General features: G+C 42.1%; 59 protein-coding genes and 1 pseudogene (1 of these 60 running past the window's edge). 51 read left to right on the top strand and 9 right to left on the bottom strand.

Annotated elements, in window-relative coordinates; all coding sequences use genetic code 11:
• The 3 genes in view from CRO17_RS12000 to CRO17_RS11990 are tightly spaced (at most 17 nt apart) and all read left to right on the top strand, a layout consistent with a single transcriptional unit that may run on beyond the window.
• A protein-coding gene (locus CRO17_RS12000; protein WP_097042547.1) for a phage tail tape measure protein crosses the window boundary here: on the top strand, window positions 1–2,010 show its final stretch. The gene continues 2,406 nt to the left of window position 1, outside the view; the window shows 2,010 of its 4,416 coding nt (coding positions 2,407–4,416); its start codon lies off the left edge, out of view; it ends in the stop codon at window positions 2,008–2,010.
• Window positions 1,991–2,704, top strand: coding sequence for a distal tail protein Dit (locus tag CRO17_RS11995; RefSeq protein ID WP_097042546.1), 714 nt, complete (start codon window positions 1,991–1,993; stop codon window positions 2,702–2,704). The genes CRO17_RS12000 and CRO17_RS11995 overlap by 20 nt, the downstream gene beginning before the upstream one ends.
• Window positions 2,705–2,721: 17 nt before the next feature.
• Window positions 2,722–2,934, top strand: a complete 213-nt coding sequence (locus tag CRO17_RS11990; protein ID WP_097042544.1) for a hypothetical protein — start codon at window positions 2,722–2,724, stop codon at window positions 2,932–2,934.
• Here the strand turns inward: CRO17_RS11990 and CRO17_RS11985 are convergent.
• On the bottom strand, window positions 2,915–3,166 hold the full coding sequence (locus CRO17_RS11985; RefSeq protein ID WP_097042542.1) for a hypothetical protein: 252 nt from the start codon (window positions 3,164–3,166) through the stop codon (window positions 2,915–2,917). The two genes, CRO17_RS11990 and CRO17_RS11985, sit on opposite strands and share 20 nt — an antisense overlap.
• A gap of 56 nt (window positions 3,167–3,222) precedes the next feature.
• Between CRO17_RS11985 and CRO17_RS11980 the strand changes: the two genes are divergently transcribed.
• The 8 genes from CRO17_RS11980 to CRO17_RS11945 all read left to right on the top strand — a co-directional run bounded on the left by CRO17_RS11980 (window position 3,223) and on the right by CRO17_RS11945 (window position 11,754).
• Window positions 3,223–8,322 carry a phage tail protein gene (locus tag CRO17_RS11980; protein WP_097042540.1) on the top strand — a complete coding sequence of 1,700 codons (5,100 nt, stop codon included), beginning with the start codon at window positions 3,223–3,225 and terminating at the stop codon, window positions 8,320–8,322.
• A 15-nt stretch (window positions 8,323–8,337) separates the two neighbouring features.
• On the top strand, window positions 8,338–8,757 hold the full coding sequence (locus CRO17_RS11975) for a DUF1617 family protein (protein WP_097042538.1): 420 nt from the start codon (window positions 8,338–8,340) through the stop codon (window positions 8,755–8,757).
• A 13-nt stretch (window positions 8,758–8,770) separates the two neighbouring features.
• A complete protein-coding gene (locus CRO17_RS11970) occupies window positions 8,771–9,019 on the top strand; it encodes a hypothetical protein (protein ID WP_097042536.1) in 249 nt (82 codons plus the stop codon).
• 103 nt (window positions 9,020–9,122) lie between these two features.
• Window positions 9,123–9,446 carry a hypothetical protein gene (locus CRO17_RS11965; RefSeq protein WP_097042534.1) on the top strand — a complete coding sequence of 108 codons (324 nt, stop codon included), beginning with the start codon at window positions 9,123–9,125 and terminating at the stop codon, window positions 9,444–9,446.
• A 96-nt stretch (window positions 9,447–9,542) separates the two neighbouring features.
• A complete protein-coding gene (locus CRO17_RS11960; protein WP_143596021.1) occupies window positions 9,543–9,857 on the top strand; it encodes a hypothetical protein in 315 nt (104 codons plus the stop codon).
• Window positions 9,858–9,911: 54 nt separating this feature from the next.
• A complete protein-coding gene (locus CRO17_RS11955; protein ID WP_097042530.1) occupies window positions 9,912–10,181 on the top strand; it encodes a holin in 270 nt (89 codons plus the stop codon).
• Window positions 10,182–10,212: 31 nt separating this feature from the next.
• A complete protein-coding gene (locus CRO17_RS11950) occupies window positions 10,213–11,133 on the top strand; it encodes a peptidoglycan-binding protein (protein ID WP_097042528.1) in 921 nt (306 codons plus the stop codon).
• A gap of 96 nt (window positions 11,134–11,229) precedes the next feature.
• Window positions 11,230–11,754, top strand: a complete 525-nt coding sequence (locus tag CRO17_RS11945; protein WP_097042526.1) for a hypothetical protein — start codon at window positions 11,230–11,232, stop codon at window positions 11,752–11,754.
• Between the two features lie 8 nt (window positions 11,755–11,762).
• Here the strand turns inward: CRO17_RS11945 and CRO17_RS11940 are convergent, their stop codons facing one another.
• Window positions 11,763–12,005 carry a hypothetical protein gene (locus tag CRO17_RS11940; RefSeq protein WP_097042525.1) on the bottom strand — a complete coding sequence of 81 codons (243 nt, stop codon included), beginning with the start codon at window positions 12,003–12,005 and terminating at the stop codon, window positions 11,763–11,765.
• A gap of 77 nt (window positions 12,006–12,082) precedes the next feature.
• Window positions 12,083–12,307, bottom strand: a complete 225-nt coding sequence (locus CRO17_RS11935; protein ID WP_097042523.1) for a helix-turn-helix domain-containing protein — start codon at window positions 12,305–12,307, stop codon at window positions 12,083–12,085.
• Between the two features lie 451 nt (window positions 12,308–12,758).
• Here CRO17_RS11935 and CRO17_RS11930 point away from each other — a divergent pair, with 451 nt between their 5' ends.
• The 3 genes from CRO17_RS11930 to CRO17_RS11920 all read left to right on the top strand — a co-directional run bounded on the left by CRO17_RS11930 (window position 12,759) and on the right by CRO17_RS11920 (window position 15,113).
• On the top strand, window positions 12,759–13,832 hold the full coding sequence (locus tag CRO17_RS11930; RefSeq protein ID WP_097042522.1) for an FtsK/SpoIIIE domain-containing protein: 1,074 nt from the start codon (window positions 12,759–12,761) through the stop codon (window positions 13,830–13,832).
• The gene (locus CRO17_RS11925; protein ID WP_097042520.1) at window positions 13,825–14,457 is read left to right on the top strand and encodes a replication-relaxation family protein; all 633 of its coding nucleotides are present in this window, start codon (window positions 13,825–13,827) and stop codon (window positions 14,455–14,457) included. Before CRO17_RS11930 ends, CRO17_RS11925 begins: the two co-directional genes overlap by 8 nt.
• Window positions 14,458–14,522: 65 nt before the next feature.
• The gene (locus tag CRO17_RS11920) at window positions 14,523–15,113 is read left to right on the top strand and encodes a hypothetical protein (protein WP_097042518.1); all 591 of its coding nucleotides are present in this window, start codon (window positions 14,523–14,525) and stop codon (window positions 15,111–15,113) included.
• A gap of 250 nt (window positions 15,114–15,363) precedes the next feature.
• Here CRO17_RS11920 and CRO17_RS11915 read toward each other — a convergent pair whose 3' ends face one another.
• Both CRO17_RS11915 and CRO17_RS11910 read right to left on the bottom strand, forming a co-directional pair.
• Window positions 15,364–15,654 carry a helix-turn-helix domain-containing protein gene (locus CRO17_RS11915; RefSeq protein WP_097042516.1) on the bottom strand — a complete coding sequence of 97 codons (291 nt, stop codon included), beginning with the start codon at window positions 15,652–15,654 and terminating at the stop codon, window positions 15,364–15,366.
• Between the two features lie 196 nt (window positions 15,655–15,850).
• Window positions 15,851–16,288 (bottom strand): helix-turn-helix domain-containing protein, encoded by a 438-nt coding sequence (locus CRO17_RS11910; RefSeq protein ID WP_179637014.1) that lies wholly within the window; start codon window positions 16,286–16,288, stop codon window positions 15,851–15,853.
• Between the two features lie 291 nt (window positions 16,289–16,579).
• Here CRO17_RS11910 and CRO17_RS11905 point away from each other — a divergent pair, with 291 nt between their 5' ends.
• The 17 genes from CRO17_RS11905 (at window position 16,580) to CRO17_RS11830 (ending at window position 25,747) form a co-directional block, all read left to right on the top strand.
• Window positions 16,580–16,873, top strand: a complete 294-nt coding sequence (locus CRO17_RS11905) for a hypothetical protein (RefSeq protein ID WP_097042513.1) — start codon at window positions 16,580–16,582, stop codon at window positions 16,871–16,873.
• A complete protein-coding gene (locus CRO17_RS11900; protein WP_097042511.1) occupies window positions 16,860–17,099 on the top strand; it encodes a hypothetical protein in 240 nt (79 codons plus the stop codon). Before CRO17_RS11905 ends, CRO17_RS11900 begins: the two co-directional genes overlap by 14 nt.
• 105 nt (window positions 17,100–17,204) lie before the next feature.
• Window positions 17,205–17,390 (top strand): hypothetical protein, encoded by a 186-nt coding sequence (locus CRO17_RS11895; protein ID WP_097042510.1) that lies wholly within the window; start codon window positions 17,205–17,207, stop codon window positions 17,388–17,390.
• Between the two features lies 1 nt (window position 17,391).
• Window positions 17,392–18,903 carry an AAA family ATPase gene (locus CRO17_RS11890; RefSeq protein ID WP_097042508.1) on the top strand — a complete coding sequence of 504 codons (1,512 nt, stop codon included), beginning with the start codon at window positions 17,392–17,394 and terminating at the stop codon, window positions 18,901–18,903.
• Window positions 18,903–19,199 (top strand): hypothetical protein, encoded by a 297-nt coding sequence (locus tag CRO17_RS11885; protein ID WP_097042507.1) that lies wholly within the window; start codon window positions 18,903–18,905, stop codon window positions 19,197–19,199. The genes CRO17_RS11890 and CRO17_RS11885 overlap by 1 nt, the downstream gene beginning before the upstream one ends.
• Window positions 19,199–19,378 (top strand): hypothetical protein, encoded by a 180-nt coding sequence (locus CRO17_RS11880; protein WP_097042505.1) that lies wholly within the window; start codon window positions 19,199–19,201, stop codon window positions 19,376–19,378. Before CRO17_RS11885 ends, CRO17_RS11880 begins: the two co-directional genes overlap by 1 nt.
• Window positions 19,368–20,276, top strand: coding sequence for a RecT family recombinase (locus tag CRO17_RS11875; RefSeq protein WP_179637012.1), 909 nt, complete (start codon window positions 19,368–19,370; stop codon window positions 20,274–20,276). The genes CRO17_RS11880 and CRO17_RS11875 overlap by 11 nt, the downstream gene beginning before the upstream one ends.
• Before the next feature lie 160 nt (window positions 20,277–20,436).
• Entirely contained in the window at window positions 20,437–20,700 is a 264-nt protein-coding gene (locus CRO17_RS11870) for a helix-turn-helix domain-containing protein (protein WP_179637010.1), read from the top strand.
• A complete protein-coding gene (locus CRO17_RS11865) occupies window positions 20,700–21,455 on the top strand; it encodes an MBL fold metallo-hydrolase (protein ID WP_097042499.1) in 756 nt (251 codons plus the stop codon). Before CRO17_RS11870 ends, CRO17_RS11865 begins: the two co-directional genes overlap by 1 nt.
• Window positions 21,456–21,794 (top strand): hypothetical protein, encoded by a 339-nt coding sequence (locus CRO17_RS11860; RefSeq protein ID WP_097042498.1) that lies wholly within the window; start codon window positions 21,456–21,458, stop codon window positions 21,792–21,794.
• A 14-nt stretch (window positions 21,795–21,808) separates the two neighbouring features.
• The gene (locus tag CRO17_RS11855) at window positions 21,809–22,597 is read left to right on the top strand and encodes a replication protein (RefSeq protein ID WP_097042496.1); all 789 of its coding nucleotides are present in this window, start codon (window positions 21,809–21,811) and stop codon (window positions 22,595–22,597) included.
• Window positions 22,578–23,867 (top strand): replicative DNA helicase, encoded by a 1,290-nt coding sequence (locus tag CRO17_RS11850; RefSeq protein ID WP_097042495.1) that lies wholly within the window; start codon window positions 22,578–22,580, stop codon window positions 23,865–23,867. The genes CRO17_RS11855 and CRO17_RS11850 overlap by 20 nt, the downstream gene beginning before the upstream one ends.
• A 14-nt stretch (window positions 23,868–23,881) precedes the next feature.
• On the top strand, window positions 23,882–24,115 hold the full coding sequence (locus CRO17_RS11845; protein WP_097042493.1) for a hypothetical protein: 234 nt from the start codon (window positions 23,882–23,884) through the stop codon (window positions 24,113–24,115).
• Between the two features lie 82 nt (window positions 24,116–24,197).
• Window positions 24,198–24,710 (top strand): HNH endonuclease signature motif containing protein, encoded by a 513-nt coding sequence (locus CRO17_RS11840; protein ID WP_245864780.1) that lies wholly within the window; start codon window positions 24,198–24,200, stop codon window positions 24,708–24,710.
• A gap of 109 nt (window positions 24,711–24,819) precedes the next feature.
• On the top strand, window positions 24,820–24,942 hold the full coding sequence (locus CRO17_RS17890) for a hypothetical protein (protein ID WP_281253821.1): 123 nt from the start codon (window positions 24,820–24,822) through the stop codon (window positions 24,940–24,942).
• Complete coding sequence (locus CRO17_RS11835; protein ID WP_097042489.1) at window positions 24,933–25,178, top strand: hypothetical protein; 246 nt, start codon at window positions 24,933–24,935, stop codon at window positions 25,176–25,178. Before CRO17_RS17890 ends, CRO17_RS11835 begins: the two co-directional genes overlap by 10 nt.
• Window positions 25,175–25,747, top strand: coding sequence for a dUTP diphosphatase (locus CRO17_RS11830; protein WP_097042488.1), 573 nt, complete (start codon window positions 25,175–25,177; stop codon window positions 25,745–25,747). Before CRO17_RS11835 ends, CRO17_RS11830 begins: the two co-directional genes overlap by 4 nt.
• On the opposite strand, the gene CRO17_RS11825 is transcribed toward CRO17_RS11830, so the two are convergent.
• Entirely contained in the window at window positions 25,744–26,106 is a 363-nt protein-coding gene (locus CRO17_RS11825; protein WP_097042486.1) for a YhjD family protein, read from the bottom strand. The two genes, CRO17_RS11830 and CRO17_RS11825, sit on opposite strands and share 4 nt — an antisense overlap.
• A 75-nt stretch (window positions 26,107–26,181) precedes the next feature.
• Here CRO17_RS11825 and CRO17_RS11820 point away from each other — a divergent pair, with 75 nt between their 5' ends.
• The 6 genes and pseudogenes from CRO17_RS11820 to CRO17_RS11795 all read left to right on the top strand — a co-directional run.
• Window positions 26,182–26,697, top strand: a complete 516-nt coding sequence (locus CRO17_RS11820) for a hypothetical protein (RefSeq protein WP_097042484.1) — start codon at window positions 26,182–26,184, stop codon at window positions 26,695–26,697.
• Entirely contained in the window at window positions 26,694–27,224 is a 531-nt protein-coding gene (locus tag CRO17_RS11815) for a hypothetical protein (protein ID WP_097042483.1), read from the top strand. Before CRO17_RS11820 ends, CRO17_RS11815 begins: the two co-directional genes overlap by 4 nt.
• 119 nt (window positions 27,225–27,343) lie before the next feature.
• The gene (locus CRO17_RS11810) at window positions 27,344–27,820 is read left to right on the top strand and encodes a hypothetical protein (protein ID WP_097042481.1); all 477 of its coding nucleotides are present in this window, start codon (window positions 27,344–27,346) and stop codon (window positions 27,818–27,820) included.
• Window positions 27,821–27,867: 47 nt separating this feature from the next.
• Window positions 27,868–28,323 (top strand): ArpU family phage packaging/lysis transcriptional regulator, encoded by a 456-nt coding sequence (locus CRO17_RS11805; protein WP_097042479.1) that lies wholly within the window; start codon window positions 27,868–27,870, stop codon window positions 28,321–28,323.
• Window positions 28,310–28,531 carry a hypothetical protein gene (locus CRO17_RS11800; protein ID WP_097042477.1) on the top strand — a complete coding sequence of 74 codons (222 nt, stop codon included), beginning with the start codon at window positions 28,310–28,312 and terminating at the stop codon, window positions 28,529–28,531. Before CRO17_RS11805 ends, CRO17_RS11800 begins: the two co-directional genes overlap by 14 nt.
• A 71-nt stretch (window positions 28,532–28,602) precedes the next feature.
• Window positions 28,603–29,637: pseudogene (locus CRO17_RS11795) on the top strand (protein prkA); the annotation flags it as partial.
• 38 nt (window positions 29,638–29,675) lie between these two features.
• On the opposite strand, the gene CRO17_RS11790 reads toward CRO17_RS11795, so the two are convergent.
• Window positions 29,676–30,446, bottom strand: a complete 771-nt coding sequence (locus CRO17_RS11790) for a sulfite exporter TauE/SafE family protein (protein ID WP_097042474.1) — start codon at window positions 30,444–30,446, stop codon at window positions 29,676–29,678.
• A gap of 105 nt (window positions 30,447–30,551) precedes the next feature.
• Between CRO17_RS11790 and CRO17_RS11785 the strand changes: the two genes are divergently transcribed.
• From CRO17_RS11785 to CRO17_RS11745, 9 genes are all read left to right on the top strand, one after another.
• Complete coding sequence (locus CRO17_RS11785) at window positions 30,552–31,436, top strand: LysR family transcriptional regulator (RefSeq protein ID WP_097042473.1); 885 nt, start codon at window positions 30,552–30,554, stop codon at window positions 31,434–31,436.
• A 160-nt stretch (window positions 31,437–31,596) separates the two neighbouring features.
• Entirely contained in the window at window positions 31,597–37,413 is a 5,817-nt protein-coding gene (locus tag CRO17_RS11780) for a lamin tail domain-containing protein (protein WP_179637008.1), read from the top strand.
• A gap of 310 nt (window positions 37,414–37,723) precedes the next feature.
• Window positions 37,724–40,570, top strand: coding sequence for a 2-oxoglutarate dehydrogenase E1 component (locus CRO17_RS11775; RefSeq protein WP_097042469.1), 2,847 nt, complete (start codon window positions 37,724–37,726; stop codon window positions 40,568–40,570).
• Entirely contained in the window at window positions 40,567–41,829 is a 1,263-nt protein-coding gene (gene odhB, locus CRO17_RS11770) for a 2-oxoglutarate dehydrogenase complex dihydrolipoyllysine-residue succinyltransferase (RefSeq protein ID WP_097042467.1), read from the top strand. The genes CRO17_RS11775 and odhB overlap by 4 nt, the downstream gene beginning before the upstream one ends.
• A 114-nt stretch (window positions 41,830–41,943) precedes the next feature.
• Window positions 41,944–43,437, top strand: a complete 1,494-nt coding sequence (locus tag CRO17_RS11765) for a spore germination protein (RefSeq protein ID WP_097042465.1) — start codon at window positions 41,944–41,946, stop codon at window positions 43,435–43,437.
• Window positions 43,427–44,533, top strand: a complete 1,107-nt coding sequence (locus CRO17_RS11760) for a GerAB/ArcD/ProY family transporter (RefSeq protein WP_097042463.1) — start codon at window positions 43,427–43,429, stop codon at window positions 44,531–44,533. Before CRO17_RS11765 ends, CRO17_RS11760 begins: the two co-directional genes overlap by 11 nt.
• Complete coding sequence (locus CRO17_RS11755; RefSeq protein ID WP_097042461.1) at window positions 44,530–45,648, top strand: Ger(x)C family spore germination protein; 1,119 nt, start codon at window positions 44,530–44,532, stop codon at window positions 45,646–45,648. The genes CRO17_RS11760 and CRO17_RS11755 overlap by 4 nt, the downstream gene beginning before the upstream one ends.
• 81 nt (window positions 45,649–45,729) lie before the next feature.
• Window positions 45,730–46,893 (top strand): sporulation protein YhbH, encoded by a 1,164-nt coding sequence (yhbH, locus tag CRO17_RS11750; protein ID WP_097042459.1) that lies wholly within the window; start codon window positions 45,730–45,732, stop codon window positions 46,891–46,893.
• Between the two features lie 210 nt (window positions 46,894–47,103).
• Window positions 47,104–48,177: an undecaprenyldiphospho-muramoylpentapeptide beta-N-acetylglucosaminyltransferase gene (locus tag CRO17_RS11745; protein WP_097042712.1), complete on the top strand. Its 1,074-nt coding sequence runs from the start codon at window positions 47,104–47,106 to the stop codon at window positions 48,175–48,177.
• 126 nt (window positions 48,178–48,303) lie between these two features.
• Here CRO17_RS11745 and CRO17_RS11740 read toward each other — a convergent pair whose 3' ends face one another.
• Window positions 48,304–48,873, bottom strand: coding sequence for a beta-class carbonic anhydrase (locus CRO17_RS11740; protein WP_097042457.1), 570 nt, complete (start codon window positions 48,871–48,873; stop codon window positions 48,304–48,306).
• Window positions 48,874–49,383: 510 nt separating this feature from the next.
• Between CRO17_RS11740 and CRO17_RS11735 the strand changes: the two genes are divergently transcribed.
• From CRO17_RS11735 to CRO17_RS11715, 5 genes are all read left to right on the top strand, one after another.
• Window positions 49,384–51,135: an ABC transporter ATP-binding protein gene (locus CRO17_RS11735; protein WP_097042454.1), complete on the top strand. Its 1,752-nt coding sequence runs from the start codon at window positions 49,384–49,386 to the stop codon at window positions 51,133–51,135.
• Window positions 51,132–53,165 carry an ABC transporter ATP-binding protein gene (locus CRO17_RS11730; RefSeq protein WP_097042452.1) on the top strand — a complete coding sequence of 678 codons (2,034 nt, stop codon included), beginning with the start codon at window positions 51,132–51,134 and terminating at the stop codon, window positions 53,163–53,165. The genes CRO17_RS11735 and CRO17_RS11730 overlap by 4 nt, the downstream gene beginning before the upstream one ends.
• A 264-nt stretch (window positions 53,166–53,429) precedes the next feature.
• Entirely contained in the window at window positions 53,430–54,161 is a 732-nt protein-coding gene (gene sigI / locus CRO17_RS11725; RefSeq protein ID WP_097042450.1) for an RNA polymerase sigma-I factor, read from the top strand.
• Window positions 54,161–55,408: an anti-sigma factor domain-containing protein gene (locus CRO17_RS11720; RefSeq protein ID WP_097042448.1), complete on the top strand. Its 1,248-nt coding sequence runs from the start codon at window positions 54,161–54,163 to the stop codon at window positions 55,406–55,408. The genes sigI and CRO17_RS11720 overlap by 1 nt, the downstream gene beginning before the upstream one ends.
• A gap of 137 nt (window positions 55,409–55,545) precedes the next feature.
• Window positions 55,546–57,090 carry a bifunctional GNAT family N-acetyltransferase/carbon-nitrogen hydrolase family protein gene (locus CRO17_RS11715; RefSeq protein WP_097042446.1) on the top strand — a complete coding sequence of 515 codons (1,545 nt, stop codon included), beginning with the start codon at window positions 55,546–55,548 and terminating at the stop codon, window positions 57,088–57,090.
• 48 nt (window positions 57,091–57,138) lie between these two features.
• Here CRO17_RS11715 and CRO17_RS11710 read toward each other — a convergent pair whose 3' ends face one another.
• Window positions 57,139–57,375 (bottom strand): YhdB family protein, encoded by a 237-nt coding sequence (locus tag CRO17_RS11710; RefSeq protein WP_097042444.1) that lies wholly within the window; start codon window positions 57,373–57,375, stop codon window positions 57,139–57,141.
• Window positions 57,376–57,480 lie beyond the last annotated feature (105 nt).

Here is a 57,480-nt window from a genome sequence, read left to right as displayed (position 1 = left end):
GGTGAAATTAAAGCTGAAGAAGCAGATGCTCTCATTGAGGAAGCAAAACGTCAAAGGGATGAGTCCGTTGCACATGCAGAAGATATGCATGAAAATGTGGTCACAGAAGCAAGGTCACAAGCAGAAGAGCATGTAAGCGAAGTCGATTGGGAAACAGGAGAAGTTCTCTCTAAATGGCAGAAATTGCAGAATGATGTTGGGCTTAAGCAAGCTGAGATGGCTGCTGATGCTATTAATACTTGGAATCTACTGAAAGAATATGTTCCTCGTAAAGCTGGAGAAATGAAAGACAAGGCTATTGATAAGTTCCTAGAACTGAAAAACAAGGGTTCTAGTTTATTTTCGGCTTTAAAAGGCGCAACGGTCGGGAGATTTTCTGAGATGACAGCCAATACCCTTTCTAACGTCTCGCGCTGGAAGAATTCAGTACAGAACGTTGCATCAAATCTAAAAGATCGCACGCTGGGGAAATTCTCTGATATGAAGAGCGGTGCAATTCGCAGATTTTCCGATATGGCGTCCAATACCTATGGAACATTTAAACGTTGGGGCGGCTGGATCAGCGACGTGTTTGATGACGTTGTTCAAGGTGCTAAAGATTTGCCGGGCAAGATAGGCGCCGGTATTAGAAGCATGGCTGGAAAAGTTACGGGTGGAATTGATACATTGAAAAGAAAGATGATTGGCGGATTAGAAGTTGGAGTCAATGGCGTAATTAAAGGTATCAACTTTGTGCTGAAGCATGTAGGTGTAAAAGAAAAGAATCGGCTGGCCAAGTGGGTTCCTGAATACGCGCACGGCACAGATGGTCATCCCGGAGGTTTGGCTATCGTTGGTGATGGAAAAGGCGCCAATGCTGGTCAAGAACTTATCCAAACACCGGATGGGAAATTAAGTTTGAGTCCAGCCAAGGATACGCTTGTCAACCTTCCGAAAGGTACCAGCGTCCTTTCTGCAACAGATACACGCAAGCTTATGGCAAACATCCCTAAGTACGGCTGGGGTATTGGTGAATTAAAAGAAGCGGCAGGAAAAGCAGGCGGATGGCTATTAAAGAAAGGGAAGCAAGCTAAAGGCGTTGCTTCTGATATTTGGAATTATATATCCGATCCGAAAGAAGTCTTGAAAAAGGGATTAGATGCTGTTGGCTTCAATATGCCGGAATTTCCTGCAAGCTTTGCCCCCGCAACAATGCCGGCTTTAAACAAAATGCTTACTGGTGCAACTAGCTTTATCAAGGGCAAAATAGCTGATTTTGGTTCATTTGACAGTAACGCTCCTGGCAATGTAAAAGGATGGATTTCTGCAGCTATTGCACGTACAGGTGTCCCGTCGTCTTGGCTTGGTCCTTTGACTACAATTGCAATGAAAGAATCAGGTGGCCGTACTGGTCCATCTACTATAAACAGATGGGATATTAACGCTAAGCGTGGTATTCCTTCCATGGGTCTTATGCAGACCATCGGACCAACATTTAATGCATTCAAGGCTAGAGGCTGGAATGACATCATGAACCCTATTCATAATGCAGCGGCTGCTATAAATTACATCAAGTCCAGATACGGTAACGTATACAATGTTCCGGGTATTAAGGCGTTGGCACAAGGGCGTCCATATGTTGGATATGCCACAGGGGCTCGTGTAGCGCAGCACGGATTGTATGAGTTATCTGAGGAAGGTCATCCAGAATGGGTAATTCCTACTGATCCACGCCGTCGTACTGAAGCAATGAAACTTCTGGCGCTGGCTGGCAAAGAAATAACCGGTAATAAGAGGCCTAACCAATTTCCGAATCCGGTTGGCGGAACTGGTGATGGTGTAATGGCTGATGTTATCAATTTATTAAGAGAGATGATTGGTATACAGCAAGAGCAGCTACAAGCTATACTGAACGGTCATATCTTAGAGATTGATGGTAAGCGAGCCGGGCAACTGCTAGAAAAGTATATTACAGGCCAGCAAAACAGGAAAAAGGGAAGAGGTGGACGCAATGCCCCTAAATGGATTTGAGTTTAACAATCGACGAAGTGACAACATCTATATGCTGCGGGGGCGGAGCAAGTCCCCTTTCTCTCCTCTTGAAAGAGAGGTTGTGAAGTATTCTGGTGGTCATCGATTAAAGAAAACAACCCGAGGTTTAATCGAGATCAATCAGCCAGTAGGATTCAAAGTGAAGAATGACGAAGAACAAATGCAGATTGTGAAATGGATGACAGACTGGCTTATTACAGAAAGCTGGTGCCCGCTAAAGTTCGATGACGAGCCAGGCAAAGTTTATCCGGCTGTACTGCAGAACGACATGAATGACTTTGAAAAGATGGCCACGCTTCGGCAGGGAACACTAAGCTTCACAGCACTGTACGCAGCTGGCAAAGAAATAGAGCTCAATTTATTACCTGATAGACGCTCTTACTTCATAACAGGGCAGCGCGAAACAGACTGGACCAGTAAAACAACATTTGAAGCACCAACTAGCAAATACATCATTGAAGAGGCTGGCGGCGGCCGTATCGTGCTTAACTATAATTTTATTGCTGGTGATGTATTGACAATCGACTATCACAAACGAAAGGTGCTGCTGAATGGCGAGAATCTAGCAACGGCCATTGCATTGAGCACAGTATGGTTTCCGTTGCATCCAGGCACCATGACTATAAATGCCACTGAAAATACGATTATGACTTATGTTGAACGATTCCATTAAAACGAGGAGGAATGAATATGTTTAAGAGTAAAAAGCGAAAAGAGTTGGAGAATAGGGTCGCTGTGTTGGAAAGCACACTAGATCATATGGCCGGTGTGTTAAATACGTTAACTGAAGTGTCCGCCGCTGCAACGACGGACAACATTGTTGATGGTGAAAAATTAAAAGAGACGCTTGAAAAATATTTAGATGATACGTTAGAACGCAAATTTACTCGTCGTCGATTTTGAGTAAGTCTAATTCTTTCAGTACATCGATGATAAGTAGTTCTGCATGAGTAGTAGCCTCATAATAAGTAGTGCTTAATAATTGGGGCAAAATTCTACTCATGAATTCATCCATGGATACTCGTTCAAAGCTATTAAAGACTTCTTCTATAGATTTAGCGAAATCTTTTTTTGTTTCTTCCTGTACTTGATCCATAATTTCTGTAAGTTTTTCTTTAGAAATCTGCTTAGACATAGTCACACCTCCTATCTACCAAGATAGGAACATTCTACCAGAAAGGAGGACATAGTTTGACAGAATTATATATATTTAGCCAAGATGATCAGCTGCTTACGGTTATCACAGAATCAACAGGGCTTGTCAGTGCACCTTTCCGAGAGGAATTAAACACGGTGTCTGATACGCCTTTTTCTTTTACTGTCGAAGCTGATACAGAACAATCACAACATGTAAAAGAAGAGAATCAAGTTGTGTTCCGAGATAAAGATGGCGACCTACGACTGTACGTGATTAAAGAATTGGACGACAGCGACGGCGCAGATGGCCCGGAAACAACGGCTATTTGCGAGCCGGCGTTTATGGAACTAAAAGAACACATCGTCGAAGATAGACGTTTCACCGATAAAGAAGCGCAGGTTGCATTAGACGCTGCACTAGAAGGCACACGCTGGACAGGAGAAGTGGAAGTATCACTGGGTATCTATTCTACAAACTTCTATTACATTACTAGCGTGGATGCTATCTGGAACATTCTTGAGACATGGGGCGGCGACTTTAAAGACGTGGTCGAATTCGTAGAGGATTCAAACCAAATCAAGCGGCGAGTAATTAAGCTGCAGCAACGCCGAGGTGTGGATCGTGGTCAGCGATTTGAGATTGACCACAACATCACGGAAATCCAGCGAACAGTTTTGTCTTATCCAATCACAGCCATGTATGGCCGCGGTGCTTCTCTCGAGACAGAAGGCGGTGGATATACCCGATATATCGACTTTGCAGATGTGGAATGGAAGAAAGCGAATGGTGATCCGGTAGATAAGCCGAAAGGACAGAAGTGGGTCGGTGATCCCGAGGCTTTACAAGAATATGGCCGTGTCCATGAAGGTAAGCTGTTACACCGAGAAGGTATCTTTAGCAATCAAGATTACGAGACAGCCGAGGAACTGCTGCAGGCAACGTGGCAGGCACTACAGGAGGCAAAAGCACCAGAAGTAAATTACAGCCTTTCAGTAGAACTGCTGGAACGTATGGCAGAATATGAACATGAGCATGCGGAGTTAGGTGACACTTCCCGAGCGATTGACCGTAATTTCTCTCGACCAATTGAAATACAAGCACGCATTATTGCAATGGAATATGATCTTACCGACATTGAAGGAACTGCTACCGTGGAAATGGGGCAGTTCCTTTCTGTTGATTCTGATAATAGGTTGGAACGCGTCATCGATACCATTAATAATAACCGCGGCAAATGGGAGTATGTAACGGATAAGAATTATCCAGACATTGTGCCAGCTGTTCCGGTAAATGTAGAAGCAAGTGGACTTTTCAAATCAATACTCATTCAATGGGATTACACAGGCTCAGTCTATATAAAGCATTATGAGATATATGGTTCACAGGTTCAGGGATTCGTTCCACAACCGCAGCACTTATTGTACCGAGGGAATATATCGTCTTTCACACATGCTGTGGAAACAGACCAGAAATGGTATTACCGGGTACGGGCTGTAAATCATCATGCAACAGCAAGTGAGTACAGTGAAGAAGTGTTCGCAAGTACTGTACGCGTCCTGAGCGATGACATTCTGTTTGGTGAGGATATTGCAGCACAACTCCGGGAACTGAGCCTGACTTCCCAACTGCTTGCCGACGGTAGCATTAACTTTGAGCAGATATCAGAGGCGGCCAGGGAACAGATTAAACAAGAATCAACGACGTACACGGATGAACAAATTACAACTGCAAGAAATGCCCTTATTCAGGACATCGCTGATAAAGCTGATTTGGAATTTGTGAATGGTAAATTCAAATTCTCGGATGAAAAGCTGCAGGAGTTAGATGGCGAGATTGTTGAGCTTACTAACAAGACAATCACTTATGATCAAGACTTTGTAGATGTGAAGCAAAGTGTAGATGAAGTGACGGGAACGATTGACACAACTATTCGACAAGTGGAAGGCATTGATAATACCGTCAAAGACCATCAGCTAAAGATTGAGCAAAATGCTAAGGGGATAGAAAGCAAGGTCAGCACTGATACTTACAACCAGGACAGTGATGCGATTAACCGGCGCTTTGAGAGCGTCAACAGTGAATTCTCGCAACAGGCGGGCTTGATTCAGCAGCGTGTAACCGAAAAAACATACAACGAGGGAATTAAAACGTTGCAAACTAATATTGATGGCATCCAAGTTGGTGGGACAAACCTTATACCTGGTACATCATCAGAGTGGGAAAGCGCAACGATTGGTCAGTACAATAGAACGGCAAGCCAAAGATATCATTACAGTGAGTTAGGATTAACTCCGGGGGATACAATTACATTTGGAGTAGAGCTCCAAGACTTATCAGGAAGAAAAAGGCTAAGAGCCAGAATAGATTTTTATTATAATTCTACAGGAGAAGATGGTAAAACTATTCATTACGGTGAACCGATTATTGCTAAAGGGTCAAAAGGGAGAACATTTGCAAGCGCGGTAGTAGATGACACTAAACCTTATATCGTTTTGTTCTTTAATAATGCTGATGCGAGTACTGTTCCTGAGGTTACTGACTTAAAGTACAAAGAATTAATGCTTGAGAAATCAAATAAGCCATCCGCATGGCAGCCTGCGCCAGAAGATTATCTACGTAGGTTCATTAAGAATGAATCCGACATCAAACAATACGCAGACTTAATCAGTCAAAAAGTAAGTGAGACAGTTTACAAAACCGACCATGATAAAGTAGTACAGCAGCTGGCAGACCATACTTCCTTAATCGAGCAAACAGCGAAAAAGATTGAATCGAAGGTCGAGTCCAGCACATTCAATAACTTGCAGCAGACGGTTAGCAATCAAGCTTCAACTATTGAGCAGCAGGCTAAGCTAATCAGCCAGAAAGTCGATTCAATCACTTACAACGGGCTAAAAGACACGGTTGAGAAGCATACAAGCCTAATTGAGCAGCAGGCTAATCAGATATTGCATAGAGTGACAACCGAGAAATTAACAGAAGAAATTGAGAAAGTGAAAGTAAAACAATATGCTACATCGGGTACGGGGTCAGATAATTACGGGAAGTGGACTAAAATATTTAGCATAAAGGCAACAGCCAGATATCAATTCACTTCTTTAGATTTTTCATTCATCGCTGGTTCTGATGGAGGCTCAAAAACAAGATTCGGAAGAGGATTCGCACGGTTAAAACAACAGAGTGCAATGGGAGAACCACCTATACCGCAGCTTGAAATCAGAGAATCGACAGGTATTGGTGCTGGAGATTTTGTTTATGTCATAACGCAAAATACCACTTCTCTAACAGAAATGATAGTTTACATGCGTATCACAAACTCCCATGAAAGGTATTTCATCACACCGTTATCTAGTGCAGGAAATAATCAACCTACATTCTATGAGAATCAAGGGTTTGTTAAACCAGTCCCCGGTGATTACGTATATGCTATTAAAAATCTAGTAGCAGGGGATACGGAAAAAGTAAATGGAGTGGATGCAGGCCAAGTTACACAAAGGCTTTCCACAGCAGAGTCTGAGATTAAGCAACAAGCCGACAATATTGAATTAAGAGTACGGAAAGACGGCATTGTATCTGCAATTAATTTATCATCCGAAGGTGTTCGCATCGATGGACGCTTGCACCACATCACTGGAACCACGCTCATCGATAACAGCGTAATAAAGTCGGCGCATATTGCTGATGCAGCTATTGGCAACGCAGCTATTGCAAATGGTGTTATTACAAGAGCCAAGATTGGGACAGCGGCAATTGGGACAGCTCAACTTGATAACGTGGCCGTTACTAACGCCAAGATTGCTAATTTAGCCGTCGATGATGCCAAGATTGCCAATATCTCTGTAGATAAGCTGAAAGCTGGTATCATAAACGCCAACCTTGTAAAAGTACAAGGCGGAAGCGGTAACGAGTACGCCAGAATAGACGGTGCTTTTCTTTCTTCTCGCGGAAAATACACCCGTACATGGTTTGGTGAAAACGAAAACTTAGATAGTGAAATTACTATCGGTGGCGGTATGGTTAGGGTAACAAAAGTAAACGATCCGCGAGGTAGAAGGAATCTCTACTTTACTAATAACGGTATATCCACTACTGCAGTTGGTGCTGATGGCGATGAAGGTACAGGTTCTGGTGTAATTGAGTTCTTCTCCCATTACTGGGATGATGACCGACGTGGGCTCATGCTTTACTCAAACTTGGGTTCTATCGGCATGCGTACTGACAGCAGAAGCATTTACCTTGATGCGAATCAAGATGTATTTATTAAAGCTAGTATTGGACGTGTCGTCCTGCAGCCGCGTGATAGAAACCGAGCCGGTAATAACCATTTCGTTTTCAATGTCAAAGACAATGGTAGTACTTCGGATACAGATGGAGTCCTGCAATATGGATCACCGCTTACGAATTACGCATCGGGTTTCAGATTCAGTAAATCATCTTTAGATCCTACTGTCTGGGTCACGAATGGTAATGGGGATTACAGTTCCGGACATCTACGGGCAAGAAGCATTTATGCCACTGATGCCATTTATGGTGACATCGTAGGTAACGTAAAAACGAATACCACCAACCTATATCTAATGGCTGACACGGAAATCAGATTTACTAGCAAGGCTGGATACAACAACGGAAACGTGTCTTGGAGAAAAGGCGTCATGCAGGACTTGTCGTCTAACACTGTTGCTTCCCTTACAATCGATCCATTGTATCTAGGTGCGAACTCTGAGATACGAGCAACAAGCAGAGGATTTGCAGCAAGTGGTCCAATCTATCGAGACATTTGGGCTGGCGGGTTCATTAATAAATCAACATTGGATTCCAAGCAAAATATCGAGGATTTGGAGAATATCGGTCTTACAACTGTCAAAGGTCTGAACGTGGTGAAATACAACACGTATAGCGACATCGAAAGAGGAATTTACTTTGATAAACGAGTTGGCTTCATCGCGGAACTTTCTCCTGACATCAGCAACTATAACGCCCAGGGAATCGATGTGTACAGGCTATCTGCCTATAACACCAAAGCCATCCAAGAGCTGAGTGGATTAGCTGAACAAATGGAATCCAATATAGAGAGCATCTACGATATTCTCCAGGCCAACATAAAAGAAATAGAAGAATTAAAAGCAGAAGTTCAAACACTAAAATCAGCATAAACGGAGGAATTTACTATGAAGTTAGAAATTAAGAATAGCATGATCTCACCAGCAATTAAGTTGTTGTATGACTTGAAGCTAAAAGGAAAACAGTCCCGTCATCGGACAAAATTCATTAAACAGCTGCAGGGAAAAATGAAGGAACTTCACACACAAGAACTAGATTTAATCAAGGAGTATGCAGGAGATGATGGGGATGGAGGTCCTAAGAAAAGAGAAGATGGATCGTTTGCGATTCGACCGGAAGACGAGAGTGCGTTTCGGAAGGAACAGGACGAACTATTCGAAGAACCATTTGTAATCGATGGGGGTGATAATTATGTGACCTTAGAAACTGTGAAAGACATTGTCTTGGAATATGACGAGGAAGTCAGCGGTGATACTGCAGTTGCCTACGATTATCTATGTGAAGCATTTGAAAATATGAAAGACTAAAGGAGAATGTAAAATGGCAGATAAAATTAGAGTGAAAATTACTGGTGTAAATTTTGCTTATGACTCAGAGAATGTAAATGTTGAAACCGCCATTCTCAAATTTGAACTTGTGGATCCAATGAATCAATTTTATGGAAATGGCTCAGTTAATATGCCGAAAGAAGATTACTTTACTAATACAGAAGGCATGCCAGGACTGGAGAAGTTCACTAGGGCATACTTGGTCAGCAGGTTCAATGATGAAGCAGCTACAACTGAATAAGATTTTCTAAAGAACGCCATTGAAGAAGGCGTATTTTTTATGCTTAAAAACAGGAATATCCTCCCATTGTGTCGAATAGTGGCGTAAAGGGAGGAATGGATATATGAAAATCATTTTAAAACAACCAATTCAGTTAAAAGACGAAGTGAGTGCAGATGTAGAGATTCTTTTTAAAGAGCTAGAAAGTGAATTTGTACCACGTGTAGGTGAAAGAGTAACTGACGATGTATACCGACATTACCCAGATACAGGGTTATCTCGTGTAGTGGATGATGTTGAATACACGCACAATCTAAAGAAATGTAAAGTTACATTAAAGTACATCTCGATACCTCGAGATTCATTCGGTAATTGTCGTAAAACATTTCACGAATTTGGTTGGACCGATGACTTAAAAGAAAGACATTCTATTAGTATCTTGAAATAAATTAGCATCCCATACGGGGTGCTTTTTCTTTTGCAAAGGAGGTGACAGCAGTGAAAAGATTAAAAGGGGGCGAGAAAAGAAATGGAGGAGGAAGTGATGTTAAATGATCATGAACGAAGAATTGTTAGTCTTGAAGAAGGGCAAGCGGAGATAAAGGGACAAATGAACACCCTCTCTGAACAAGTGACAGCTGGCAATACTAAAGCAGAGAAAGACAACACTTATCTTCGTGAACAAAATGATAAGATGTTCAGAACGCTTATAGAGATAAACACTCGGTCGCAGGACCGCAAGCATGAATTAAAGCTGCTAGACAAACAAAACTTTTGGAAGCTGACGCTTGGTATCGGTGGTAGTGCTGGTGTTCTTTATACCATAGCACAAGCCTTAATCGAATATCTGTCACGTTAAGCCTGTCGGGACTAGCCGGCGGGCTATTATTATGCACAAAAAGGAGAGGTTCACATGGAAGAAGTAATGCTATTTGCAACAATTATTAGTCCTATTGTTATTGCTTTAGTGCAGCTGGCGAAAAAGACGGGGCCTGTTAGCAGTAGATACTCGCCACTGACTAGTTTGGTTATTGGACTGCTAGTCGGCTTTATCGCTTGGCCGTTCACTGAATTGGATACAGTAATGCGGTTATGGGCGGGAGGCTTTGCCGGGCTTGCAGGTTCCGGACTGTTCTCATTAGGTAAGAAAACAATTTCAAATAACGACAACGAGGCTGCCTAAGGGCGGCCTTTTATTTTGAGGAGGAAACAAGATGGGAAGAGTATCATTAAACACATTGTTGCAGCGTTCTGAGAAGAATATGGGGTCCGGCATGAATCCAATCGTTAAGAAAAGCGCACTTGAGCTTGTCCGAAGAGCTTATGCAGAAGGTATTAATGCGCAGATTTCTCATGGTATGCGGACATATGCGCAGCAGAACGCTTTGTATGCGCAAGGACGTACAAAGAAAGGTGCCGTTGTAACAAATGCACGCGGCGGCTACTCTAATCATAACTTTGGCTTGGCTGTCGATTACTTCCTTACTAACAATGAAGGAACAACAGCAATTTGGGATGTGGATAAGAAATGGAGACGCGTTGCAGCCATCGGTAAATCGCTTGGATTCTCATGGGGCGGCGACTGGACTAGCTTCAAGGACTACCCTCACCTTGAAATGACGGGCGGTCTGTCCACTGCGCAGTTGCGGGCTGGTAAACGTCCTAACCTTGTAGATAAGACAGGAACGAAGACTGCAGCGGCAACTCCTACAAAAGTCAGCAGCGCTACAGCTTCCTCTGGTGGTTCTTCCTATATCAAGGAGGCGCAGAAGTACGCTAATAGCCGTGACTATCCTACAAAAGCTAAGTTTACCAAGCTTACTGTAGATGGTTACAAGGGACCGAAAACGATGAATGCATTACTACGTATCTATCAGTATTACGCAAAAGTAGCGATTGATGGCATCTTTGGCCGTAACAGTAAAGCCGCCGGATCTATTCAAAGCCGAAAGAAACATACTCCTGGTTGGACCAGACTTATTCAGAGTCTGTTGAACGTCCATGGGCACAAATTGGCTGTCGATGGTATCTTTGGTTCTGGGACAGAAGCAGCGCTTAAATCCTTCCAGAGAAGCAAGGGGATTGCAGTAGATGGAATTGCGGGTCCTAACACATACGAGAAGTTTTTCAAGTAAAAATAATACCCCTCCTTAGTTGGAGGGGTTATTTGCCGTTTTAAAGAGCAATTCGCTATAATAGATGATGAATAAGTTGATAAAGGAGGTTCATAATTGATTAAAGATATATTGGTTACTACCGGCCTTAGTACAGTCTTATCGAGTATTCTTGTAAAGTTTATTGGTTATTTATTTGATAAAAGAAAGCAAAAACAATCAAATTTACATAGTAAGAGTTTGCAAGTTGATAATTTCTATAGGAGTTTAAATGGTGATAAGATGACTGAAGTTCTTGATGAGTGGACTAAATTCTTATTCGATTATAACCAGCCAGAACAAATCAGAAAAATGGGAGAACAAGACTACGTCAGAAATCTTATTAGGAATACATTTAAGTTTGCATCAGCTAATACCGTCGAAAGATTGTCTAACCTACAAAATTACTTATACAACAATCAAAAAAATGGAGCCTTTAACCCCTTAGTAGTACTAGTGTTAGTAGCTGGTGTAATTGTGTCTTTAAAGAAAGATTTTTCAGATGAATATGTAGAAGTAAATCAACTTCTGAAGGTTACCTTGACTGATTATGATGTGAACAAGGATCAATTTAATGCGATAATAAAAGCACTTAAAATGTAAGACTCTCCTTAATTGGAGGGTCTTTTTTTAATTCCATGTATTGCTGCCATATCCTTCTGATAAATAAATTCAAACGACTCAATTTCATCCTGCGTGAATTGTGCAAGCTTCGGATGCTGCGGAGTCAGCTCCGGCATTACCTCTTGGTCGTCATCTTCACTATCCAGGAAGTCCAGCAACGCTTTCTGCGAAATATCCATTCTTGCCAGCACATATTCTCCATACAATTCAATTCTGATTGGTCTTAACATATTATCTCCTCCTTTTACCCCTATAATCGCATCCAAAGAATAAAAGGTGTGATGTATTTTTTCATCTTTACAATTTCTTAAATATCCCAAAAGGAGCTGGCATCTTTATCCGGCTCAATATCTCGGACTGCCTTCATGATTTTGCGCATTACCTTGGCTCCTGGTTCATAATCCGGATCAGAGCATGCTTTACTAATCGTATTCCTGTTCACTCCTGACGCTTCCACCAAATCCTCTTGGCTATATCCGGTACGATCCAACCACTTTCCCAATCTTGTTCTTTTCTTACCTAATCCCCACATGCTACCGCTACTCCTTTATTAGTTTAATAGCTGCATTATTGACTAGCTTTCTGAAAAAAATACATAACTTCACTCAAATTAGGAAAGTTGGACAAGCGGTGCTACATATTCTAAACCATGGCAGCTACAAAGGTAGATACAAAGGTTTCTACAAATGTAATGCTGCAATTGTAATTAAGCTATAAGAGTGATTAAGCGGGCATTTTCGGCTGTGTTCGGAACGACGAGCAGAGCGAGAGGGAAGAGTGAAGACGGGTGCCCATCTTGGATAGTTTTATACATGGAATTCAAATATTTTTAAATAATTTTCTAATTGGGAGTGATTAAAGTGATCACACTAATAGGTTGTGCTTTAATTGGCAGTTCTGTTGCAGGAGGGGCTTATCCTATATTTGAACGCTACTGTTTGAAGGAAAGGTATCGAAAAAGGAAGCTGAGGGAGAATCTTGAAATGGCATTTACGAATGGAGAATTGTACAAGAGCAGAGGTGAGAAAAGAGAATACCCGTACGTTTTAAAAGCAGAAGAACAGGGAGAGAAGATGACGCTTGTTTTCAGCGTTCCGAAGGGAATGAATCCCGACGACATTGAAAAGCGCTACTACGTCCTTAAACAGCATTTTGGCAATAACATTAAATTAGAATTGGACGTTATGCGTGGCATACTTCAGGTATTTAAAGAAGGTCTGCCAAACAAGCTAACATACAAGATGGAGGAAGCAGCTGCAGCTATTCAAAACATTCGTATTCCCGTTGTATGCGGCCAATCCCTTGATGGCGAACTGAAGGTATATGACATGGTGGATAATCCACACTTGCTGATTAGTGGAGAAACCGGATCAGGTAAATCCAGTGAACTGCGCAGCATACTTACGACACTGATTATGAACAAACGGCCAGAAGAATTGCAGCTAATACTAGGGGACTTGAAGCGGTCGGAATTCCATTTATTTAAGCGGCTGGGCCATGTGCAGGGTGTTTATCATTCACCAGAAGAATTGACTCCTGTTTTAGAAAAAGTAAGGCGTGAGATGCAAAAGCGAGGCGATATGCTTGATGCTGAGGAAGTAAACAGCATAGGTGAGTTGAAAAGGAAGCTGCCGTATATAGTTGTCTGTATCGATGAAGTAGCTCTGCTTAAAGGTGAAACTGCAGTAACAGATATTCTTGAGGAAATTTCATCAATTGGCCGGTCATTAGGCGTGTTCCTTATCTTATCGATGCAACGTCCGGATGCGAAGCTACTTGATGGTAAGTTGAAAGTAAACCTAACTGTGCGTATGGGATTCCAGACTGCAGATGCAATTAACTCAAAGATTATCGGGACACCGGGTGCAGAAGATATAAGCGTGCCAGGGCGCATGATACTGAAAGTGAATTCTGCTGCAGAAGAGATACAGTGTCCTTGGCTGGATAACCAAAAAGCAAAGCAGCTCCTTGCTCCATATAAGCGCAGTAAGCAAGAAGTGCAGCAGCAGGAAGAAGAAGAACATGACGAGTATGCGGGAGTGTTTAACAATGAATAAGCGTGACATGGCTATCATAAAAGACTTAGAGCGATTCCGGGTAATGAGTAGAGATGACATAGCTGCCATTCACTTCGGCAAACTGAAGAATCCAATCACCAGTGCAAACATGGTCTTGAAACGGTTGGCTAGGGACGGACAAATAGAAGTGAGCAAGTCATTCAGTCCGTTCGTATACTTTCCATATGGCTCTATAATGAAGCGAAACTCCACTAAGATACCCCACTTTCTCAGCCTAGTCGATGTATACAAACAAATCACCCACTACTACATGCCGCGCACATTCCAAATAGAACCGAAGTACAGCAAAGGACTTGCAGAGCCTGACATTTACACAGAATTCAACGGTACTCCATTCTTCATTGAGGTGCAGCGGAATGTATACTCACAGAAGGTAATGGACCAGAAGATTGAGCGATATGCTGCGCTTCGGTATTCAGAAGAGTTTAGATCAAAGCGGTTCCCAATTGTAATAATGGTTAGCACTACGCGTTATGACATTAAAAGCAAAGATATTCGTGTATTTCAGACTGAATCTATTCATGAGTTCATTCGTAATGCAGAGAGAAGCAGGCAACCAGCTAAGAAGCCTGTGCAGGGAACTATTAAATACAAGCTGGGATGAATACATTGTAGATGGTATGATTTAGTTGAATTGGAAAATAAGAAAGTTTAGATCAGGAGGAAATTATGTTTGCGACTTTGTTGATTTTGTTAAGCATTTTATTGTTTCTTGCAGGCATCGGTCTATTAATTACATTCGCTATCTTAAAGAAGAAAGCATGGATTTGGATTTCATCAGGAATGGTTGTGGTCGCTCCTATACTACTTGTTATTGGGATAGTTACGGCTTTTACAGATGGTGAAGAGGTGACTAAACAAAGCGAACCGACTGCTACAGAAGTTTCAGAAGAAGAGCCAGCAGGTGAGGAAGAAAGCATTGATGAGCTGACGACGCAGGATGAATTAGATGAACAGCTAAAAGAAAAATCTATAGAAGTCGATTATGAAAAAGTTAAATTGGGTGAAGTTAGCAGCGATGAAAACTTGTATGTAGATGGAACTGTAGCTATGATCAAAGACCCCAACGAATCTTTTCCAAAGTATTACTTAAATACCGAAGAAAGTGATGGAAGCACAGGGTGGTACTTAATATGGGATATGAGAATGAACGGACTACCAGAGGAAGATGATCAATTAAGAGTTTACGGGTCATATGACGGAAAAGAAGAAGAAACAGGAATACCCATGTTGATTGGAAAAATTATAGAAAAACAATAATTTGTCTAAAGAGTGGCTACTGCAGCTGCTCTTTTTTTGTACTTAGATTAATTGGTCAAAATTACCACTATAAATTTGGTAAGATATACCTGTATTATGAAAACAGGCGCCTAATTAATGTCATGACAAGATTTTTCCCAATTTCCAAAAAAGGATTTCCATATGTTCGCATTGTGTGCTAATATAAGAACAAGCGTTCGCTAAATAACCAAACAAAAAAGCACATTCAAGGATAAACTTAAACGTGCTCTTACATAAATTTCTTTTTTACAGACTTGTATAGCTCCAAGGATCTAACAACATATTCTAACTCATCAGGTGAAAGTGATTCTAGGTGCAAGGGGTTGTCCGTTCGTTCGAATATATAGTCTAAGGAAACTCCATGATAGTCTGCAGTTTTAACCAAGGCCTCGTATGACATCTGACGTTCGCCGCGTTCTAGCATGCCGTATGAGCTTCTTGAAAACCCAAGTTCTTCAGCAAACTCTTCTTGGGTTAGTCCGAGTTTTTTTCTTAAATCGGCTAGTCTATCTAGTCTCATATATACACCCGCTCCCTAATCAAACATTATAAAGCGGGTTGCGCACGAATAGTCTAAATGCCACAAAATGTGGCTTATATCATTATTTTTGACACTTATACAAGACAAAAAAGGTGGTTTTATAGCATGGTAAAGGTGGTTGATTTAGATAAGGTTTGTACAATTTTGGGCATAAAAAAAGATATGCTGAAAAAGATTATTTCTCCGAACGTAAAAAACGAAGATAAGAAATAAGATTTTTCGCTTCCTCTTCAGTTAGTTCTTTGCCGTCAAGTTGTAGATTGTAATGCTGCATTAACTCTTTATTAGATAGTTCCAGATCTCCAAGAAACTCCTTCTCATTAGTTGCATATGAGGCAGGGGTTTCTTTTATTTTGTCCTCGAAATTAATTGGTTCCAGTAAATCGTCTTCCTCCCAGTAACCACAAGCCACCATTAGTTCAACCAAAGAGGTAGAAGTTAAGTAAGGCGCTAACTCTCTGAGTGTTTCAGGGAATGGCTTTTGTTCATTTCTTTCTATTCTTGAAAGGGTCGAAGCAGATATACCACTTTTAGCTGCCAAACCTCTTAAAGACTTATATCCACTTTCCTTTCTGTGTTTTGCTAAAAATTCTCCAATATTGACGTTTCTCATATTCATCCTCCTGGTATTGTTCTCTATTTATATAATTATTTTTTGTATTTGTGCTGTAGTTCAAGGTAGTCATGAATACTCATGTATATTGCCTATAGGCAATGACACGTTAAAAGTATAATACACAAATTGCGTGCGCGCAATATAACAAAGCAATAATGTTGCGTTCTCGTAAGTGTGATTATTTTTTTGCGTCCAATTTGAATAAAAGTGTTGCATGCGCGCTACGTTCTGGTGTATAGTCTGTCTTACGAGAACAAAGGCTCGAATGAAAGGAGGTTTCGAAAGTAAATGACGAAGACTGTTATTAGGCTTAACAAAACTGCTCTACTCCATGCTGCTATAGATAATAACTTGAAGAAGAATACTGAGATAGCAGAGAAAATAGGGGTTTCTGCAACGCAATTATATAGAGCTCAACTTCCTGTTGATCATCCGAATTACGCTTCTCCGGGTACAGGATTTATCTCTGGTGTACTCAATGCGTTTGATGGTCCATTTGAAAGGTTCTTTTTTTTAGATGACGTGTTGCGCGGGCGAAACAATAATTCTGATGAAGGAGGTGAACAAGATGCCATTGTATGAACATTACTTGCCGGAAGATTATGAGTTGCTAACTGAAACTCTCGGTACGATGCATGAAACGTGCCTGAAGATTATCGAGATGGGTACAACTGCTGACTTCGAACAGCAAGCTGCTCTTCAAATCAAATTGCATACAGCTCTTACTACATTGCATGCACTGAATCACAAGAAGACTCAGCGCGTTGAAATAGAACTTGCTGAGTCAATAAGGAGGCACATGTTTTGATTAATCGTATCAGGGAGTCGAATTGGACTTACAGAATATTGTTTGTTGCTGTAGCTGGCTTTCTGGTTTGGGGGCTTATCAATTATTGAAAGGGGGTGTTAATAAGTGGAATACGGAGTGGCTGGAACAATCGCAGTAAAGCGGGTAGGCGGAAATGTCATCGATAAAGACGTGAATGACTGGCTTGAAAAAAATCCGTGGGTAGACGTCATTGATATTAAATTCTCAGCAAGTGTTACCCATGAAGACCGGGGAAACGATGCATTAATCATTTACCGAAAGGAGTCGTAACATGCAGATAAAATTCAAATCTCTTAAACTGCAAAACTTTAAATCCCACCGCGATCTTACAGTTAACTTTGGCGAGGTAACTAAAATCGCGGGGGATAACGCCGAAGGTAAATCAACCATTGGCGAATCTATTTCTTGGTTATTATACGGTATCGACTTGCTAGGAAACAAGCTCGACCCGACACCGGTAACATACGAGGCTGATGAGACCTTGGTTTCACTTTTATTCAACGATGGTCAAAAAGATGTCCTCTTATCTCGTGGATTAAAGAAAGGTAGGGCGTCCTATTACATCAATGAAGTGCCGTCCAAAGCGGGCGATTACAACGAATTACTGGATAACTTGTTTGATAAAGACCTGTTCTTGAGTCTGTTTAACCCGAACTACTTCTTCACGATGAAATGGACAGACCAACGAGCAATGGTCCTGCAGTATGTAACAGCACCTGCAAATAAAGAAGTATTTGCAGCATTGCCTAAAGCACAGGGAGATAAACTGGCTGCCTTGGTTAAAAAGCATTCTCTTTCCGACATAGACAAACTACATCGTGATAAAAAGAAGAAGCTTGATAAACAATACATCGCAGCACAGAGCAAGACAAAAACGCTTAAAGAGCAATTAGAAGAGGATGCACCAAGAGTACCGTTGGAATCCCTGCAGGCTGAAAAGAGCATATTCACTAAGCAGCTGAATGAAGTGCAAGAAGTCATTAATTCTGCCAGCAGCACCAACAATCAAATCAATACGCTGAATGGTCGCATTAAAGCATTACTGGACGAGCGTAGTCGCATGCAGGAGCAATGGAAGATATTAAAAGCTGAGACTATTGAAGATACTTGCCGCACCTGTAAGCAACCATTGAAAGGTGATGCAGTCAAAGCGGCGGAGGAAGACAAGGAACATCGTAAAGCAAACTTCAAGACTACTTACGATAAGACTGTAGCTGACCGTAAGGCATTAGAGGCACAGCTTGCAGGCCTAACATTCGTTGACGTATCTGAACAGATGGCTAAAGCTCAAGAGCTGCAGCAGAAAATAACACCAATTGAAGCAGAGATACGGAATCACAAGCAGTTTGAAGACAAAGAGAAACAAATGCATAAAGCTGTTGATGCTGAAATGGAAACTCTGGATTCACTAAACGAGTCCATCTTTATTGTCGATGCAGTCAAAGCGTACTACGCCAAAGAAGCAGAGCTACAGGCTGCTAAGGTGGATGACTTGCTAGACAACCTATCTATCAAACTATTTGAAACGCAGAAGAATGGCGAGATTAAGACGACATTCGAGATTCAAATGGACGGTAAGGACTATCGCAAGCTGTCACTGTCAGAGAGTATTCGAGCCGGACTAGAGCTGCGTGATGTGCTGTCAGAGCAGAGCGACGTTATCACCCCTGTGTTCCTTGATAACAGTGAATCAATTACTAGATTCAAAGAGCCACTTGGCCAGCTTATTGTTAGCCGAGTTGTTGCAGGAGAAGAACTCAGTATAAAAGGAGCGGATGAGTAATGGAAAAGATTCATGACATCCTTCAAAAAATCCGGAAGTTTAACGGCCAGATTGAAGACATTGAGCGCATGGAGGAATGCGGTATTGATGATGTGACTGTTGCTTCTGTAGGAAGTAATCACAGAAGTCAGCGTTATGCGTTGGATCTATCTGAACTCGGAATTGATAAAAAATATGTAACAGATCTTCTTTCTCCAATCCTGACAGCGAAGCTAGCTGAACAGAAAAGTAATCTTAAAGTTGCCATTTTTAATCTTAGCAAGGAGCTGCAGGAATTAGCTGGGGGCGATGACTAATGCCGGAATACTTAGCAGAACAACGCATTGTAATTACCAAACAAATAACTGTCCGCGCAAAAGATGCTGATGAGGGCCGCAAGCTAATTAACAAAGGGGTTTGCATAGTAAATGACATTCGCCAGCTTGACTATTTAGATATTAATGAAAAACAGGAGGAAACAACACATGGCAAATAATCAAAATCAACTATCCCTTACACCGGAAATCACAGAGGCTTTCAAGCCGGAAGTAATCGAGGTAATCCGTAACTCATTCGCACCAACAGCAACTAATCAGGAGTTCTTGCTGTTTGCACATAAAGCAGCATCTTACGGTCTGGATCCATTCAAGAATGAAATCTTCTTTATCAAGTACGGCAACACAGCTCGAATCCAGTTTGCTGCAGAAGCGTACCTATCCAAAGCGCGTGAGCAGGAAGGCTTTCAGCCACCGGATACACAGATGGTCCATGAAAATGATGAATTCAAAGTGGCAATGAACAAAGAAACAAAAGAGCTTGAAGTGGTCACGCATGAAATCGCCTTTCCGCGTGGCAAAGTAATTGGTGCTTATAGCATTGCTTATCGCGAAGGTCATCGCCCCGTCACTGTGTTTATGGACATCGATGAAGTCTCCCATATGTTCACCGGCCAGAACAAGGAAAACTGGAAGAAGTGGACAAGCGACATGTTCGGTAAGCATGTGCAGCAGCGGGCGTTAAAACGCCAATACGGTCTTGAATTTGATGATGTGACTATCCCACAAGGTAATGAAGGCGAACCGGAGTCACCGCAGCAGCGACCTCGAAGAGATGTTACACCAAATGACGATGACATTATCGATGGCGAGGAATCCAAGCCTAATCAAGAACCAGAACAGAAGCCATCCAAGACAGACGAGCTTAAGTCTCAGATGAAATCACTGTTCACGCAGCTAGGTATCACGACGAATGAGGGCGTACAAGAGTATCTTAAGTTGCATGCTCCAAAAGCGAATCCTAAAACACAGCAAGGATTGGTCGCCATCATTCAAGTGCTTGAAATGAACTTGGAAATGCAGCAAGCCCAAGCATCCGACGATGACGCGTTGGACTAAGCCATGTATAACCCTTATCGGAAACACAAACCGAGGGTGCAGGTAATCGAGAAAGATCTTGACTGCGAGATTTGCGGAAATGAAATTAATCCTGGTAAAGAAGCTTATAGCCGCGGGTACCGAATCTGCCCGCGGTGCCAGGAAACATTGGAGGAGAATTATGAGCGACGTCGGCTCTGTACTCAAAAAAGAAAGAGAATCCAAAAAGTTATCACTTAGAGAGTTAGCTAGAAGATCAGGGGTTTCTCACCCTTACATTTCTCAGCTTGAGAACGGTAGGACTGGTGTTCCCACTTATTCCACTGTCAGAGCACTGGCGAAGGGTTTAAGTGTTGGATATCTAGACTTGTTAATCGCAATAGGGTTTGTAACTGACGACGATATTGAATTGTATAACAAGCAATTTAGCGAGGAGCTTGTTTAATGAAAGTAGACATCCTAGCATCCGGATCTTCCGGCAACTGCATAGCACTTACAGCTGGTAACTCTACCATTCTAGTAGATTGCGGTATTGCCAAAACAAAGATAGAGAAGCGCCTGATGGAATGTGGCATCGAACCAGGCAACATTTTGGCTATATTTGTCACTCACGCCCATAACGATCACATCAAAGGGCTGCCGATTGCGGAGAAGTATCATATTCCCGTATATGCCGGTGAAGAGGAATGGAAATCGATTAAGAATGTACCGGAGGAGCTGCAGCATCCTGTCTACTCAGAAAGCATCCTGTTTGACCAAGAAGGCTACGGCGATTGGTTTGAGATAGAGCCATTCAAAACGCACCACGATGCATACGACCCGAGAGGATATGCAGTTTGTACGGAAAATCATAAGGTTTCAATCTGCCTAGACACTGGCCATGTAGATGCCGACATGCTCGAAGCAATGAAAAACAGCCAAGTGTACATCATCGAAAGCAATCACGATCCAGTCATGGTCGAGCATTCCGACTACCCGAATTCAGTCAAAGCACGTATTGTCTCGCAGGTCGGTCACTTGAGCAATATGCAAACCGCAGAAGCACTGGCACAGTTGGTGCAGGGCGAGGGAGAAAAGATTTATCTTACTCACTTGAGCAGCAACAACAATATGCCTTCACTGGCTTTAATGACAACAGTGCGGCAGCTGATGAAGAAGGGTTTCAAGCAAGACAAACATTATGAGATTGAGGTGTTCTAAATGGAAAAAGCAATCGTACCGAAGCAAGTATCCCAGGCGTTGGACTTACACAAGTTAGTTTGGGATAAGGCTTCATCTAAAACGCAGGCGCTCCAGTTTATGGCTTTGCCCTTCTCTGAAGTAAAAGGAACGGCAGCCGAAACGCTAAGGAAATATGCAATTAAAGAGCCTGAAAAATACATGCAAGCAGTTCTGTACGGTTACGAGCCACGTATTGAAGATAAAAAAGATTTGGCTAATGTTATTGAAATATGGGTGGCCAAGCCATACGTGGATGATGAGCGCAAGGATATTGAGCAGTTTGCCGGAGTGATCACCAAACACTTTCAACAACAATGAACGGATGATATGGCATGGCAAAACCACAAAGAGAAAATGGCTATACCGGTATTGCCAACGAAATCATGCAAGAGATTGCCAAAGTAAATTTGAACGGTACTCAATTCCGTTTGGTAATCGTGATTTGGCGATACACCTACGGTTTCCAAAGGAAGATGTATCCCATGTCAGTGAGGTTTTTAGCCGAACATACCGATGCTGGCAGAACGCAGGTTAGCAGAGAATTAGATGTACTGATTGCTAGAAACATAGTAATCACCGGTGAAGCCAACAGCAAAGGTAGACACATTGGATTTAACAAGGATTACACATCATGGCTGGACAGAGAGCCAAGTAAGGGGGAAGTAAAGGTGGCACCTAATAAAGACAAGGCAGCTGCAGATAAGAGGCACCCTGCTAAAAAGCAGAAATACAGCGAAGATAATCAGTATTACAAAATGGCCATATATTTCTTCAAACGAGTTGAGAAGGTCGTAGAAGAAGCTGGCATTGCTCACCTGCTGCGGAAATCGAACATGCAGACTTGGGCAGATGATATGCGAAAGCTGGTGGAATTAAAAGGCGTTGATAAGCGCAAGGTCTTAGAAGTGATGAATTGGGTTACAGAAGATTCTTTCTGGCAGACAAATATTCTTTCAGCTAGAAAACTCAAAGATAAGTTTCCGGAGTTGGCGATTAAGATGAATGCTGACCAGAAGAAGTCGCAGCCTGCAGCTAGAAAAGCTGATCCGCGTGATCCAGAAATCGCGCTTCAAAAATGGATAAACGAAGGGAATGACCCGAATGACTTCAAATGGAATTGATGTAGAACTATCAGCAGAGCAATCTGTCCTGGGAGCTGTATTCCTTGATGCTGAGGTCTTGGATGATATCAGTTTCCTTGAGGCAAGAGACTTTAAAAACCCGGTACATGCGGACATCTATAAAGCGATGCGTTATTTGGAAGACAAGCAGCAACCAATCGATTTTGTAAGTGTGATGAAGGTTTACGTGAGAGCTAAAAAAGATCATGAGATTACCTCAACCTACTTGCTCAAATTATCTGATTCATGCCCGACAACAGCCAATGTAGTTTATCACGCTAATATCATCCGTTCTCATGCTTTGCGCCGAAGGGGCTCGGATATAGGAAAGCAGATTCAGCAACTGGCTCGCGAGGATTTTGAAACTGACGAAGAATACTTTGCAGCAGTTGAAGCGAAGGTGACGGAAATTCGTCCTAGTGATTCAGGGAAAATGAAGAGCTTTGCTGATAACAGACAGAAATATTTTGCTCACATCATTTCCAAAAACGTGGAGTACATCGAGACAGGTTTTCCACAATTTGACGACTGGGCGCACGGAGTTTGGCGGGGATGGCTTTTCATATCAGCCGGAAGACCATCAGTAGGTAAAACAGCATTAGCCTTACAGCGTATCCATGGCGTAGCACAGACCGCTCCAGTCCTTGTATTCTCGCAAGAGATGGACGACACACAGCTGACAGATCGTCTTATTTCTAATATGAGTGGCATACCTTACAATCGAATTAAGAACAAAGACCTTACACCTGAGCAGTACGGCATCGTTGAAGAAGAGTATAAGAAACTTGAGAAACTACCAATCTTCATACAGGATAGCGCGGGCATCACCATTGAGGAAGTAAGGGCAACCGCACGTCGTTACAAACGAAAATATGGAGACTTGGGAATGGTTGTAGTGGATTATCTGCAGATTATGAAAATACCTCAACATGGTAACGAAAACCGTGCAACTGCCATAGGTAATGTAACAACAACAGCAAAGTCAATCGCCAGAGAATTGAAATGCTGCTTCATGATGTTGTCTCAGATGAACAGGGAAAGCGATAAGTTTGCACGAAAGCCGACATTGGCCGACCTGAAAGAATCATCTTCAATCGAGCAAGACGCCGATGTGGTGGAGTTCCTTTGGCACGATCCAGAAGACAGAGTCCAGGAAGGCAAGGTCATCCAGCAACTTTTTGCCAAAGGTCGCGATACCGGCATAAATGAGTTTCGGTTACTCTTCCGAGGTTGGAAGCAGCAGTTTGCAGAGCTGGATAAGAGACGATAGGAGGAGCTTGTAAAATGAAAAATACACTTGGCGACTTGAACAATCATTTATTTGCTCAATTAGAGCGTTTAAGTGATGAGGATTTAATAGGAGAGAAACTGTCAGAAGAAATTAACAGAGCTCGCTCTATAAACGATGTTGCAGCAAGAATTATTTCAAATGGATCGTTGGTGCTAGAAGCGCAGAAGTTAGCCGATGACCGCATGAATGCAGATGTAACAGTCCCCAAGATGCTAGAAGGAAAGTAATATGAGGCTATTTACTAAAGAGCAGCATGAATTCCTTGTTGAACACGTTGAAGGAAGAACAACGAAAGAGCTGGCAGAAATAATGAATAACAAATTCAATTTATCTGTGAGCAAACAGCAAATTCACTACTACAAAAAGAATCATCGGTTAGTCAGCAATATATCAACTGCATTTAACAAGGGGCATATCCCGAAAAATAAAGGGACTAAGGGCTTATATAATTCGGGAGGAAATAAAACTTCTTTCAAAAAAGGCCAGAAGGCGCACAATTACAAACCTGTAGGCTATGAGCGTACTGATTGTTATGGTTACGTCCTTGTAAAAGTAAATGATGAAGGTCCGTGGCACAAGCGGTGGAGACATAAGCACAAAATAGTATGGGAAGAAGCCAACGGCCCTATACCGCCGAACCACGTTATACTTTTTGCAGATCAGAACAAGGAAAATATCGTGGCTGAAAATTTACTTCTTGTATCAAGAAAACAATTGGCTACATTGAATAAACAGGATTTGCTCTCCAACAATGCAGAGCTTACAAAGACAGGCATAATAATGGCGGATTTGTACCAAAAGATATCAGAAAGGACGAAATAACAATGGGAGAAGCAGCTGAATTAATTATTGAAGGCGTTCTGTGTGAAGCGTGTGGCGGTGTAATAGACGGCGAAGAAAGTGGCTATCCAAGATGCTGTGAGGATTGCGAATGAAATCACTAATTATTATTGCCGCAGCCGCAGCTACTGCATATGTGTACGTAATTAAAAAAGAAAACCAGATACGCAAGTACGAGCAGCTGGATCATGGGGAGGAAACAAGATGTATGTAATTCAAGTCAATAAGAAACCGACAGCCAAAACTCTGTCTGATGCTATTTCGAATGGTTTTAAGCCCGATCAATGGGTGGTTTATACCAACCGAGATAGTGAAGTTAATGCAATAACTGCAGCAACTGAAATTATCAAACGTGGGGATTATCCAGCAAATAAGGTCAGGGTACTTAAAGTAGTGGCAACCTTTGAGTCTGATGTATCTGTTAAAGTGCCGGAGGAGGAATCGGAATGATAAACTTAGTAGAATTAGCGCCAAAGCAAGCGCAGCTGGACGCTCACATCATACAAAAGCGCGGACTGGAAGGACAAGACTTGTTGTTGAATACAATGTTCGCCCTGCAGGTGGAAGTTGCAGAGTTGGCTAATGAGGTTCGTTTCTTTAAACATTGGAGTACAGATCAATCTCCACGAATAAAGACACATAAGGATATGGGATTAGAATGGAAAGAATACAACCCTACTCTTGAAGAATACGTCGATTGCATCCACTTCCTTCTTTCCGTAGGGAATCAGCTCGGAGTTGACTGGAAATTGATTGAAGTGCCGAATACACCGATGTTGGAAATTCCCCGCGCTTTCGGACTCTTAATGTTAAACGTTTCGTCAATGTGGGGAGCCGCAGATGCTTATAGTCTATCTCGTTCAATCCGAATGAAAATTAAAGCGATTGAATACCTGGAGAAAGCGGCTGATCTACTAACTGAAATTGGACTGTTACTCGGTTTTACTGAAGAGGACATTACTGCAGCATACAACGCCAAGCATAAAGTCAATTACGAACGTCAAGCGAACGGTTATTAATAAAACGGCTTAAGCTCAAATTCAATATTCTTGTCTATCCAGTATAAGCGACATGCTTTCTCGGTAAGTCGATACAACTGCTGGCTAGTTAAACGAACAGTACCGCTGTCATAACGGGTACGCCATTGGTAATCGCGAGAATTATCTGTAGTATGTATGACTTTGACGTGAAGGCGGTTTGTACGGCGAAGCTGCTCCTGATGTTGCTTGATTGTTTCAATTACAGATTCAGCTTTGGCTATGTAGATACGCTTTCCATGAAGTTCAGACTTCTCATATAGCTTTATGTCATTCTCAAAGTTCTTACATGCAAGGGACAAGCCGATGTACTCAAGAACGAGCTTCACTTGATTATCCATTGTTATCACTCCTTTTTAGGAGATTATAACACGAACGAGTGTTCTTTATTCATAGAATTTAGGAGGGGAAACGGAGTGAATAGATTAGATCGCATCGCACAGTTGGAAAGTACTCAGTATACAAAGTCAGATTTAGCAGAAATGGTTGTAAAGTTAGAAGAAGCAACTAAACATAAACCTGCAGCAGAATCAGAAATTGCTGAGAAGTATGAAGGTGTTATCTTGATTAACGGCTTAGTTCCTGGTCGGTCCCGTCTCTTCTTTGAAGGAAAAGAAATTAAAGACTATGAAACTATTCGGCTCTTTGTAGATTCAGAGAGAAATTCCACAACACTTAGCATGCAACATCCGGACAAAGTGGTAAGTTTTTTGAAAGGTCAGCCTTCTAGGTTCAATAGTAAAATTCATTACAACAGACTGGCTGCCATGCCTGTAGAGGAAAGAGAAAAGAAACTTGATCTAATGACAAATAAGTCTTTGCGATACTTGGTTAATCAGATGTTGGCCGTTATCTTCGATTTGAAGGCGACAGTTAAGAAAAAAACGCACCAATTAGCCGAATATCACAACCAAGAGAAGGTGAAACAATGAGATATGTTGGAATTGATCCAGCATCAAAAACAGGATTTGTCGCACTCGGTCCGGACGGTATGCCGCTAAAGTCGAAAGAGATTACAGGTATTTCAGATAAGGACCCGAAGCGGATGGCTACATTAGTCGACAATATCATCTATCAAGTGGAAAAGGATGATATCATCTGCATTGAGGATATCCCGTATAACACCCAACGCGCTGTATTCGCTGGTGCATTGCATTATGGTATAAGATGCGAATTGTGGAGACGTGGAATTAGATATTATGAAGTGAATCCAGCACACGTTAAAAAGTTTGTTGACGTTACTGGTTGGGTAGGAGAACCGGGAAACAAGCGTCGGCTTGGAAAAGATGAAAAGAAAAAAGTAGTTATGGATGCAGTAAGAAAGCATTATGGCTTTGTCCATTCAAGCGATAACGTTGTAGATGCATATATACTTGCTCAAATAGCCAGATCAATGCACACAAAGAAAGTGGCATATGAACACCAACTATCAGTAGTTGAAAATTTAAAACTAGCATAGCCTGTCAGAAGCACACAGAGCCAATCTAAGAAGCGTTTAGCGTTTCCGGGGTATTGGTATTATTTTAACCCTTGGTGTTGCGTGGTCGCTACACTTTGAGGACACAGGAGGAATATAAAATGTCTAAAGTTGAATTGAATGTTTTGTTTAAGAAAATCCAGAAGGACGATAAGAAAGAGGTTGTTGAATTTCATGTGTTAGGTGATGAGTTGCCAAGTTTTCAAGAACTCTTTCAGTTGGTAGGATCAGTCGTTGTGATTGAGGTTGAAGGAAATGAAGCCGGAGGTATTAACGCTGAATTTAAATCTCTGCAAGTGGACGCTAAAAAAACACCTTTAAAATTTAATGTTTCTGGAGGAAACGAAGACAAGCTAAACAAGCTTTATTCCTTAGCCGGTCGTAATGTAAATATTCTTATTGAACCTTCACAAATGAGTATCGATGAATTCCTAGATGCTGCTGAAGAACACGAGGGTGTTGAATATACAGTTGAAAACGATGGATCGGTTGCTGTACCGGATAACCAGCTATCCTTTGAGGATATCCCAACTGGTGAAGATGGCGACACCGCTCATGATGACGACGCATTGAATTAAATAGGCCAGGCTCCAGCAATGGGGCCTCCTCTTAAGGGGGTAGAACAGTGGAATTTGAATTACCGGAATTAGATAGAAAAGCAACGCAGAGAGAAGTAGAAGCAGCGCTTGAACGATACAGAATTTATAACTATCTGACTTACGAAGAAAAAGAAGCAACCACGACAGCATCATACGATGACGTTGGTGGGGGAAGAGCAAACACAATAAGCGACCAAACAGGAAATATCGCAACGCAGAATGTAGATGAGGTGGCCAAGCGTAAAAAATATTGCGAGAGAGTAATTCGATCTGTGAACAAGATGCCGAAAATGGAGCGCTTCTTGATTGAAAAAAGGTACCTGAGCAGAGAAGCCGACTATATTACGGACGCAAAAGTGTATAGCTTCGAGTTTCAGCCGCCAATCTCCCATGTTACATACGGGAAATTAAGGTGGAAGGCATTTTACAAGTTAGCACTAGATTTGAATATAGCAGTAACAAAATCGAATGAAACAAGCTGATTTGAATATAAATCTAAAAAGGGGGATGGCATTGGAATACCGAGAGATTGAATTTCAAGGCAAACATGGTGTCATAGTCCTGAAGGTTCCCATTAAGGAGGACACACAAGAAGAGATTGATGAATTGCACAGAGTGTTTGCAGAAGTAACTTTAAACAACTTAAAAAGACAAAAGGCGAATGAAAAGGTCAACCCGAATGTGGGTTGACCTTATTTTTTATACATAAGAATGCCATAAAACCAGGCTTTTCATTTTAGGTGTATGATAATACATCTTATGAGCTTATCGTAGCTCATACCAATGAATCGGAATATCGATCCTTTATTTCCAATAAAAAGAACGAAGCTTTACATTCCCGAATGATCGTTATGCCTGTTCCATATAACTTGAAAGTAGATGAGGAAGAGAAGATTTATCAGAAGATGATCTCCGAAAGTGATATTAAGGACGTTCATATTGCGCCTCATACACTGAAGGTTGCTGCCATGTTTACCATTTTGACTAGATTAAAAGAATCGAATCAAGGCGGCACCAGCTTGTTGAAAAAAATGCATCTGTATAATGGCAAGCTGCTGGAAGGTTTCAGTGAAGCAGATATTCAAGAATTGAAAAAGGAACATAGCGATGAAGGGATGAGCGGTATAGATCCGCGGTATGTGATTAACCGTATCTCCAGCACGATCATTAAAAAAGAAATGCGTTCCATTAATGCGCTTGATGTGCTTCGTTCCTTAAAAGACGGCCTTAGCAGCCATGCGTCCATTTCGAAAGAAGACCGGGAGCGGTACTTGAATTTCATCGCTGTTGCACGTAAAGAGTATGATGAAATTGCCAAGAAGGAAGTACAAAAGGCTTTCGTTTATTCTTATGAAGAATCAGCGAAAACACTAATGGATAATTATTTGGATAATGTGGAGGCTTACTGCAATAAAACAAAGCTGCAAGATCCGTTAACCGGCGATGAAATGCCATCTGATGAAAAACTTATGCGTTCTATAGAAGAACAAATCGGAATCTCTGAAAATGCCAAAAAAGCATTCCGAGAAGAGATTCTAATCCGTATTTCGGCATATGCCCGAAAAGGAAAGAAATTTGATTATCAATCGCACGAACGGCTGCGGGAGGCCATTCAGAAGAAGTTATTCGCTGACCTAAAAGATGTGGTGAAAATTACGACATCCACTAAAACACCAGATGAGCGACAGTTGAAGAAAATGAATGACGTTGTCGCCACGTTGATCGATGAGTATGGCTATAATTCTACTTCAGCAAACGACCTGCTTCGTTATGTAGGAAGCTTGCTGAATAGATAAATAGAAGCCGCCAGGTATCCTGGCGGCTCTTTTTGCTGTTATGCGGATAAAAGCAGAAAACCTGCAAAAATCGGCAGTAGTACCATCGCCGTTTTTAAATAGACGGGCCGGACTCGTTTCGTGAATTTAGCTCCGATATAAGAACCGATCATTGTTCCGGCAACTACTTCTACTAATAATCTTAAATCGAGAAAACCGAGCTGTGCATAACCTATTCCGCCAGCGAGTGCTATTGGAATGATAATCATCATCGTTGTACCAGCAGATTGCTGTGCAGACAGGCCGAGCAGCATAAGCAAACCGATTTGGATAAAAGGAGCGGAACCGATTCCGAATAAGCCGGATAAGGCGCCAGTGACGAGGCCGAGCAAAGCGGCTGAAATAAAATAAATGATTTTATTTGAATAGATAAAACTGCTGACGGTATTTCCTTTGTCGGTTGGTTTGCCTACCAATAGCAGACGAATACATAGAATAACTCCTGATAATACAAGCATACCTGCTGTAAGGTAGTTCAAAATTTCCTCCGGGATAATTCCGGAAAAGTGAGAACTGACAAAGGCCCCAACTGCGCCAAAGATTCCGATAACAATACCAGCACGCAAGGTTACATTTCCTTCGCGGTAATGACTGAGCGCCCCCGAAAAAGAGGAAAACAGCATAGAGGTGAGCGCTGTTCCAAGCGCTACATGAATTGGAAATCCAAACAGCACAGTGAGAATACTGATAATGAAGCCAGAGCCTCCTGCACCGACAAAACCGACGATAAGTCCGGCAGCAATCATAATAAGAATAATTTCAATAGCCATATACGACCCTCATTTCTTGTTGTATGTTAAGTTAACCATAAACAAATGCTAGTGTATAATGCATAAATAACATAAAAATTATGCAGAAAAGGTATAGGTGGAGAAATGGAATGGCAGCAGCTTATTTATTTCAAAGAAGTAGCAGAACGAGAGCATTATTTACATGCAGCAAAGGCTTTATCGATTTCACAGCCGGCCCTTAGCCGGTCGATTGGGAAACTGGAGGACCAGCTAGGTGTGCCCTTATTTGAAAAAAGAGGACGGGGCATTGTTCGAAGTGTATATGGAGATGCTTTTTATGTACATGCCGTTAAAATCCTGGGAGAGATGGAACAAGCAGAAAAGCAAATCCAAAAAATGAAAGATCCGCATTACGGTGAAATAACACTGGGGTTTATGAGGTCTCAAGGACTGCAGCATATTCCGCATGTAATGAAAAATTTCAAAGAGAGTTATCCATCTGTACAGTTTTCGCTAAATCAAGGATCAACCGAGGAATTGATCAATCAGCTGAAAGAGGGGAAATTAGATTTATGTATTTGTAACATGGATCAAGGAGAAGAAGGTCTGGCATGGCAGCAGTTATGGTCCGACCAGCTGTACGTTTACGTGACGGACGCACATCCGCTTGCTTTGAAGCAGCAGCTGACATTAGAAGAGATAGAGAAAGAACCCTTCCTGCTTATCAGTCCTGGATTCAGTGCGCGTGTGATGTTTGAACAAATTGTCGAGAAGTATGGTTTGAAGCCTAAAGTAGCTTTTGAAAGTGAAGATATTATGACCATACTTGGTTTTGTTGCTGCCGGACAGGGCGTGGCACTGCTTCCGGCATTTGAAAATCTTCAAGTTCAGCATGTACGCAGTATTCCTCTGCGCGAGCCTACACAGAGAAAAATCGGCATCGCGGTAAGAGAAGGAAGTGTACGTTCTTCTGCTTGTGATCAATTCATTAACCATCTCTTATCTTATTCAAAGAGTTTACAGGAATGAAGCTGCAATTCTCGTCATTTTATTTAGTTTCTATGAAGCATTCCGATTATTTTGTCGAAGTCTTCTAAAGACAATTTACATTTCATTCACTTAACCTTCATATATAGACATTAGAATGAACGAAGGGAGACAATTCCCGACAATTGAGAGGGGGAGCTTTATGAAGCGTTTTTATCGAGCAGCAGCAGGTCTTAGCGCAAGCTTGCTGCTAATGCAAGCAGTAGTCCCAGCATCCATGCCAGTAGCAAAAGCAGAGGAAGTGCTCCGCGAAAACAAAATTTCCATCACGGAAGTTTATGGGAGCCAAAAGCAAGATGCAAAAGAATTAGCCTTCATTGAAGTGCATAATGGCACAGATGAAGCAAAGGCGTGGAAAGACTTAAACGTTACATACAAGAACGGCCAAGAAAAGCAGCTTTTCAGCCAAGAAGCAGAAGAAGAGATTCCAGCAGGCGGTTATGCCGTGCTTGCTTTGAATCCAGATGCCACAGCTGCAGATTTTAATGCACAATTTGGAAATAACATAGCGGATACAGCCTTTACCAATGCAACGGAACCCTACATATTTTCAGATGAAGAACAACAGCTTTCTATTACAGATACAGCTACCGAACAGACCTCCGTCTCTGTATTTCATTTTCAAGATGTGACACAGACAGACAGCATCCACTTCCAAGATAATCAAAAAACACCTGCTATTCTCGCAGCACCTTCACCTGGCTCTGCTGAGATCGTACAAGCTCCAGAAGACAAGGAAGCAGACACATCTGATCAGAAGCAAGATGACGAAGAAACCTCTGCTGAAACGAAAGAAGAATCCGACTTGGTAACAAAGGAAGAGGTACAAGAAAAGCAGCAGGAAGAGCCGAAAGACGAACAACCTGTTAGCGATGACCAGGAACAGAAAGCTCCTGATGAAACAGAACCAGTTGCAGAAAAGGCAGAACAGCCCGCGAATGAAGAACAGGAACAAGCCGATATGAGTGAAAAGGCTGTGCAGGCAACACTCGTTCATGATCCGATCACGGCAGCTAAAGACGGCGAGGATCTTATCATTCGGGCAGCTGTTGAGAATAGCAGCGCTGCGTCAGTCATCCTCACATATATATCCGCACCAGGCATGAGCGAACAAACAGTGAATATGACAAATAAAGGGGATGGAAATTGGGAAGCGGTTGTTCCGAAACACGCGCTTTGGAGTCCAAGTTTTCAGTACAGCATGGAGGTGCAGGGAACAGAGTCTGCACTGCGCTACCCGGAAGAAGGCTATCAGAAAACGGAAATTGAGCAAACAGAAGCTGATTCGCAAGAACAGCCGCCAGTTCTTATTACCGAGATTACACCGGATAGTGATAATGTTGGTGGATCTGATGCATATGAGTTTATCGAAGTGTACAACAACTCTGATCAAACGCTGAATTTGCAAGATTATAAACTTGCTTATCAATATCCGGATGGTTCGTCTGCGGATTGGGATATTGATCGTGCAGTACAGCTGGAGTCAAAAGGAAAAGCTGTTTTTTGGATTAAGAATGATGCAAACCAGTCATTAAGCCTTGCTGATTTTAACAATCATTATCAAACCAGCTTGAGTGAGGATCAAGTTATTGAGCTTGCTAATAGCGGGATGGCCAACGGATCGAAACGAACAATTGCTTTTCAATCCGACAGCGGGGCCCAGCTTGTCTCGGCTAGCTACAATGATGCAGAAGGAATCGATGATACAAAGGTGAATCAAGGTATCACATATAAAGCCTCCGGGACAGCAGAGATGACGAAGGTTGGTTTGCAGACCTTTGCTTCTCCAGGCGAACTGATTGACGGTCAAGTCCCTGCGGAAACTGTTAAAGTGGAAAAAGATGAGACTGCTCCTGTAATCTCACATGAACCGGTAAAAGAAGTTGCTGTTCCTAATCCTTTATCTATTAAAGCGAAGGTAACAGAGGAAAACTTTATTCAGCATGTCACGCTTTTCCTTAAAAAACAGAATGACACAGAATACCAGCAGGTTAACATGCTGCAAGCCGGGGAGTTTTACGAAGCGGAAATTCCTACTGTTGGCTTAGAGGCAGGCACACTGGAGTATTACATGGAAACGTCTGATGGTTTCAATAGCAGCAAAACAGACACGTATAAAGTGAATATAAAAGAGGCAGATACGGACTTCTCTTCTTTGCCTGGACTCTTGGTTACAGAAGTCACACCAGATTCAACTAATGTCAACGGTGCAGATGGTTACGAGTTTATCGAAGTATACAATAATACAACTGCTCCTATTGATATGCAGAACTATAACTTGACTTACATGTATCCAGATACAAGAGTGACTACATGGGTTCCGGATGAATCCCCAGTGATTCAGCCGGGAGAAACAGTCGTTTTCTGGGTTGACAATGGCGCAAATAGCGATTTAACAGCAGAGGATTTTAATGCCAACTACCACACGTCACTTACATTGGGTAAGAATTTATTCAAGGTCCAGACCGGCGGAATGGCGAATGGAAGCCAGCGCAGTATTGGTGTGGCTACCAAAGCAGGCAGTCAGATTGTAAATGCCACCTATAATGACGTTGATGGTACGGATGATACAGCTGCTAATATGGGAATCAACTATAGGTACCCAATGGATGCCTCTACAAATATGCTGAAGTTAAATGCTGGCACAAAGATTGGTACTCCTGGAACCGTTACAGCTGATCAAGTTCCTGGAAGTCCAGTTCAAATCGACGAAGACAAGAAAGCGCCAAAAGTGACAGATTTGACAGATAAAGAGACGGTTAAGCAAACGGAAAACTTAGAAATTGCAGTAGAAGCTACTGACGATAAAACAGTTAAGCGTGTAACAGTTTACTATCGTACGGACAATCAGACAGATTTCAAACGAACTGATTTAGCCTTTAATGAGCAGTCAGGCTACTATCATCACACAGTTTACACACCTGAATTGATTGGGAAAGATTATGTAGAATATTATGTAGCGGCGACAGATGGATTTAATGAAACAAAAACGGAAACAAAACGTGTGGCCATTGAAAGGGAACAGAAAGAAACCAGTCCGCGTCTGAATGTAGAGGAAGGGCAGCTTCTGTCTGGAACTTACAAACTGAAAGCAACATCCGACAAAGCGAAGCAGGACGATATTTCTTTGCTGATTGACGGGAAAGAAGTGCCGCAAACCGACAAAGCGCTAGAAACACAAGCATACTTTGCCTTTGATGTGAATGGTATCAATACGTATTTCCAAAATGCAGTTGTTCAGGATGGACAAGTCTTGCATGTATTTGATGACTGGATTGATACGTATACAACGATTACAGTACCAATTGATCCAAATACATTGGAGCCTGGTAAAAATACAATTAGTATCCACGCTGGGAACAAGGCATCTCCATTCCAGCTTGAATCTCCAGAGAACAGAGATGACTTTGATGCAAAAAATGTGCGACTTGTATTAGGTGATGGAACTGTGCTCTATGACCCGGCATTTGCAGACCCAGCTCAAGTAATTGATGTCGGGGATAACGGCAATTATCGCCCGGTACAGGATTTTACTTTTACCATCTCTGAGGAGAAATTCCAATCTAATGCTTATGAGTGGGATACTACAGCAGCTGAAGATGGCGTGCATACAATTGAAGCAAATGATGGACAAGATACCGACAAAGTGTCTGTAACAGTAGACAATACGGCGCCGGTTATAAAGACAGCTATAGAAGATGGAAAGTCATATAAAGGCGCATTTACAATCGATGGCAGTGCTGAAGATACTGGAAGCGGTCTGAGCAGTTTGTCAGCTGAATTGGACGGAGAAAAAATTGAGCTTCCATATGAAACTTCATCGGCCGCATTAACTGCCGGAGACCATGAGCTTGTACTGCGTGCAGTGGATAAAGCTGGGAACGAAGAAGTGCGTACAATCAAATTCGCTACACCAGCAGAACACCCTATCGCGCCGGAATTAATCAAGCCAGAGGATGAAGCGGGAGATGTTGACAGAAATCCAGAGCTGGAAGTGAAAGTAACGGATCCTACCGATGATGAAATGGATGTTACCTTTTATCAAGGACATAAGTACAAAGTTAGTAAGGATAGTGACATAAAAGCATATAAAAATGCTGCAGATTATGAACCGCCATCTGATTACGCACCGGAAGGAGAACAAGCTTTCTCTGATACGGATATCGAAAAAGTTGCGAATGTGGATGACAAGTATTTGATCAATGATAGTACAGAACAATTCCCTTATCATCGTTTCGAGGTACCCGTTTCCAAGGACGTAGACAATAAAAACGTTGTGGAAGTGAATTGGAGCGGTAACTCGCTGCCAGGGCGGAAAGTTTCCATGTACGCATGGAACCATCAGGAAGAAGATTGGCAGCTTGTCGATTATAAAGTGGCCGGGGATGAAGACTTTGATTTGCAAGGCACAGTTAATGTGGATACATTCGTGAAAGACTACAAAATCAATGTCTTAATTCAGGATGAAATAGCCATAGAGGATGAAAATTATGATTATTCATTCGTATGGATGTCAGATACTCAATATTACTCAGAGAGTTACCCGCATATTTATAACGAACAAGTGAACTGGATTGCGGAAAACAAAGACAAGTATAATATTGATTATGTTCTTCATACTGGTGACTTAGTCAATTTCTCCAATCAGGAATATCAATGGGAAGTTGCAGATAAAGCGATGCAAGTGCTTGACGATGCAGGCATTCCTTACGGTGTATTAGCCGGAAACCATGATGTAGAACAAAAGAGCAACGATTACACAGATTATTACCGTTATTTCGGAGCAGACCGCTTTGAGGACAAGCCTTGGTACGGAGGTTCCTATAAGAATAACCGAGGACATTATGACTTGATCTCCTCTAACGGCAATGACTATATCATGGTCTATCTCGGCTGGGGTATAGATGAAGAAGGTATTGCCTGGGCAGATGCTGTGCTGAAGGCGCATCCAGACCGAAAAGCGATTTTGAATTTCCACGAGTATTTATTATCTTCCGGAAATCGTCATCCTATCGGTGAGCAGCTGTATCAGGAGCTTGTGCTTGATAATGAGAATGTCTTTGCTGTTCTTTGCGGTCATTACCATGCGGCGGATATGCTAGTTGATGAAATTGACGATAATGGCGATGGCGTAACCGATCGGAAAGTATACCAGATGCTGGCTGATTATCAGGCAGGACCTGAAGGCGGGCAAGGTTATATGCGCATGCTGCTCTTTGATGCGGAGACAGACCAAATCAAAGTAAAGACATACTCACCTTATATGGACGATTACAACTATTACGATGAAGAGGAGTTCCCGGGCACTGATGAATTTACAATAGGGCTGGAACTGGATGCGCAGAAGAAACGCGTAGCTACTAACTATGTGGAAGTGAATGTATTTGGAACGAAGGAAATTGGTACTGCTGAAAATGTCAAGAGCGGTGAAACAGCTTCTGTGACATGGGAAGGTTTAACGGACGACCATGCGTACGCTTGGTACGCTGTTGCCGAAGATGCACATGGCGGAAAGACCAAATCGGATCTTTGGACATTTACAACAACTGGTGGTGCACCTGCTCCTGGCGATAATGGGAATGAACCGCCAGCAGATGACACGAATGGAAATAATGAAAAGCCAGATTCCGATCCAATAAGCGGCGGAGAAAATCCGCCAGCAGACGATGATAACACAAAAGATGGAGACACGAATACAGCCGATGATAACGAGAAACCGGCAGGTCAACAGAATGATGGAGAAAAGCCTGCTAACACAGTGCCGCATACATCTTCAGGAAGTGATGATGCAGCGATAATAAAGCCTGTTTCAAGTGATGGCGGTAAAACGACAACATTCGGCAGTATTCTGCCGCAAACAGCAAGTCAGCTGTTTAATTATCTCTTGGCCGGAGCTGGACTTTTAGTTCTCGGTGCTGCACTATTCTGGATAAATAAACGGAAGGCGGCAAGCAAATAAATAGTTTGCGGATAACTGGAAAAATCCCTTCCGGTTATCCGTTTTTTTAATTAAAAAAAGCAATGTTTTTTTCTTATAAAAAGAAAAATGTAAAAACGCTTTCAAAATGGTGTTATTTATGTAATGGGATTGTATAAATCCCTATATATCAAGGAAGAAAGCGTTTCAAAATTTTTCTCGTTTTAGTTGTAAGTTTTGTTTTATTGCGGTATATTGAGAGTGTTAATTCATAACAAGTCACTTAAAATAATTTCCAATTCAAAAGCCTTTTCGATTTTTAAAAAAGTTACTTCTATTGGGGGGAACAGTCGTGGGACAAAAGGAATCTAGTGAAAGATTCTGGGAAAGCTTCCATGGTCCAAACATGGGTTATGTGGAAGAGCAATACGACAAATACAGGCAAAATCCGGAATCGGTGGAAGCATCATTGAAGGAACTGTTTGATACGCATGGAGAACCGCGCTTGATGCAGCGTCAAGGGGAAGACGCTCCATCTGCACAGTCGGCGCACGCTCCGATTAAGAAAATCACAGCAGCTATTCAGCTTGTAGAAGCAATCCGCCGCTATGGTCATCTCGAAGCAGATATTTATCCTGTTGGCGGAGATAATGGAGAAACATCTGTACTTACGAAAATGGAAGACTTCGACTTGACTGAGAGTGACTTACGAGATATACCAGCTAACTTCGTCTGGGAAGAAGCGCCGGGCAATGTACATACGGCACTGGATGCCGTACAGCTATTGAAGGAAAGGTATGCCGGAACAACTTCCTTCGAATACGACCATGTCGGCAATCATGATGAGCGCAAATGGCTGCAGAAGCAAATAGAGACTGCTTCCTATGTGCCCAATTGGAGCGACGAGGATAAAAAAGCAATTCTAAAACGGCTTACAGATGTTGAGGGGTTTGAATCATTCTTGTCCCGTACTTTTGTCGGCCAAAAGCGTTTCTCCATTGAAGGTGTGGAATCAATGGTGCCAATGCTTGATGAAATTATTAAAGAAGCATGCCTTGCAGATACAGATAATGTGATGCTTGGTATGGCGCATAGAGGAAGATTGTCCGTTCTGGCGCATGTTTTAGGGAAGCCTTTTGACCTTATCTTCTCTGAGTTTAATCATACGGGAGAGAAAGCGCTTCTTCCATCTGAAGGCTCAAAAGGATTGCATGGCGGCTGGACTGGCGATGTGAAATATCATTTTGGTGCGGTAACAGAGCATCACGAGGGACAAGAGAAGCATACAACCGTCACGCTGGCGAATAACCCTTCTCATCTGGAATTTGTTAACCCGGTCGTAGAAGGCTTTACAAGAGCAGCTCAAGATGATACATCCAAGCCAGGCTATCCGGATCAAGATCCATCCAAGGCGCTGAGCATACTCATCCACGGGGATGCGGCTTTTATCGGAGAAGGAATTGTAGCAGAAACGTTGAATTTAGGTGATTTACCAGGATACAGCACTGCCGGAACTGTGCACATAATTGCGAATAACCAAGTCGGTTTTACAACGAATCGCCGCGATGGGCGTTCTACTCGGTATGCAAGTGATTTGGCAAAAGGCTTCGAAATTCCGATAGTGCATGTAAATGCTGATGATCCATTGGCCTGTGCAGCAGCAGCGCTGCTAGCGTTCCAATACCGTCAGCGTTTCCATAAGGACTTTCTTATAGATCTTGTCGGATACCGCCGTTATGGACATAACGAAATGGATGAACCGCGTTCTACGCAGCCAATTCTTTATCAGGATATTGACGCACACGATACAGTAGCGAAAATCTTCTCTGCTAACTTGGAAAAAGAGAAAGTCATCTCTGACCAGGAAGGCTATGATACGCTTAGCGCTCAAGTAGGTGACCATCTTAAAGAGATCTTCCAGAACATGAAAGAGGAAGAGATGAAAGAGAAAATGCCAAAGGATGAGCCGGAAGCATTGCGCTGTGACTTGCCGCAGATACAGACTTCTGTGCCAGCGGATACACTGTTTTCGCTTAACAGACAGCTGCAAAAACGGCCGGAAGGATTCCAGGTGTTTAAAAAACTGACAAAGATAATTTCTAAGCGCCATCAGGCATTTGAGGAAGAAGGTAAAGCTGACTGGGCTGTCGGCGAAATTTTAGCGTATGCCAGCATCCTGCAAGAAGGTACGCCAATTAGATTGACAGGTCAGGATTCGGAGCGAGGTACGTTTGCTCACCGCCATATGGTACTGCATGATGTGGAAACGGATGCCACTTATTCACCGCTGCATGGACTGGAGGATGCAAAATCATTTGCGTTACACAATAGTCCATTATCAGAAGCGGGAGTAATAGGCTTTGAATATGGCTACAGTGTCCAAAACCCGGATGCTTTCGTGCTTTGGGAAGCACAATTTGGTGACTTTGCTAATACGGGACAGGTTCTGTTTGACCAGTTTATTGCTGCAGGCCGTGCTAAATGGGGAGAAGCATCTAATATGGCGATGCTGCTGCCGCACGGGTATGAAGGGCAAGGTCCGGAGCATTCAAGCGGCCGGATAGAGAGATTCCTGCAGCTTGCAGCAGAGAATAACTTAATCATCGCGAATGTAACAAGCTCTTCTCAGCTGTTCCATCTGCTGCGCAGGCAGGCAAAACTTGGCGGAAGAGAAGAAGCAAGACCGCTTGTTCTAATGACACCGAAAAGCTTAATGCGTAGTGCACGCTTAGCTAGCAAACTAGAAGAATTTACAGAAGGAAGTTTTGCTTCTGTCCGTGTACAGCCGAATAACGAGGCAACACCAGAAACAGCAAAAACACTCGTATTAGGCAGCGGTAAAGTGATGGTGGATATCGAAGAAGCGATGGAAAAAGAAGCTGGTGCTTTTGAAGCACTTCATATCGCTCGTGTTGAACAGCTTTATCCATTCCCAGCTCAAAGAATCAAACAAATCCTAGCAGATTACCCTTCTATTCGTGAAGTGAAATGGGTACAGGAAGAACCGCGTAATATGGGTGCGTGGACATTTGTTCGCGACAGAATTGAAGCAATCCTGACAGAAGATCAAACTTTAGAATATATTGGGCGTCCAGATCGTGCATCACCTGCAGTAGGTAAGCCTGACATCCATAAGACAGAGCAAAAACAGATTATCAATCAAGCCTTAAAGTTGTCCAAGGGAGGAGTTAGCGTATGAAGGAACTAAAGGTACCAGAGCTGGCAGAATCAATTACAGAGGGAACAATCTCCGAATGGTTAGTCAATCCGGGAGAACGTGTGGAAAAAGGGGATCCTGTTCTGGAATTGGAAACAGATAAGGTAAATGTCGAAGTGAATGCAGAATACAGCGGGGTGCTCAAAGAAATTTTGAAGGATGCTGGTGACGACGTGGAAGTAGGCGATATTATCGCTACTGTTGATGAAAATGGGGAAGTTGGCGAAGAGTCAGACGATTCAGCTGCTGCAGAAGATACAAAAGCAGAAGCTGCCGCTGTAGCAGAAGCGGAAGCTCCAGCTGAAGAGAAGAAAGCAGAAGCCGCTGAACCGGCAGCTTCTAACAAGAACACATTAGCTTCACCGGCAGCGCGCAAACGTGCGCGTGAGCTTGGCATCAGTCTGGATGACATTACGGCACGTGATCCATTTGGCCGTATTCGTCCGGAAGATGTTGAGGAAGCGTCCAAGCCAAAAGAAAAATCTGCTAAGCAGGCAAAAGCCGATAAACCGAAGCAGTCGGAGAAGACAGAATTTGTGAAGCCTGTCGAGCGTGTGAAAATGACGCGCCGCCGTCAAACGATTGCGAAGAGGTTGGTAGAAGCGCAGCAAACTTCTGCGATGCTGACTACATTCAATGAAGTCGACATGACAGCAGTTATGAAGCTTCGCAGTGAACGAAAAGATAAATTCCTAGAGAAGCATGATGTGAAGCTTGGATTTATGTCCTTCTTTACGAAAGCAGTTGTTGGCGCGCTGAAGGAATTCCCTTACATCAATGCCGAAATTCAGGATAACGAGATTGTTTTGAAGAAATTCTATGATGTCGGTATTGCGGTATCTACGGATGATGGACTTGTAGTTCCGGTTGTCCGGGATGCGGACCGCCTTGACTTTGCTGGTATTGAAAGCGAAATCTCCCGCTTAGGTAAGAAAGCTCGTGATAAGGACTTGAGCTTGGATGAGTTGAATGGTGGTTCCTTCACTATCACAAATGGCGGTATTTTTGGTTCACTCGTATCCACACCAATCTTGAATACGCCGCAAGTCGGTATTTTGGGAATGCATACAATCCAGAAGCGACCAATCGCCATGCCGGATGATACTATCCAGATTCGGCCAATGATGTATCTGGCCTTGTCATACGATCATCGAATCGTTGATGGAAAAGATGCGGTGCAGTTCCTTGTACGGATCAAGCAGTTGCTTGAAGATCCATATGATTTGCTCTTGGAAGGCTGATTCTTATATATAAACGTCCTCATTTGTGAGGGCGTTTTTTTGTGTCTGATTTGCTACATATATTTCCATTACATGTACAAACTAACGGAAATGATTTAGGAAAGGTGCGTCGACATGGGGTTTTTCAAGCAGAAAAAGAAAGAGCCAGCACAGGAGAAAGTCATCCGGGAAGACAAGGTGCCGCCGCATCAATCCACGACTTCTTTGGAAAAGAACATTGCTTATATTAAGGAAGAAATGCGTAACTCAGCAGACCTAAAGATTCGCCTTCTGCCAGATAGTAAGCAGGCGTTAATTTTTTTGGACGATATAACAGATCCAGATAAGATGCAGCGGTATATATTTGAACCGTTATTGAAAACAGATGGAGATATTCGAAAAATTAAAGATCGTGAAGAAAGCAATGATCTAAATAAAGCAGTAACAGCACTTATCGGAGGAAAAGCAGTCTACTTAGTAGAAGGGAATTCCACTTGCTATCTTTTTAATGTTCAGATGGACGCAAGCAGGGCAATCATGGAACCTGTTAATGAGAAGGTTATAAAAGGATCGCATGATGGGTTTACAGAGGATATTAAGACAAACATCAATTTAATTCGACGCCGTATCCAACACCGCAGTCTTACTATAAAGAAAATGACGATTGGCGATTACACAGAGTCTGAGATAGCGATGGTTTATGTTGATGGTGTTGTAAACGGGGATGTTGTAAAAGAATTAGAAACACGAATTAGCAATATAAACACGGATGCACTTTTAAGTGCAGGAGCTTTTACCGAGTATATTGAAGACCGGACGTACAGTATTTTTCCGCAATTTTTAAGTACAGAAAGACCCGACAAAACAACAGCACTGCTAATGGAAGGCAGAATTGCCATCTTGTTTGCTAATAACCCAACATGTTTGGTAGCTCCTGTTACATTCTTTGCCTTCTACCAAACACCTGATGATTATAATACGCGTTGGATTGTCGCCACCTATCTTCGGTTGATACGTCTATTTAGCTTTATTATATCCATTACCTTGCCATCCTTTTATATTGCAGTTATCGGATTTCACTATGAAGTAATTCCTGAGCAGTTAATTTCCCCTGTTTTGGGATCAATCAGGGATATTGCTTATCCGCCGCTGGCAGAAGCAGTTATGATGGTTACCATATTAGAAGTCATACGGGAAGCGGCTATCCGTCTGCCTTCCCCAATCGGTTCTACTATTGGTATCGTCGGGGGTCTCGTTATCGGTGATGCTATTGTAACAGCAGGTTTGGTTTCTAACTTAATGGTAATTGTGATTGCTCTTACATCACTAGCTTCTTATGTGGTTCCATCAAATGAGATGAGCGATGCGCTGCGTATATTAACGTTTCCGCTCTGTATTATGAGTGCTGTTCTGGGGTTTATTGGAATTGGGTTTGGTCTGCTTTTGCTGCTAATTCATCTGTGCAGAATTGAGTCACTAGGTCTGAGCTATTTTACTCCAATTCAGTTCCGAGATGTAAAAGACACGATTATTCGTGTTCCGCAGTTTTTAATGAAGCGCCGACCTGAGCAGCTAGACTCTCCTCGGCCATATAAATCAAATCAGTTAGGTGAGAATAATGGCGAATGATTCTAATAAAAAAATCACATTATCTCAGATGGGATATATTTACATTCAAAGTCAAATTGGTGTGGATATATTAAACCTTCCAACGGTCCTGCATAAAGCAGCTGGTGCTGACGGCTGGATTACTTTGATTATTGGCGGATTGATTTCGATTGTTTTTGTTTTGATGGTTGTGCATACGATTAAATGTTATCCTGGTGAAGATTTATTCGGCATCTTGAATAGCAGCTTTGGCAAGTATATCGGCAGCATTGCTGGTTTCAGTTATTATGTATATTTTCTAGTCGTAGCTATATATCTCCTAACGTCTTATGGGGAGTTGATAAACCAATGGCTGCTTCCGGAAACACCTGTTTGGCTGCTGTATATATTGCTCTTGATAAGTGCGCTCTACACTATTTCAGGAGGGCTGACTCTCATTGCCAAAGTTTTTACCTTTTTTGCGGTCGTTTTGTTTTTTATTTCTTCTTTATTTCTTTTTGGGCTGGCAGATGCAAAGCTCATCTATTTTCAACCGATGGGTCAAGCAACGCTATCTGGCTACATAGATGGAATTAGTGTCAGTATCTATTCTTTAAGCAGCTTTGTCCTGTTATTTCTATTTTTGCCTTTTACGCAAGGCAGTCACAAACAAAAAAGGCGGGTAGCTATTGGAGCAAATTGCATTGTTGCATTGTTTTATTTATATACGGTGTTAATTTCTTTCAGTCATTTTGGTTCTGAACAGCTGCAGCATATCCCGCAGCCGATTCTTTATATGCTGCGGACCGCAGACTCTCCCCTTATTACAAGAATTGACATATTTGTTCTTACGTTATGGACTGTATTCGCTATGACAGCATTTGCTTCCTATCTTTATGGAGCAGAAAAGGCATTTGCTAAGATTCCTAAAGCAAAAAAGAAGATTATAAACGTTTATTCAACTTCACTTCTTGTATTGGCAGTTTCGGTTTGGGGAGGTTTAAACGAAAAAAATATAAGGATGATCATTAGTTTCCAAGATAGGATTACTGAGTACTTTACGCTTGTCATTCCTATTATATTGTTTCTTTTATCCTTTCTCCGCAGAAAAGATAAACAAGAAAGGGCATCGTCATGAGAAAAATAGCTATTATCTTGCTGATCTGCGCAATTGTATTGTCAGGCTGCTGGGATACAAGAGAATTTAAGGAAGTAAAACTTGGCATTACGGCAGCTTATGACTTAACAGATGATAATATTTATAAAAATACGATTCTGATTCCCAACGTTCAAAATAGCGCATCCGGGCCGGGGCAGGAATCCGTGCAGTTCCTGACTGCTACTGGAGGCACTCCTACAGAAGCGAGGTCAAATATTGATCGGCGATTATCTTCGACGTATAGTCCCTCTCAGCTGGATGTCTTACTAATCGGTGAAAAACTTGCTAAAAAAGATATATATCCGTATATTGATGCATTTTACCGTGACCCGCGCTTGCATTTGGATGCTGTGATTGCTGTTGTAAAAGGAGATGCTGAGCAGGCATTAAAAGTAGTTCCTAAATCAGAAATGCGGCCTAGTGAATATATAGAAGGAATACTTGAATCAAAAGTAGAGACAACAAGTTCACTGGAAATCAATATGCAGAAAATTGGAGCAGAGATTTTCGAAAATGGACAGGATTTCGTTGCACCAGCTATGAAGGTAGGGGACGGGGGCAAGACAGTTTCTTACGAAGGGTTGGCTCTTTTCCATGAATCAAGTTACACCGGAAAGGACATACCATACGACCATACGACTTTATTCTTATTAATGAATAATATAAAAGGAAAGGTAGCCAGAATTACAACGAAACTATATGATGGAAAGAAGCCGCAGCCAACGAATTATGTAACGATTCATGTGGAGGATTACAGCAGTAAAGTCAAATCGAAACCAAGCAAGGAACATAAAGTAAAAACAGATGTTAACCTTGACTTGACTGTAATGATTGAGGAGTATCCGGCAGACGATCTTTCGCTCTCTGTTTTACCGAAGCTACAGAAAGATTTGGAAAAAACATTGACGAAAGAGGCAGAGGATATCATCAAAAGTATTCAGGAAGCCAACTGCGATGTATTCGGCATTGGGAGGAGCATCTACGGTCATTATCCAGATCACTGGAAAAAACTTGATTGGGATAAAGATTACAAAGATATAGAGATTGTTCCGCATATCAAAGTTAATATCCGATCGCGTGGAATTTTCAGATAATGTAACCCTTTTACAGAGTTTGTTTAATCAATGCCGGCTGTCCTGCATAAGATAGATTAATTATCTTAAGGAGGCTGGCGAATGACTGATTCCAACCATTTTGCAGTGTCAGAAGAAGACTGGTCCCTCCATCGAAAAGGATATGATGATCAAAAGCGGCATCAAGATAAGGTCCAGGAAGTATTGAAAAATAAATTGCCCGATTTGATAACAGAAGAAAATATCATCATGTCGAATGGAAAAGACTTGATCAAAATTCCGATCAGGTCATTGGATGAATACAAAATCCGCTATAGTCAGGATAAAAACAAACATGCAGGTCAAGGAAAAGGAAACAGCAAGGTCGGTGATGTGCTTGGTCGCGCTGGTGATCAGCAGAAAGCCCCAGGTAAAGGGCAAGGAGAAGCTGGCGACCAGCCAGGTCACGATTACTACGAAGCAGAAGTCTCGTTTGAAGAGCTTGAAGAGAATTTTTACAGCCAGCTGGAATTGCCTAACTTAGAACAAAAAGATGAAAAGCAGATGATCGTGACAGATATCGCATTTAATGACATACGCAAAACAGGTTTGACTGGGAATATCGACAAGAAAAGAACAATGTTAGAAGCATTTAAACGCAATGCGCTTGGCGGCAGCTCCTCGTTTGCACCTATCTATCCAGAAGATGTTCGGTATAAGACGTGGGATAATATTGAAAAGCCGGATTCAAAAGCAGTGGTGCTTGCTATGCTGGATACGAGCGGCAGTATGGGAAATTGGGAGAAATATGTTGCAAGAAGTTTCTTCTTCTGGATGACTCGCTTTCTCCGGACCAAATATGAGACTGTAGAGATTGAGTTTATTGCACATCATACAGAAGCGAATGTCGTGGATGAAGAATCCTTTTTCTCGAAAGGAGAAAGCGGCGGTACAATTTGCTCTTCGGCATATAAAAAAGCATTGCAGCTAGTTGATGAGAAATATTCGCCATCTGTTTACAACATCTACCCCTTCCATTTCTCAGATGGTGATAATTTGACTTCTGATAACAGCAGGTGTGTCGGGTTGATCAACCAGCTGATTGAAGTGTCCAGCCTTTTCGGCTATGGAGAAGTCAATCAATATAATCGCCATTCGACATTAATGCAAATTTTTCGCAAGCTGGAGCACCCGAAGTTTCGTTATTATGTACTTCGTAAAAAAACAGATGTATTTTATGCCATGCAGCAATTCTTCTCGAATGAAAAAGCAGAGGTTTCCGTTTGAACAGCAGGATTTTCCTGCTGTTCTTTTTATTTTGTGGCAAAAAGCGGGCTGGAAAAGCATATATTGGTCATGTGACAAAAAGCCCTTTCTTTTTTTGGCGATATCCATTAGGATAGAATAGGCGATGAAATGTTTCGTTTACATTACAAATAAATTACATTTATATTAAATAGAGAAGTGCTTTTAATGGGAAAGGGAAGGATTTACAACATGAAGGAAAAACGGATTCTATTTACGGGGGGCGGCACTGCTGGCCATGTAATCGTGAATGTGGCTTTGATTCCTGTTTTCTTGCAGGAGGGGTGGAAGATCGATTACATTGGTTCAAAGAATGGTATTGAACGAGATTTAATCGAGCCGTTAGAAGGCGTAACGTATCACAGTATATCCACTGGGAAACTGAGGCGCTATATGTCTAAAGAGAACTTTAAAGATCCTTTTAAAGTGATGAAGGGTACCATGCAGGCTTACCGAATCATGGGGAAAGTGAAACCGCATGTTATTTTCTCTAAGGGCGGATTTGTATCGGTTCCGGTTCTGTTTGCTTCTTGGCTTCGTAACTTGCCTGCCGTTATTCATGAATCGGATATTACACCAGGATTAGCGAATAAGCTGGCCATGCCGTTTGCGAAGAAAATCGTTACGACCTTTGCTGAAACAGTTTCCCATGTGTCTGCTAAAAAGGCGGAGTGGGTCGGAGCAGTAGTCCGGGATGAATTAATCCAAGGAAACCGGCGAGTAGGGCTGGAGAAGCTTGATTTTTCACCTGATAAATCTGTTCTGCTCATTATGGGCGGCAGCGGCGGCTCTCAGATCATCAATGAATCAGTTCGTTCGAGTTTGGATACGTTACTGCAGGAGTTTCAGATTGTCCATATTTGCGGAAAGAATCAATTAGATGAATCTGTCAAAAGAGAAGGTTATGTACAGTTTGAATATGTGAATGAAGGGCTGAATGATTTGTTTGCGGCATCTGATTACGTTCTATCCAGAGCAGGATCAAATGCAATATTTGAATTTCTTGCACTGCGCAAGCCAATGCTGCTCATTCCATTATCCAAAAAGGCAAGCCGCGGTGATCAGCTGCTGAACGCCAGCTCGTTTAAGAAACAAGGCTATGCCGATGTGTTAGAAGAAGAAGAACTGACCAGTGCATCGTTAATTCAGTATTTGCATGATCTTAAAGAACATAGAAATGAAATTTTGCGTAACATGAGCCATTATGAAAGCCAAGAAGCAAAACAGCGCGTAATTGAAATTATAAAAGAACATGCAAAAAAATAATTCATTTAGTGTTACAGGGTAGTTAGTCCGTTGGGGATAACTATCCTTTTTTATGTAAACGCAGAACCTGCAGTAAAAGAAAAGGATCACACAATTGTTATTGTGTGATCCTTTTCTTATGAACATTTAATTATTTGTTTTTTCATACCCGTTCCGGATTGTAGTCAATTCACCAGTAGCCGGATCAATGACGAGCGCATGTACAGGAACGTCACGTGGTAGAAGGGGATGATTTGCAATTAGTGATGCGCTGCTTTCCACCGATTCTTCTACACTGTTAAAGCCATTAAACCACATATTGGCCACGTCTTCGCTCTCCGCTTGGCGCATATAGGTTTCGACATCTCCGCCTTGATTGCCGATTTGTTCCAGTAAGTCTGCTCCATGAAGATGATGCATTCCACAGTCTTTATGACCGATTACGAATACTTCTTCTCCTTTCAAAGCATGAACTGCTACTAGGATACTTTTCATTGCACTATCCGAAGTGTCAACGAGCATAGCGCCTGCGTTTTGGATAATCTTCGCATCACCATTCTTCAAATTAACTGCTTTAGGCAGCAATTCAAGTAGGCGGGCATCCATACAAGTTAGAATGACAGCCTTCTTGGAAGGAAACTTGTCTGTTTCGTAGGGTGTATATGCTTTGTCTTCAACGAATTTCTGGTTATGAGCTAAGATGTCATCTAATAACATAGATTAAGCCACTCCTTTATAACATTGTCTGTTCCAGTTTACCATATCAGCACAACTGTTTACATATTGTTTATTATGCAAATTATTTGAAAATAATGTTGACCATTCAGAAACGGTATGTATATACTTATTATGCATAAATTAACAATGGAGAGGAGGAACCCAAGATGAATAACCGGAAACTAGCATTATTCAGCCAATTTCATACTGGGCAGTTCCTCCTCTATTCGGAATCTTGATTAGTTGTATTATCAATTGAAGGGGTCTGCCGCAATCGCTTGCTGCATACTTTAGGAACGTGTACGTCTGCGGGCGTGCGCGTTTTTTTATGCCCAAATTACAAGATTATTGATACAGACTGAACATTCTATTCAGTCTTTTATCATAAAACAAAACTTGAGGAGGAATGGCTATGTGTATTGTGCAAAAAAGACAGTGGGCGGAAGATTGGAAGGATGATGGTTAGCCGAGCGTCAGCGGAAAAAATCGATAGAGAAGGTTGGGGAAAGTATGTTTGACGTGCTAAAGAAGTTGGAATGGTTCTTCTTAAAATATTGGAAGCGATATACCGTCGCCGTTATCGCCCTTCTATTGGCTAGTTTAATAGGGCTGATACCACCGAAGCTAATCGGTATGACAATTGACGAGATTAGTTATAACTCCCTCACATCAGAAAGACTTTGGCAAGTAATCGGGCTATTTGTATTGTTAATAGTCCTGCATTATATTATTTCCTATGTGTGGGATTATACACTTTTCAGCGGATCGGCTATTTTGGAGAGATTGATGCGCTCCAAACTGATGGGGCACTTGTTCCGAATGACACCTACCTTTTTTGATAAGAAAAAAGTGGGTGACCTGATGGCTCAAGGCACAAATGACTTGCGAGCTATCTATATGACGAGCGGTTTTGGCGTCTTGACATTAGTGGATTCAAGTATTTTCATGCTGATGATTATTGCCGTCATGGGTATAACGATTAGCTGGGAACTAACATTGGTAGCCTTAATTCCGATGCCAATTATGGCTATTGTTATGCATAAATACGGCAATGCAATTAACGAGCGTTTTACAGAAGCACAAGAGGCGTTTGGCAACTTAAACAATGAAGTACTGGAATCTATCCGTGGTATTCGTGTTGTTCGGGCTTATGTATTGGAAAAACAAGATGAGCAGCGATTCCAGAGCATGACGGAGGATGTTTACCAGAAAAACATCAAGGTAGCGAAGATTGATGCCTTATTTGAGCCGACGATGAAGGTTCTGGTTGGTCTTTCTTACACAATTGGAATTGGGTATGGCGCATTGCTCGTTTTCCAAAATCAAATCACACTCGGTAATTTGGTTGCTTTTAACATGTACCTAGGAATGTTGATTTGGCCGATGTTTGCAGTTGGAGAATTAATCAATGTCTTGCAGCGTGGAAATGCGTCTCTGGATCGTGTCAATACAACACTCCATTATCCGGCTGATGTTACAGATCCTGAGAAGCCAGCAGACCAGCAAAAGCCAGGAGATATCGAATTCGATTCGGTGAGCTTCCGTTATCCTGGTAACGGCATGGAGCGTCTTGATAATATAAATCTAAAGATCCAGCAAGGCAGCACGCTAGGTGTGGTCGGAAAGACGGGAGCAGGCAAATCGACCCTTTTTAAGCAGCTGCTGCGCCAGTATCCGCCAAGCGAAGGTAAGTTGTTATTAGGTGGAACACCAGTTGAACAGTTTACGTTGGAAACGACACGCAATTGGATTGGTTATGTACCCCAAGAACAGATTCTTTTCTCCAAAACGATACGAGAAAATATTCAATATGGGAAACGCGATGCGACAGATGAAGAGATCTTCCGAGTAATGGAATTGTCGCATTTTCTCACTGATATTCAAAGCCTTCCGGAAGGGTTAGACACGAAAGTGGGCGAGAGCGGTGTAACCTTATCAGGCGGCCAAAAGCAGCGGGTGGCACTAGCACGTGCATTTATAAAAAATCCAGAGATATTAATTCTCGATGATTCAATGAGTGCGGTAGATGGCAAAACGGAAGCGAATATAATTGAACATTTAAAACAGGAGCGTCAAGACAAGACGACAATCATTGCCGCTCACCGTCTTTCTGCTGTTAAGCACGCAGAGCAGATTATTGTGCTTGAGGAAGGAAAAATAATAGAGCGAGGTACGCATGCAGAATTGCTTGCAGCAAATGGCTGGTATGCAAGCCAGTACCAGCTGCAGCAGCTGGAGGAAAAGGAGGTCATCTCCTCATGAAGAAAAATACCACAGAACGAAGATTATTTCGCTATGCATTAAGTAACAAAAAAACAATAAATATTGGACTCGTTTGTCTGCTCATTGCTGTCGTGTTGGAACTAGCTGGCCCGCTAATTGCAGCACGAATTATTGACCATCACATTTTAGGTATCGAGTCGACATGGTACGAAGTGGAGAATCAGACAGATAAGACGGTTCAGTATAACGGTAAAACATATATCCGAGCTGATGAGATAGCATCAGATAAAGCTGTTCTGGGAGAAGCAAGCATTCTGCAGATTGGCAAGCATTTTTATTTTTCGGAAGCTGTTCTGCCGCTCGATGGTTCCAGAACTTACGAAGACGGCACAATCAAGGTAGATAGTCCGCAAGGTGCAGAGGAGGCTGCTGGTACCAGGCTGTCAGCAGGTGAGCTTTATGACTTTTTCCGTCCGCAGTTCCAACCGATTATTATTTTGCTGATCGTGTATGCGGCATTGCTTTTTATCGCAGCAATATTTCAGTTTTGGAAAACATTCCTGCTGCAGCAAGCTTCCAATAAAATTGTCCGCACAATGCGGAATGATATATTCGCGCATACACAGCGGGTACCGATTAATTATTATGTAGACCGACCTGCGGGCACAATTGTAGCCCGCATTACAAATGATACAGAAGCAATCCGGGATTTGTATGAAAGAGTACTGGCTACATTTGTGACGAGTTTTGTATACATGGGCGGTATCTTTGTGGCGATGTTCATTTTAAATGCAAAACTCGCGGCGATTTGTTTGCTCGTCATTCCAATCTTTTGGGCGTGGATGAAGGTGTATAAGTATTTTGGTACTAAATACAACAAAGTGGTCCGCAAAACAGTAAGTGAAATTAATGGCAGCATTAATGAATCAATCCAAGGGATGCCAATCATTCAGGCATTTAACAGAGAAAAAGAGACAGAAAAGGAATTTGAGGTACTGAATAAGCGAAACTTTATTTATCAGCGGAAGCTGATGAAGCTGAGTGCACTTACGTCGCATAACTTGGTGACAGTACTGCGCAATTTAGCTTTTGTAGCCTTTATCTGGTACTTCGGCGGCGCAGCTGTTACAGGAGGCTCTATCGTTACAGTAGGTGTACTGTATGCCTTTGTTGATTACCTGAATCGCTTATTTAACCCGATGACAGATGCGGTGAATCAGCTGCCGCTTTTAGAACAGGCGCGTGTAGCTGCTTCTCGTGTATTTCAGCTGCTTGATGAAAAAGGCGAAGGCGTGGACTTGGAGGCAAAACGCGAGAAGAATCGCGGAGAAATCGCATTTAAAGATGTCAGCTTTGCTTATAACGAGAAAGATTATGTGTTAAAGAATCTCAGTTTTGAAGTAGAGAGCGGACAAACAGCAGCTTTTGTCGGTCATACTGGATCAGGTAAGAGCTCTATTATGAATTTGCTGTTTCGTTTTTATGATCACCAAAAAGGCATCATTACAATCGATGGTGTTGATACAAAAGACATGTCACGCCAGCAAGTGCGCAGCAGTATGGGAATTGTTTTGCAGGATCCTTTCCTTTTCACGGGTACGATTCTGACCAATGTAACGATGAACAACCCAGATATTTCTCGGGAAATAGCTATAAAAGCTTTGCAGGCAGTCGGAGCGGAACAGTTCATCTCCAAACTGCCGAAACAATATGATGAGCCAGTCAAAGAAGGCGGAGCAACACTTTCCATGGGAGAACGGCAGCTTGTCTCCTTTGCCAGAGCTTTGGCTTTCAACCCATCTATTCTGATACTAGACGAAGCAACAGCGAATATTGATACAGAAACAGAAGCGATTATCCAACGCGCCTTGGAAGTGCTGAAAGAAGGCAGGACGACACTCGTTATTGCGCACCGTCTTTCCACTATTATGCACGCGGATCAAATATTCGTTTTGGATCATGGTGAGATATTGGAAAAAGGGAATCACCACTCTCTGTTGAAAAAACAGGGACAATATTATCAGATGTTTTTGATGCAGCAAAGCGGTATCAAGCAATCTGCAGGTTAAGATGAGGCCGTCCTGGTAAACAGGACGGTCTTTTTGCGGGTGACAATTGTTGCAGAGATTTAATTATTTTGTAATTGTTTTGTGAAGCGGCTCTTTTGTGTCATGATGTATGATAGGCATATTGGTGAAGTATTGGAGTAAGTCATATGTCATATCAAAAAAATAACCATGATTATAAAAGAATTTTACAAATGAATTTAAAGCGTTACACCCTAAAATTACAATTATGTTACGAAAAATATAGAAGGCTGGAGGTGATAGGTCTTGTATCTACGCCAGTCTAATGATCCTAAGCGCGGGAAATTAGAAGAACAAGTCAAACAAGTGCAAGCTGGTGATACTGACAAACAAAATGAGCTGATTCAGAAGTATCAGCCTTTTATCGCAAAGTCAGTCTCAGAGGTATGCAGAAGATTTATTGATCCTGTGAAAGACGAGGAATTCAGTGTCGGCCTTTCTGCTTTTAATGAAGCAATGATGTCATATGCAGATGACAAAGGCAGTTCTTTCTTATCATTTGCCAAGCTCGTGATTAAACGAAAGACGATTGACTACATCAGACGCGAACGAATTCGTCTTCCTGCGGCGTCATTGGATGAATTATTTGAGGATGACAGTGAGAATCCGCGGGAGGCAGAAGCTGCCCAGACGGCTTTTATCCAAGAAACAGAATCTTGGTACCGCCGAGCAGAGATTGAGGAGTACGATAAGAAACTGAAAGAATACAAGCTGTCATTCCAGGAGTTAATTAACGTTGCACCGAAACACCGTGATGCCAGAGAAACGGCAATCGAATCTGCTAAGATTTTGCATACTGACCCGGACTTGCGGGATTATGTTATTCGGAAAAAGAAAATTCCGATCAAACAGCTTGTGGATAAAGTTTCTGTCAGTAAGAAGACGCTGGAAAGGAACAGGAAGTACATTCTCGCTGTATTTATTATTTTTAGCGAGGATTATATCTACCTGAAGGATTATATGAAGGGGGTGAGTTAGTGAAAAGAGGAGTCGTCGTGAAGCAAAGCCGGCGGAGCACCATCGTGATGACCAGTGAAGGCACATTCCTGGAAATCAGTGCAAAAGGCAAAACAGAAATTGGACAAGAAGTCGAATTTGCTGCAGAGGAAATGATTCGCAGAACGCATATTAGGCAATGGACCCCATCTGTAAAAAATCTAATGAGGGTAGCTGTATTGGTGCTTGTTTTTGTGTTGGCTTTATTCCCTATGTATTCCTGGTATGTTGGTAACAAAGCTTATGCGTATGTAAGTTTGGATTTTAACCCAAGCATCGAATTAAAAGTAAATAACCGAATGGATGTTGTTTCTATCACAGGTTTAAACGAAGAAGCAAGAACAGTCATTGCTAATCTGGATGACTGGCAAGGAGAAGCTGTTGAAGATGTAGCAGCAAATATTTTGCTTAAGTCGAGTGACTTAGGTCTTTTAGCTGACTCGGAAAGTATTATTATTGGAGTTAATTATATTGATACGAGACAAGATGATAAGAAGCTGACGAATATTCTGGAAGGTTCAGTGAATAAATTTAACAACTCACTACATATTGCATCTTTCCAAGTACCCGACAAGGTGCGCGAAGTTGCACAGAATAAGCAGAAATCAATGAATGAGATTATGGCGCAGTCCATTTTAGAAGGAACTTACTTGTCTACGTCTGTTCCTCCGCTTACACAATCAGATTCAGCCATTATTAAAGATTTCTATAAAGATGATGTGAAAGTGGATGGGAAAGAACAAGACAAGACTTCCCGAAAACCGATAGACAGCGTGAATCAAAAACCTGCTTATGTTGTGAAAGAAGAATCTGTAAAAAAAGAAGCGAACACGGCAAGTAATCAAAATAACACTGCCGATGAAGATGTAAAGCAATCCGCAGAAAAAGATAAGGATCGTGCAACAGTTTCTGTTCAAAAGACTGACCAGGACCACGATCGTATGACTGTTTCGAATCAGAAAGTAAAAACTGCGCCGCAAACAAGTAAGCCTAACGGGAAGTCTAAAGACGAAAGTAAACAACAGCTGCAAACACCGGCTAATCGTAATCCAGCAAAGCACCAAAAAGGGCAAGACATCAAGGAACATCATTCACAAGGGTCTGCTCATGCGTCGGAAAATGCGAAAGAGAAAGTGGACCGTGCACAGGAGCAGGGCAACAAATATGGACATGACAAACAAAAAGCAAAGAAGCATGCATCATCTGATACACAAAAAGACGATAAGTAGAATCGGGGATGGCATGGCAAAGGTCATGATCCTGATCGATTGAAACAAACAAAGCTGCTTATGGCTAATAACAGGACTATATGCGCAATATGAAGGGTAAGTACGAAGTGAACTTTTCAATAGAAAGGATACCGCCTATGTCTGAACTTGATTTGTCGCAATTTGAGAAAAAAGTGGTTTTGCGCAATATTACAGAAGCCGATATTGATCAAATCCTGGATATGCAGAAACTTTGCTTTCCGGGTATGAGTCCATGGAAGAAGAGCCACTTGAAAAGTCATATTGACATCTTTCCGGAGGGCCAGTTCTGTGTAGAATTGGATGGGAAGATCATTGGCAGCTGTTCCAGCTTAATTGTAAATTTCAATGAATATGATGATCAGCATACATGGGATGATATTACAGATGGAGGGTATATCACCAACCATAATCCTGATGGGTTTAATTTGTATGGGATTGAAGTAATGGTTCACCCAGACTACCGTGGTATGAAGATAGGGAAGCGGCTTTATGAAGCAAGGCAGGAACTGGCTGCAGAAAAGAACTTAAAAAGCATCATTATTGGGGGGAGAATCCCGAATTACCATAAATACAGCCATGAACTGACGCCAAGGCAATATGTGGAGGAAGTGGAGGCGCAGAATATATATGATCCAGTGCTGACTTTCCAGGTTATGAATGGCTTCCGAGTTATGCGGATTAATCGTGACTATTTGCCGGATGATAAGCAATCAGCTACCTTTGCAACGCTGATGGAATGGAATAACATTGAATATCAGGCAAAGTCAAAAAGGCACTTTAAGACGTCTTATCCAGTCCGTATTACTGTTATTCAATACATGATGAAACAGATTGAGTCGTTTGAGGAGTTTGCCAGACAAGTAGAGTATTATGTGGATGTAGCATATGATTTTGGTTCAGATTTCGCGGTGTTCCCAGAGATCTTTACAACGCAGCTGATGAGCTTCTTGGAAGAAAAAGTACCGTCCCAAGCAGTTCGGAAATTATCCGAATTTACAGAGCAGTATATTGAACTGTTTACTGCTCTGGCTGTTCGTTACAATGTCAACATTGTCGGCGGGTCCCATTTCGTTGAAGAAGATGATCATATCTATAATATCGCTTATCTCTTCCGGCGCGATGGCACGATTGAGAAACAGTACAAAATTCATGTCACACCAAACGAGAAAAAGTGGTGGGGCATTCAGCCAGGTGACGCGGTTCAGGTGTTTGATACCGATTGCGGACGTATTGCAATTCAAATCTGTTATGATATTGAATTCCCAGAACTTGCACGCTATGCAGTTGACCAAGGCGCTAATATCATTTTTGTCCCGTTTTGTACTGACGATCGTCAAGGTTATTTGCGTGTCCGTTACTGTGCACAGGCACGAGCTGTGGAAAACCAGGTTTACACGGTTATTGCTGGAACGGTCGGGAACTTAACGCAAGTTGAAAACATGGATATACAATACGCGCAATCCGGTATTTTTACGCCATCTGATTTCGAATTTGCCCGTGATGGCATTGTCGGTGAATGTCCGCCAAATATTGAAACAGTCGTTGTCGGCGATGTGGATTTAGAGATATTGCAGCGGCAGCGCAAAACCGGAACGGTGCGCCATTTACGTGACCGCCGTAAAGATTTATTTGAGTTACGGTATAAGAAATTTGAGGAATAGGAAGCAGAAATAAAGAAGGCTCGAGCTAAAGTGTGCTCGAGTCTTCTTTTATACATCCAAGGCATATAACGATGTATGCCCCAGGGCGTGATCAATATATTGAATCAATTCTTCATGTGAACTCACTACAGCATGCTGTTTGGAGGGATAATGAAATGCATGCAGGAAAATCTCAATCCGTTTGGAAAGCAAGTCATCATTCGTACGCACCATGAGAACTAGCAGGTCATCCCACTGTCCCCAAATCGTGAACATTAATGCTTTTTCATAATCCTGGATTTTCATATTCGGCATCCCCTTCCTGCCAGGGTACATATAGTATCTCTCCAAAGAGCAGGATAATCACTGGCAGATATAAGAAGCGGAGGCCTTGTCTTCATTTGTATAAGG

This window comes from Terribacillus aidingensis, assembly GCF_900215625.1.
In the GTDB taxonomy this organism is placed as follows: Bacteria; Bacillota; Bacilli; order Bacillales; family Amphibacillaceae; genus Terribacillus; species Terribacillus aidingensis.
The sequence above is the reverse complement of the archived record's forward strand: the minus strand, read 5'-3'. Positions and strand labels throughout refer to the sequence as shown.

What these genes read in the sequence shown, in the direction of transcription:
- CRO17_RS11850 (WP_097042495.1), top strand. Translation starts at nt 22,578, where the DNA reads ATGACTTCAAATGGAATTGATGTAGAACTATCAGCAGAGCAATCTGTC.
- CRO17_RS11835 (WP_097042489.1), top strand. Translation starts at nt 24,933, where the DNA reads ATGTATGTAATTCAAGTCAATAAGAAACCGACAGCCAAAACTCTGTCT.
- CRO17_RS11955 (WP_097042530.1), top strand. Translation starts at nt 9,912, where the DNA reads ATGGAAGAAGTAATGCTATTTGCAACAATTATTAGTCCTATTGTTATT.
- CRO17_RS11900 (WP_097042511.1), top strand. Translation starts at nt 16,860, where the DNA reads ATGCCATTGTATGAACATTACTTGCCGGAAGATTATGAGTTGCTAACT.
- CRO17_RS11790 (WP_097042474.1), bottom strand. Translation starts at nt 30,446, where the DNA reads ATGGCTATTGAAATTATTCTTATTATGATTGCTGCCGGACTTATCGTC.
- CRO17_RS11910 (WP_179637014.1), bottom strand. Translation starts at nt 16,288, where the DNA reads ATGAGAAACGTCAATATTGGAGAATTTTTAGCAAAACACAGAAAGGAA.
- CRO17_RS11765 (WP_097042465.1), top strand. Translation starts at nt 41,944, where the DNA reads ATGGGGTTTTTCAAGCAGAAAAAGAAAGAGCCAGCACAGGAGAAAGTC.
- CRO17_RS11890 (WP_097042508.1), top strand. Translation starts at nt 17,392, where the DNA reads ATGCAGATAAAATTCAAATCTCTTAAACTGCAAAACTTTAAATCCCAC.
- CRO17_RS17890 (WP_281253821.1), top strand. Translation starts at nt 24,820, where the DNA reads ATGAAATCACTAATTATTATTGCCGCAGCCGCAGCTACTGCATATGTG.
- CRO17_RS11800 (WP_097042477.1), top strand. Translation starts at nt 28,310, where the DNA reads ATGAAACAAGCTGATTTGAATATAAATCTAAAAAGGGGGATGGCATTG.
- CRO17_RS11830 (WP_097042488.1), top strand. Translation starts at nt 25,175, where the DNA reads ATGATAAACTTAGTAGAATTAGCGCCAAAGCAAGCGCAGCTGGACGCT.
- CRO17_RS11960 (WP_143596021.1), top strand. Translation starts at nt 9,543, where the DNA reads ATGTTAAATGATCATGAACGAAGAATTGTTAGTCTTGAAGAAGGGCAA.
- CRO17_RS11865 (WP_097042499.1), top strand. Translation starts at nt 20,700, where the DNA reads ATGAAAGTAGACATCCTAGCATCCGGATCTTCCGGCAACTGCATAGCA.
- CRO17_RS11880 (WP_097042505.1), top strand. Translation starts at nt 19,199, where the DNA reads ATGCCGGAATACTTAGCAGAACAACGCATTGTAATTACCAAACAAATA.
- CRO17_RS11760 (WP_097042463.1), top strand. Translation starts at nt 43,427, where the DNA reads ATGGCGAATGATTCTAATAAAAAAATCACATTATCTCAGATGGGATAT.
- CRO17_RS11975 (WP_097042538.1), top strand. Translation starts at nt 8,338, where the DNA reads ATGAAGTTAGAAATTAAGAATAGCATGATCTCACCAGCAATTAAGTTG.
- CRO17_RS11985 (WP_097042542.1), bottom strand. Translation starts at nt 3,166, where the DNA reads ATGTCTAAGCAGATTTCTAAAGAAAAACTTACAGAAATTATGGATCAA.
- CRO17_RS11740 (WP_097042457.1), bottom strand. Translation starts at nt 48,873, where the DNA reads ATGTTATTAGATGACATCTTAGCTCATAACCAGAAATTCGTTGAAGAC.
- odhB (WP_097042467.1), top strand. Translation starts at nt 40,567, where the DNA reads ATGAAGGAACTAAAGGTACCAGAGCTGGCAGAATCAATTACAGAGGGA.
- CRO17_RS11735 (WP_097042454.1), top strand. Translation starts at nt 49,384, where the DNA reads ATGTTTGACGTGCTAAAGAAGTTGGAATGGTTCTTCTTAAAATATTGG.
- CRO17_RS11940 (WP_097042525.1), bottom strand. Translation starts at nt 12,005, where the DNA reads ATGTTAAGACCAATCAGAATTGAATTGTATGGAGAATATGTGCTGGCA.
- CRO17_RS11785 (WP_097042473.1), top strand. Translation starts at nt 30,552, where the DNA reads ATGGAATGGCAGCAGCTTATTTATTTCAAAGAAGTAGCAGAACGAGAG.
- CRO17_RS11845 (WP_097042493.1), top strand. Translation starts at nt 23,882, where the DNA reads ATGAAAAATACACTTGGCGACTTGAACAATCATTTATTTGCTCAATTA.
- CRO17_RS11810 (WP_097042481.1), top strand. Translation starts at nt 27,344, where the DNA reads ATGTCTAAAGTTGAATTGAATGTTTTGTTTAAGAAAATCCAGAAGGAC.
- CRO17_RS11860 (WP_097042498.1), top strand. Translation starts at nt 21,456, where the DNA reads ATGGAAAAAGCAATCGTACCGAAGCAAGTATCCCAGGCGTTGGACTTA.
- CRO17_RS11990 (WP_097042544.1), top strand. Translation starts at nt 2,722, where the DNA reads ATGTTTAAGAGTAAAAAGCGAAAAGAGTTGGAGAATAGGGTCGCTGTG.
- CRO17_RS11915 (WP_097042516.1), bottom strand. Translation starts at nt 15,654, where the DNA reads ATGAGACTAGATAGACTAGCCGATTTAAGAAAAAAACTCGGACTAACC.
- CRO17_RS11780 (WP_179637008.1), top strand. Translation starts at nt 31,597, where the DNA reads ATGAAGCGTTTTTATCGAGCAGCAGCAGGTCTTAGCGCAAGCTTGCTG.
- CRO17_RS11730 (WP_097042452.1), top strand. Translation starts at nt 51,132, where the DNA reads ATGAAGAAAAATACCACAGAACGAAGATTATTTCGCTATGCATTAAGT.
- CRO17_RS11755 (WP_097042461.1), top strand. Translation starts at nt 44,530, where the DNA reads ATGAGAAAAATAGCTATTATCTTGCTGATCTGCGCAATTGTATTGTCA.
- CRO17_RS11925 (WP_097042520.1), top strand. Translation starts at nt 13,825, where the DNA reads ATGAATAAGCGTGACATGGCTATCATAAAAGACTTAGAGCGATTCCGG.
- CRO17_RS11885 (WP_097042507.1), top strand. Translation starts at nt 18,903, where the DNA reads ATGGAAAAGATTCATGACATCCTTCAAAAAATCCGGAAGTTTAACGGC.
- CRO17_RS11715 (WP_097042446.1), top strand. Translation starts at nt 55,546, where the DNA reads ATGTCTGAACTTGATTTGTCGCAATTTGAGAAAAAAGTGGTTTTGCGC.
- CRO17_RS11950 (WP_097042528.1), top strand. Translation starts at nt 10,213, where the DNA reads ATGGGAAGAGTATCATTAAACACATTGTTGCAGCGTTCTGAGAAGAAT.
- CRO17_RS11970 (WP_097042536.1), top strand. Translation starts at nt 8,771, where the DNA reads ATGGCAGATAAAATTAGAGTGAAAATTACTGGTGTAAATTTTGCTTAT.
- CRO17_RS11710 (WP_097042444.1), bottom strand. Translation starts at nt 57,375, where the DNA reads ATGAAAATCCAGGATTATGAAAAAGCATTAATGTTCACGATTTGGGGA.
- CRO17_RS11875 (WP_179637012.1), top strand. Translation starts at nt 19,368, where the DNA reads ATGGCAAATAATCAAAATCAACTATCCCTTACACCGGAAATCACAGAG.
- CRO17_RS11870 (WP_179637010.1), top strand. Translation starts at nt 20,437, where the DNA reads ATGAGCGACGTCGGCTCTGTACTCAAAAAAGAAAGAGAATCCAAAAAG.
- CRO17_RS11855 (WP_097042496.1), top strand. Translation starts at nt 21,809, where the DNA reads ATGGCAAAACCACAAAGAGAAAATGGCTATACCGGTATTGCCAACGAA.
- yhbH (WP_097042459.1), top strand. Translation starts at nt 45,730, where the DNA reads ATGACTGATTCCAACCATTTTGCAGTGTCAGAAGAAGACTGGTCCCTC.
- CRO17_RS11935 (WP_097042523.1), bottom strand. Translation starts at nt 12,307, where the DNA reads ATGTGGGGATTAGGTAAGAAAAGAACAAGATTGGGAAAGTGGTTGGAT.
- CRO17_RS11840 (WP_245864780.1), top strand. Translation starts at nt 24,198, where the DNA reads ATGAATAACAAATTCAATTTATCTGTGAGCAAACAGCAAATTCACTAC.
- CRO17_RS11920 (WP_097042518.1), top strand. Translation starts at nt 14,523, where the DNA reads ATGTTTGCGACTTTGTTGATTTTGTTAAGCATTTTATTGTTTCTTGCA.
- CRO17_RS11905 (WP_097042513.1), top strand. Translation starts at nt 16,580, where the DNA reads ATGACGAAGACTGTTATTAGGCTTAACAAAACTGCTCTACTCCATGCT.
- CRO17_RS11995 (WP_097042546.1), top strand. Translation starts at nt 1,991, where the DNA reads ATGCCCCTAAATGGATTTGAGTTTAACAATCGACGAAGTGACAACATC.
- CRO17_RS11745 (WP_097042712.1), top strand. Translation starts at nt 47,104, where the DNA reads ATGAAGGAAAAACGGATTCTATTTACGGGGGGCGGCACTGCTGGCCAT.
- CRO17_RS11825 (WP_097042486.1), bottom strand. Translation starts at nt 26,106, where the DNA reads ATGGATAATCAAGTGAAGCTCGTTCTTGAGTACATCGGCTTGTCCCTT.
- CRO17_RS11965 (WP_097042534.1), top strand. Translation starts at nt 9,123, where the DNA reads ATGAAAATCATTTTAAAACAACCAATTCAGTTAAAAGACGAAGTGAGT.
- CRO17_RS11930 (WP_097042522.1), top strand. Translation starts at nt 12,759, where the DNA reads ATGGCATTTACGAATGGAGAATTGTACAAGAGCAGAGGTGAGAAAAGA.
- CRO17_RS11815 (WP_097042483.1), top strand. Translation starts at nt 26,694, where the DNA reads ATGAGATATGTTGGAATTGATCCAGCATCAAAAACAGGATTTGTCGCA.